This is a genomic window from Thermus sediminis, assembly GCF_003426945.1.
GTDB lineage: Bacteria > Deinococcota > Deinococci > Deinococcales > Thermaceae > Thermus > Thermus sediminis.
On sequence record NZ_QURO01000004.1, the window covers coordinates 1,969,665 to 2,022,868 of the forward strand.

Annotated in this window: 57 protein-coding genes, 1 tRNA gene and 1 pseudogene (2 of these 59 cut by a window edge); 21 read left to right on the forward strand and 38 right to left on the reverse strand. The window is 68.1% G+C overall.

Translation table 11 applies throughout. The features are described 5' to 3' along the window. The 3 genes in view from ATI37_RS11185 to ATI37_RS11195 are tightly spaced (at most 43 nt apart) and all read left to right on the forward strand, a layout consistent with a single transcriptional unit that may run on beyond the window. Positions 1 to 19, forward strand: the final stretch of a protein-coding gene (locus ATI37_RS11185; protein ID WP_117238414.1) for a hypothetical protein. It extends 443 nt beyond the left edge of the window; only the last 19 of its 462 coding nucleotides appear in the window; its start codon lies off the left edge, out of view; its stop codon occupies positions 17 to 19. Between the two features lie 9 nt (positions 20 to 28). Next, a complete protein-coding gene (locus ATI37_RS11190) occupies positions 29 to 1,366 on the forward strand; it encodes an FAD-binding oxidoreductase (RefSeq protein ID WP_117238415.1) in 1,338 nt (445 codons plus the stop codon). Between the two features lie 43 nt (positions 1,367 to 1,409). Next, complete coding sequence (locus ATI37_RS11195) at positions 1,410 to 2,366, forward strand: GGDEF domain-containing protein (RefSeq protein ID WP_117238416.1); 957 nt, start codon at positions 1,410 to 1,412, stop codon at positions 2,364 to 2,366. Here ATI37_RS11195 and ATI37_RS11200 read toward each other — a convergent pair. From ATI37_RS11200 to ATI37_RS11240, 8 genes are all read right to left on the reverse strand, one after another. Beyond that, the gene (locus tag ATI37_RS11200; protein WP_117238417.1) at positions 2,338 to 3,417 is read right to left on the reverse strand and encodes a prephenate dehydrogenase/arogenate dehydrogenase family protein; all 1,080 of its coding nucleotides are present in this window, start codon (positions 3,415 to 3,417) and stop codon (positions 2,338 to 2,340) included. The two genes, ATI37_RS11195 and ATI37_RS11200, sit on opposite strands and share 29 nt — an antisense overlap. Next, positions 3,414 to 4,448 carry a 3-deoxy-7-phosphoheptulonate synthase gene (gene aroF, locus ATI37_RS11205; protein WP_117238418.1) on the reverse strand — a complete coding sequence of 345 codons (1,035 nt, stop codon included), beginning with the start codon at positions 4,446 to 4,448 and terminating at the stop codon, positions 3,414 to 3,416. Before aroF ends, ATI37_RS11200 begins: the two co-directional genes overlap by 4 nt. 707 nt (positions 4,449 to 5,155) lie before the next feature. Next, positions 5,156 to 5,566, reverse strand: a complete 411-nt coding sequence (locus tag ATI37_RS11215; protein WP_117238419.1) for a DUF6069 family protein — start codon at positions 5,564 to 5,566, stop codon at positions 5,156 to 5,158. Next, a complete protein-coding gene (locus tag ATI37_RS11220) occupies positions 5,567 to 6,103 on the reverse strand; it encodes a YceI family protein (protein ID WP_117238420.1) in 537 nt (178 codons plus the stop codon). 63 nt (positions 6,104 to 6,166) lie between these two features. Then, a complete protein-coding gene (locus tag ATI37_RS11225; protein WP_117238421.1) occupies positions 6,167 to 6,979 on the reverse strand; it encodes a menaquinone biosynthetic enzyme MqnA/MqnD family protein in 813 nt (270 codons plus the stop codon). Next, complete coding sequence (gene mqnE, locus ATI37_RS11230; RefSeq protein ID WP_117238422.1) at positions 6,976 to 8,082, reverse strand: aminofutalosine synthase MqnE; 1,107 nt, start codon at positions 8,080 to 8,082, stop codon at positions 6,976 to 6,978. Before mqnE ends, ATI37_RS11225 begins: the two co-directional genes overlap by 4 nt. A gap of 10 nt (positions 8,083 to 8,092) precedes the next feature. Continuing rightward, positions 8,093 to 8,761 carry a hypothetical protein gene (locus tag ATI37_RS11235; protein WP_117238423.1) on the reverse strand — a complete coding sequence of 223 codons (669 nt, stop codon included), beginning with the start codon at positions 8,759 to 8,761 and terminating at the stop codon, positions 8,093 to 8,095. A gap of 201 nt (positions 8,762 to 8,962) precedes the next feature. Beyond that, positions 8,963 to 9,994 carry a substrate-binding domain-containing protein gene (locus ATI37_RS11240; RefSeq protein ID WP_117238424.1) on the reverse strand — a complete coding sequence of 344 codons (1,032 nt, stop codon included), beginning with the start codon at positions 9,992 to 9,994 and terminating at the stop codon, positions 8,963 to 8,965. An 80-nt stretch (positions 9,995 to 10,074) separates the two neighbouring features. Here ATI37_RS11240 and ATI37_RS11245 point away from each other — a divergent pair, with 80 nt between their 5' ends. Genes ATI37_RS11245 through purD form a run of 5 tightly spaced genes read left to right on the forward strand, consistent with a single transcriptional unit; the run spans position 10,075 to position 14,442 of the window. Further along, entirely contained in the window at positions 10,075 to 10,605 is a 531-nt protein-coding gene (locus ATI37_RS11245; protein ID WP_117238616.1) for a glycerol-3-phosphate acyltransferase, read from the forward strand. Positions 10,606 to 10,614: 9 nt separating this feature from the next. Further along, on the forward strand, positions 10,615 to 11,409 hold the full coding sequence (locus tag ATI37_RS11250; RefSeq protein WP_117238425.1) for a fumarylacetoacetate hydrolase family protein: 795 nt from the start codon (positions 10,615 to 10,617) through the stop codon (positions 11,407 to 11,409). Continuing rightward, positions 11,403 to 12,302, forward strand: coding sequence for an MBL fold metallo-hydrolase (locus ATI37_RS11255; RefSeq protein ID WP_117238426.1), 900 nt, complete (start codon positions 11,403 to 11,405; stop codon positions 12,300 to 12,302). The genes ATI37_RS11250 and ATI37_RS11255 overlap by 7 nt, the downstream gene beginning before the upstream one ends. After that, entirely contained in the window at positions 12,299 to 13,192 is an 894-nt protein-coding gene (gene purN / locus ATI37_RS11260; RefSeq protein WP_198665562.1) for a phosphoribosylglycinamide formyltransferase, read from the forward strand. The genes ATI37_RS11255 and purN overlap by 4 nt, the downstream gene beginning before the upstream one ends. After that, complete coding sequence (purD, locus tag ATI37_RS11265; RefSeq protein ID WP_117238427.1) at positions 13,189 to 14,442, forward strand: phosphoribosylamine--glycine ligase; 1,254 nt, start codon at positions 13,189 to 13,191, stop codon at positions 14,440 to 14,442. The genes purN and purD overlap by 4 nt, the downstream gene beginning before the upstream one ends. Here the strand turns inward: purD and ATI37_RS11270 are convergent. The 10 genes and pseudogenes from ATI37_RS11270 to ATI37_RS11310 all read right to left on the reverse strand — a co-directional run bounded on the left by ATI37_RS11270 (position 14,432) and on the right by ATI37_RS11310 (position 27,921). Then, on the reverse strand, positions 14,432 to 16,321 hold the full coding sequence (locus ATI37_RS11270) for a 3'-5' exonuclease (protein ID WP_117238428.1): 1,890 nt from the start codon (positions 16,319 to 16,321) through the stop codon (positions 14,432 to 14,434). The two genes, purD and ATI37_RS11270, sit on opposite strands and share 11 nt — an antisense overlap. After that, complete coding sequence (locus tag ATI37_RS11275) at positions 16,318 to 16,677, reverse strand: response regulator transcription factor (RefSeq protein ID WP_117238429.1); 360 nt, start codon at positions 16,675 to 16,677, stop codon at positions 16,318 to 16,320. The genes ATI37_RS11270 and ATI37_RS11275 overlap by 4 nt, the downstream gene beginning before the upstream one ends. Further along, positions 16,655 to 19,144 (reverse strand): sensor histidine kinase, encoded by a 2,490-nt coding sequence (locus tag ATI37_RS11280; protein ID WP_117238430.1) that lies wholly within the window; start codon positions 19,142 to 19,144, stop codon positions 16,655 to 16,657. The genes ATI37_RS11275 and ATI37_RS11280 overlap by 23 nt, the downstream gene beginning before the upstream one ends. Next, positions 19,141 to 19,317 (reverse strand): hypothetical protein, encoded by a 177-nt coding sequence (locus tag ATI37_RS11725; RefSeq protein ID WP_198665563.1) that lies wholly within the window; start codon positions 19,315 to 19,317, stop codon positions 19,141 to 19,143. Before ATI37_RS11725 ends, ATI37_RS11280 begins: the two co-directional genes overlap by 4 nt. After that, positions 19,314 to 21,062 carry a DUF294 nucleotidyltransferase-like domain-containing protein gene (locus ATI37_RS11285; protein ID WP_117238431.1) on the reverse strand — a complete coding sequence of 583 codons (1,749 nt, stop codon included), beginning with the start codon at positions 21,060 to 21,062 and terminating at the stop codon, positions 19,314 to 19,316. Before ATI37_RS11285 ends, ATI37_RS11725 begins: the two co-directional genes overlap by 4 nt. Continuing rightward, the gene (locus ATI37_RS11290; RefSeq protein WP_117238432.1) at positions 21,022 to 21,381 is read right to left on the reverse strand and encodes a hypothetical protein; all 360 of its coding nucleotides are present in this window, start codon (positions 21,379 to 21,381) and stop codon (positions 21,022 to 21,024) included. Before ATI37_RS11290 ends, ATI37_RS11285 begins: the two co-directional genes overlap by 41 nt. 61 nt (positions 21,382 to 21,442) lie before the next feature. Continuing rightward, positions 21,443 to 23,112: pseudogene (locus ATI37_RS11295) on the reverse strand (sodium:solute symporter family protein). A gap of 11 nt (positions 23,113 to 23,123) precedes the next feature. Next, positions 23,124 to 23,381: a DUF4212 domain-containing protein gene (locus tag ATI37_RS11300; RefSeq protein ID WP_117238433.1), complete on the reverse strand. Its 258-nt coding sequence runs from the start codon at positions 23,379 to 23,381 to the stop codon at positions 23,124 to 23,126. A gap of 147 nt (positions 23,382 to 23,528) precedes the next feature. Next, complete coding sequence (locus tag ATI37_RS11305; protein ID WP_117238434.1) at positions 23,529 to 25,409, reverse strand: acetate--CoA ligase; 1,881 nt, start codon at positions 25,407 to 25,409, stop codon at positions 23,529 to 23,531. Continuing rightward, on the reverse strand, positions 25,387 to 27,921 hold the full coding sequence (locus tag ATI37_RS11310) for an AMP-binding protein (protein ID WP_117238435.1): 2,535 nt from the start codon (positions 27,919 to 27,921) through the stop codon (positions 25,387 to 25,389). The genes ATI37_RS11305 and ATI37_RS11310 overlap by 23 nt, the downstream gene beginning before the upstream one ends. A 127-nt stretch (positions 27,922 to 28,048) precedes the next feature. Here ATI37_RS11310 and acs point away from each other — a divergent pair, with 127 nt between their 5' ends. Beyond that, on the forward strand, positions 28,049 to 29,995 hold the full coding sequence (acs, locus tag ATI37_RS11315) for an acetate--CoA ligase (RefSeq protein ID WP_117238436.1): 1,947 nt from the start codon (positions 28,049 to 28,051) through the stop codon (positions 29,993 to 29,995). A gap of 49 nt (positions 29,996 to 30,044) precedes the next feature. Here the strand turns inward: acs and ATI37_RS11320 are convergent, their stop codons facing one another. The 3 genes from ATI37_RS11320 to ATI37_RS12535 are packed head-to-tail and all read right to left on the reverse strand — an operon-like array spanning position 30,045 to position 32,113. Further along, positions 30,045 to 30,425: a nuclear transport factor 2 family protein gene (locus ATI37_RS11320; protein ID WP_408646672.1), complete on the reverse strand. Its 381-nt coding sequence runs from the start codon at positions 30,423 to 30,425 to the stop codon at positions 30,045 to 30,047. 2 nt (positions 30,426 to 30,427) lie between these two features. Further along, positions 30,428 to 31,972, reverse strand: a complete 1,545-nt coding sequence (locus ATI37_RS11325; protein ID WP_117238438.1) for an acyl-CoA mutase large subunit family protein — start codon at positions 31,970 to 31,972, stop codon at positions 30,428 to 30,430. Positions 31,973 to 31,981: 9 nt separating this feature from the next. Further along, entirely contained in the window at positions 31,982 to 32,113 is a 132-nt protein-coding gene (locus ATI37_RS12535; RefSeq protein WP_269801887.1) for a hypothetical protein, read from the reverse strand. Positions 32,114 to 32,160: 47 nt separating this feature from the next. On the opposite strand from ATI37_RS12535, the gene ATI37_RS11330 reads away from it, so the two are divergent. Genes ATI37_RS11330 through ATI37_RS11370 form a run of 9 tightly spaced genes read left to right on the forward strand, consistent with a single transcriptional unit; the run spans position 32,161 to position 38,766 of the window. Continuing rightward, entirely contained in the window at positions 32,161 to 32,466 is a 306-nt protein-coding gene (locus ATI37_RS11330; RefSeq protein ID WP_117238439.1) for a winged helix-turn-helix transcriptional regulator, read from the forward strand. Next, positions 32,463 to 33,266 (forward strand): septum site-determining protein MinD, encoded by an 804-nt coding sequence (gene minD / locus ATI37_RS11335; protein ID WP_117238440.1) that lies wholly within the window; start codon positions 32,463 to 32,465, stop codon positions 33,264 to 33,266. Before ATI37_RS11330 ends, minD begins: the two co-directional genes overlap by 4 nt. Further along, positions 33,266 to 33,487, forward strand: coding sequence for a cell division topological specificity factor MinE (gene minE / locus ATI37_RS11340; RefSeq protein ID WP_117238441.1), 222 nt, complete (start codon positions 33,266 to 33,268; stop codon positions 33,485 to 33,487). The genes minD and minE overlap by 1 nt, the downstream gene beginning before the upstream one ends. A gap of 4 nt (positions 33,488 to 33,491) precedes the next feature. Then, entirely contained in the window at positions 33,492 to 34,571 is a 1,080-nt protein-coding gene (rodA, locus tag ATI37_RS11345; RefSeq protein WP_117238442.1) for a rod shape-determining protein RodA, read from the forward strand. 38 nt (positions 34,572 to 34,609) lie between these two features. Further along, entirely contained in the window at positions 34,610 to 35,677 is a 1,068-nt protein-coding gene (locus ATI37_RS11350; protein WP_117238443.1) for an ABC transporter ATP-binding protein, read from the forward strand. After that, complete coding sequence (locus tag ATI37_RS11355; RefSeq protein WP_117238444.1) at positions 35,670 to 36,530, forward strand: ABC transporter permease; 861 nt, start codon at positions 35,670 to 35,672, stop codon at positions 36,528 to 36,530. Before ATI37_RS11350 ends, ATI37_RS11355 begins: the two co-directional genes overlap by 8 nt. Continuing rightward, positions 36,527 to 37,306 carry an ABC transporter permease gene (locus tag ATI37_RS11360; protein WP_117238445.1) on the forward strand — a complete coding sequence of 260 codons (780 nt, stop codon included), beginning with the start codon at positions 36,527 to 36,529 and terminating at the stop codon, positions 37,304 to 37,306. Before ATI37_RS11355 ends, ATI37_RS11360 begins: the two co-directional genes overlap by 4 nt. Next, positions 37,303 to 38,349, forward strand: a complete 1,047-nt coding sequence (locus ATI37_RS11365) for a polyamine ABC transporter substrate-binding protein (protein ID WP_117238446.1) — start codon at positions 37,303 to 37,305, stop codon at positions 38,347 to 38,349. Before ATI37_RS11360 ends, ATI37_RS11365 begins: the two co-directional genes overlap by 4 nt. Positions 38,350 to 38,385: 36 nt before the next feature. Further along, positions 38,386 to 38,766, forward strand: coding sequence for a c-type cytochrome (locus ATI37_RS11370; protein ID WP_117238447.1), 381 nt, complete (start codon positions 38,386 to 38,388; stop codon positions 38,764 to 38,766). Here the strand turns inward: ATI37_RS11370 and ilvD are convergent. Genes ilvD through leuC form a run of 7 tightly spaced genes read right to left on the reverse strand, consistent with a single transcriptional unit; the run spans position 38,763 to position 45,295 of the window. Then, a complete protein-coding gene (gene ilvD / locus ATI37_RS11375) occupies positions 38,763 to 40,433 on the reverse strand; it encodes a dihydroxy-acid dehydratase (RefSeq protein ID WP_117238448.1) in 1,671 nt (556 codons plus the stop codon). The genes ATI37_RS11370 and ilvD overlap by 4 nt on opposite strands. Next, positions 40,430 to 41,164 carry an SDR family NAD(P)-dependent oxidoreductase gene (locus tag ATI37_RS11380; RefSeq protein ID WP_117238449.1) on the reverse strand — a complete coding sequence of 245 codons (735 nt, stop codon included), beginning with the start codon at positions 41,162 to 41,164 and terminating at the stop codon, positions 40,430 to 40,432. Before ATI37_RS11380 ends, ilvD begins: the two co-directional genes overlap by 4 nt. Further along, positions 41,161 to 41,697: a Uma2 family endonuclease gene (locus ATI37_RS11385; RefSeq protein WP_117238450.1), complete on the reverse strand. Its 537-nt coding sequence runs from the start codon at positions 41,695 to 41,697 to the stop codon at positions 41,161 to 41,163. Before ATI37_RS11385 ends, ATI37_RS11380 begins: the two co-directional genes overlap by 4 nt. Continuing rightward, complete coding sequence (locus ATI37_RS11390) at positions 41,694 to 42,233, reverse strand: Uma2 family endonuclease (RefSeq protein WP_117238451.1); 540 nt, start codon at positions 42,231 to 42,233, stop codon at positions 41,694 to 41,696. Before ATI37_RS11390 ends, ATI37_RS11385 begins: the two co-directional genes overlap by 4 nt. Before the next feature lie 9 nt (positions 42,234 to 42,242). Beyond that, positions 42,243 to 43,277, reverse strand: a complete 1,035-nt coding sequence (leuB, locus tag ATI37_RS11395; RefSeq protein ID WP_117238452.1) for a 3-isopropylmalate dehydrogenase — start codon at positions 43,275 to 43,277, stop codon at positions 42,243 to 42,245. After that, on the reverse strand, positions 43,274 to 43,879 hold the full coding sequence (gene leuD / locus ATI37_RS11400; protein WP_117238453.1) for a 3-isopropylmalate dehydratase small subunit: 606 nt from the start codon (positions 43,877 to 43,879) through the stop codon (positions 43,274 to 43,276). Before leuD ends, leuB begins: the two co-directional genes overlap by 4 nt. Before the next feature lie 3 nt (positions 43,880 to 43,882). Next, on the reverse strand, positions 43,883 to 45,295 hold the full coding sequence (leuC, locus tag ATI37_RS11405) for a 3-isopropylmalate dehydratase large subunit (protein WP_117238454.1): 1,413 nt from the start codon (positions 45,293 to 45,295) through the stop codon (positions 43,883 to 43,885). A 191-nt stretch (positions 45,296 to 45,486) separates the two neighbouring features. Here leuC and ATI37_RS11410 point away from each other — a divergent pair. After that, positions 45,487 to 45,573 (forward strand) — tRNA-Leu (locus tag ATI37_RS11410). A 200-nt stretch (positions 45,574 to 45,773) separates the two neighbouring features. After that, on the forward strand, positions 45,774 to 46,787 hold the full coding sequence (gene trpS / locus ATI37_RS11415; RefSeq protein WP_117236673.1) for a tryptophan--tRNA ligase: 1,014 nt from the start codon (positions 45,774 to 45,776) through the stop codon (positions 46,785 to 46,787). Between the two features lie 301 nt (positions 46,788 to 47,088). On the opposite strand, the gene ATI37_RS11425 is transcribed toward trpS, so the two are convergent. From ATI37_RS11425 to ATI37_RS11435, 3 genes are all read right to left on the reverse strand, one after another. Next, the gene (locus ATI37_RS11425) at positions 47,089 to 47,289 is read right to left on the reverse strand and encodes a hypothetical protein (RefSeq protein ID WP_408646632.1); all 201 of its coding nucleotides are present in this window, start codon (positions 47,287 to 47,289) and stop codon (positions 47,089 to 47,091) included. Between the two features lie 558 nt (positions 47,290 to 47,847). Continuing rightward, complete coding sequence (locus ATI37_RS11430; RefSeq protein ID WP_117236674.1) at positions 47,848 to 48,624, reverse strand: SDR family NAD(P)-dependent oxidoreductase; 777 nt, start codon at positions 48,622 to 48,624, stop codon at positions 47,848 to 47,850. Positions 48,625 to 48,798: 174 nt separating this feature from the next. After that, the gene (locus ATI37_RS11435) at positions 48,799 to 48,948 is read right to left on the reverse strand and encodes a hypothetical protein (RefSeq protein WP_408646633.1); all 150 of its coding nucleotides are present in this window, start codon (positions 48,946 to 48,948) and stop codon (positions 48,799 to 48,801) included. Positions 48,949 to 49,020: 72 nt separating this feature from the next. Here ATI37_RS11435 and ATI37_RS11440 point away from each other — a divergent pair, with 72 nt between their 5' ends. After that, positions 49,021 to 49,599, forward strand: a complete 579-nt coding sequence (locus ATI37_RS11440) for a Uma2 family endonuclease (protein WP_117238455.1) — start codon at positions 49,021 to 49,023, stop codon at positions 49,597 to 49,599. Positions 49,600 to 49,627: 28 nt separating this feature from the next. Here ATI37_RS11440 and ATI37_RS11445 read toward each other — a convergent pair whose 3' ends face one another. The 7 genes from ATI37_RS11445 to ATI37_RS11480 form a co-directional block, all read right to left on the reverse strand. Continuing rightward, positions 49,628 to 50,170, reverse strand: coding sequence for a Uma2 family endonuclease (locus ATI37_RS11445; protein WP_117236675.1), 543 nt, complete (start codon positions 50,168 to 50,170; stop codon positions 49,628 to 49,630). Between the two features lie 126 nt (positions 50,171 to 50,296). Further along, positions 50,297 to 50,596, reverse strand: a complete 300-nt coding sequence (locus ATI37_RS11455; protein WP_117236676.1) for a nucleotidyltransferase family protein — start codon at positions 50,594 to 50,596, stop codon at positions 50,297 to 50,299. 201 nt (positions 50,597 to 50,797) lie between these two features. Beyond that, positions 50,798 to 51,142 (reverse strand): type II secretion system protein, encoded by a 345-nt coding sequence (locus ATI37_RS11460; protein WP_117236677.1) that lies wholly within the window; start codon positions 51,140 to 51,142, stop codon positions 50,798 to 50,800. A gap of 62 nt (positions 51,143 to 51,204) precedes the next feature. After that, positions 51,205 to 51,558, reverse strand: coding sequence for a type II secretion system protein (locus ATI37_RS12540; RefSeq protein WP_117236678.1), 354 nt, complete (start codon positions 51,556 to 51,558; stop codon positions 51,205 to 51,207). A gap of 221 nt (positions 51,559 to 51,779) precedes the next feature. Beyond that, positions 51,780 to 52,397, reverse strand: coding sequence for a PulJ/GspJ family protein (locus ATI37_RS11470; RefSeq protein ID WP_117236679.1), 618 nt, complete (start codon positions 52,395 to 52,397; stop codon positions 51,780 to 51,782). Beyond that, positions 52,394 to 52,816, reverse strand: coding sequence for a prepilin-type N-terminal cleavage/methylation domain-containing protein (locus tag ATI37_RS11475; protein ID WP_117236680.1), 423 nt, complete (start codon positions 52,814 to 52,816; stop codon positions 52,394 to 52,396). Before ATI37_RS11475 ends, ATI37_RS11470 begins: the two co-directional genes overlap by 4 nt. Beyond that, positions 52,813 to 53,204, reverse strand: partial view of a GspH/FimT family protein gene (locus ATI37_RS11480; RefSeq protein ID WP_117236681.1) — the 3' portion only. The gene runs 52 nt beyond the window's last position; the window shows 392 of its 444 coding nt (coding positions 53-444); its start codon lies beyond the right edge, outside the window; it ends in the stop codon at positions 52,813 to 52,815. Before ATI37_RS11480 ends, ATI37_RS11475 begins: the two co-directional genes overlap by 4 nt.

Sequence of the window (53,204 nt, forward strand, 5' to 3'; positions counted from 1 at the left end):
CTGCGACCCCAGCTGGTAGCCTAGGGGCATGGGGCTTCGGGAGGAGCTGAGGGCAGCCTTCGGCCCTAGGGCCCTCCTCTCCCCTGCGGAGAAGGGGGTCTACCGCTACGACGCCATCCTGGTGGGGGAGGCCCCCCTAGCCGTGGTCCTGCCGGAGTCCACGGCGGAGGTGCAGGCCCTGGTGCGCCTGAGCCAAAGGCACGGGGTTCCCTTGGTGCCTCGAGGGGCGGGAAGCGGGCTTTCCGGGGGGGCGGTGCCCCTGGGGGAGGCCCTCGTGGTGGCCTTTACCCGCATGACCCGCCTCGAGGTGGACCCCCTGGGCCGCACCGCCTGGGCTGAGCCCGGGGTCACCACCGCCCAGCTCTCCCAGGCGGCGAGGCCCTATGGCCTCTTCTACCCCCCAGACCCTGCCTCCTCCCACACCAGCACCCTGGGGGGAAACCTGGGGGAGAACGCCGGAGGGCCCCTCTGCTTCAAGTACGGGGTCACGGGGGACTACGTCTTGGAGCTGGAGTGGGTGGACGGGGAGGGGGAGGTGTGGCGCCTCAGCCGGGAGGCCTACGACCTCCCCGGCCTCCTCATCGGCTCGGAGGGGACCTTGGGCCTCATCACCGGGGCCCGGCTCCGGCTTCTCCCCCTCCCCCGCTACCGGGCCACCCTCATGGCCCTCTTTCCCGGGGTGGAGGCCCTGGCGGAGGCGGTCTCCCAGGGCATCGCCCTGGGGGCAGTTCCCGCCAAGCTGGAGTTCATGGACAAAAGCGCGGTGAACGCCGTGGAGGCCTACCTGGGCATGGGCCTGCCCCGGGACAGGGCCCTCCTCCTGGTGGAAACGGACGGGGACGACCGGGAGCTGGTGGAGGAGGAGCTTTCCCTCTTGGAGAGGACGGCCTTGGAGCTTGGGGCCGAGGTGAAGAGGGCCCGGGACGAGGGGGAGGCCGAGGCCCTCTGGCGGGCCCGGAGGAGCGTGAGCCCGGCCCTGGGCCGCCTCCGCCCCAAGCGGGTCAACGAGGACATCGCCGTGCCCCGGAGCGCCTTGCCCCGGGTGGTGGGGGAGCTCGAGGCCCTGGGGCGGGCCTTTGGCCTCCTCCTGGTCCAGTTCGGCCACATCGGGGACGGCAACCTCCACCCCAACATCCTCTACGACCCCCGCTTGGAGCCCGAGGAGCGGGTCTGGGCCTTGGCCCACGAGATCGCCCGGGTGGCCCTGCGCCATGGCGGCGTGCTCTCTGGGGAGCACGGCATCGGGTTCATGAAGCGCCCCTTCATGGCCGAGGCCCTGGACCCCGCCACCCTAGGCTTCCTTAGGCGGGTCAAGGCGGCCCTGGACCCCAGGGGGGTCCTTAACCCCGGAAAGGTCCTTCCCTAGGCCTTTTATAGGGTTTTCACGGCCTGGGGCTAGGCTTAGGGCCGTGGACCTGGTCCGCTCCCTCTATGGCCTCACCTGGCTGGGGCTACTCCTGGGGATCGGGGTCCAGCTCCACTACTGGCCTATCCGGGACCTCCGCCTCCTCCCCCTCTACCTCGCCTTCGCCCTCCTCTTCCTCTTGGCCCTCCGCCAGGGCCCCAAGCGGGCCCCCAGGGTCCTGGTCCACGCCCTCGGGGCCTACCTCCTCTTCGAGGCCTGGCGCTCGGGGGAGGCCTACTGGGGGGCGGGGTTTTGGAGCCCGGCCCTCTACCTCCTCGCCGCCTTCGCCTACCCCTTGCCCTGGGCCTTGGGGGCGGGAGCCTTTTGGGGCGGGCTTCTCGTCCTCCTTCCCCTCCTCGCCGGCCGGGACACGGGCTTCCCCTACGGCCACTACGCCCTTTCCCAACCCATCCTTCTGGCCCTCACCCTCCTCCTGGCCCGGTTCCGGGAGCTCTACGGCCAGGTGCGCTTCTGGCGGGAGCAGGCCCTCACCTGCCCCCTCACGGGCCTCCCCAACCGCCGGGCCCTGGAGATGGCCCTGGAAAGGGAGGCGGCCCGGGTGGAGCGGGGGGAGAGGCCCTTCGCCCTCGTCCTCCTGGACCTGGACGACTTCAAGCGGGTGAACGACGAGAGGGGGCACCAGGAGGGGGACCGGGTCCTGAGGCGGGTGGCGGGGTACCTAAAGGCCCACGTGCGCCAGGGGGATCTGGTGGGGCGGTGGGGCGGGGAGGAGTTCGCCATCCTCCTGCCCGCCACCGACCCCCTGGGGGCGGAACGCTTGGCGGAAAGGCTTCGGGAAGGCCTTGCGGCCTTGGGCGTCACCGCCAGCTTTGGGGTGGCCCTTTACCGGGGGGACCTGGGGGAGCTCTTCCTCCGGGCGGACCAGGCCCTTTACCGGGCCAAGGCCTTGGGCAAAAACCGGGTGGCCCGGGCTAGCGAACCCGATACCCCGCCTCCTTGAGGACCTCCCTGGCCCTTTCCTTCTCCTCCCGGGTGGCGAAGCCAAGCCTCAGGGCTCCCGCCTCCTCCCGGATGGTGAGGACCTCGATGTCCTTGATGTTGATCCCGGCCTCCCCCAAGGCGGTGGCGATCCTGGCGATCTCCCCGGGGCGGTCCGGTACCTGGACGGAGAGGTCGTGCATCTCGGGAAGGAGGCTTCGGCGCACGATGGGGAGGCTGTCCCGGGTCCTTTTGGCCTCCTCCGTCGCCTCCAGGAGGGCTTGCGGTTCCTCCAAGAGACCCTCAAGCTCCAGGAGGATCTCCCGGAGCTCCTCTATGGCCTCCCTGAGGGCCTCCTTGTTCTCCACCACCATGTCCCGGCTCATCCGGGGGGAGCCCGAGGCCACCCGGGTCAGGTCGCGGAAGCCCCCCGCCGCTAGGAACATGAGGAGGTCCCGTTCCGGGCTTCGGGCCACCAAGCGGTTCAGGGCCACGGCCAGGAGGTAGGGGAGGTGGGAGATGCGGGCCACGAGCTCGTCGTGGAGCCTGGGGGGGACCTCGAGGGGGTAGGCTCCCAGGGCCTCCACCAGCCCTCTGATCCCTTCCTGGGCCTTGGGGGTGGTCCTTTCCGTGGGGGTGAGGACCCAGACGGCGTTCTGGAGAAGCCCCGCGTGGGCGTTCTCCACCCCGGCCCGCTCGCTTCCCGCCATAGGGTGCCCCCCCAGGAAGTGGGGGAGGAGGCCCTCGAGGGCCTCCACCACCTTGGCCTTCACGCTTCCCACATCGGTCCAGAGGCTTTGGGGATGGGCGTGGGGGGCGAGGGCCCTTCCCAGATGGGCCAGGGCCCCCACGGGGGCCGCCAGGATGCCCAAGGAAAGCTCCCCTACCCAGGGGCCGATGTCCGTGTGGGCCCGGTCCGCCACCCCCAGGAAGAGGGCCTTCTCCAGGGCCAGGGGGTCTGGGTCGTAGGCGTGGACCTCCTCGGCCAGGAAGCGCTCCTTGAGCCCCAGGGCTATGCTTCCCCCCAAGAGGCCCACCCCGAAGATGCCCACCTTGGCGAAGAGGGGCCTCATCCCTTGACCGGAGTGGAGAGGGTCTTGTCCAGGGCCTCCGCTAGGCGGCGCACCTGGCGCATCAGCTTTGCGAACTCCTCCTCGTGGAGCTGCTGGGCCGCGTCGGAGAGGGCCTTTTCCGGCTCGGGGTGGGTCTCTACGATGATCCCGTCCGCCCCCGCGGCCAGGCCCGCCAGGGCCAGGGGGATGACCCAGTCCCGCTTGCCCGCGGGGTGGGAGGGGTCTATCCAGATGGGGAGGTGGGTCCAGCTCTTGAGCACTGGGACGGCGGAGACGTCCAGGGTGAAGCGGGTGGCCTTCTCAAAGGTGCGGATCCCCCGTTCCACCAGGATCACCTGCATGTTGCCCCGGGAGAGGATGTACTCGGCGCTCATGAGGAACTCCTCGAGGGTCATGCTCATCCCCCGCTTGAGGAGGACGGGCTTCCCCACCTCCCCCACCGCCTGGAGGAGGGGGAAGTTCTGGGCGTTCCGGGCCCCGATCTGCAGGACGTCGGCGTGCTCGGCCACGAGCTCCACCTGCTCCGGGGAGAGGACCTCGGTGACCACGGGGAGGCCCGTCTCCCGCCTGGCCTCGGCCAGGATCTTCAGGCCCTCCACCCCTAGGCCCTGAAAGGCGTAGGGGCTCGTGCGGGGCTTGAAGGCCCCGCCCCGGAGCATCTGGGCCCCATGGGCCTTCACGTAGCGAGCCGCCCTCAGGGTCTGCTCCCAGCTTTCCACCCCGCAAGGCCCCGCCGCCACCATCACGTGCCCGCCCCCGGTCTTCCCCGTGGGGAAGTCCAGGACCGTGGGGAAGGGTTGCACGTCCAGGCTCGCCAGCTTCCAAGGCTTGGAGATGGGGATGACCTCGGCCACGCCGGGCAGGGCCCGGAAGTGCTCCATGAGCTCCGGGGTGGGCCCCCGGCCGATGGCCCCCACCAGGGTGGTCTCCACCCCCCGGGAGACGTGGGGCCGGTACCCCACCTTCTCTATCTCCCGGACCACTTCCTGAAGCTCCGCCTCCGTGTACCCACGCTTCATCACGACCAACATAGCTTCCCTCCCAAAAACTTTGGGCGCCCCCTTTTTGGGGGCGCCCTTTGAGGTGAAGGCCTACGCAGGCCGCAGGGCGCCCCCGGCGGGAGGATAAAAGCCGAAGTGGCGCCCAAGGGTCCGCATAGTTGCTCCAAGCTTAGACCGGAGGGGTCGTCTTCGTCAAGCACCTCCGCAGAACCCCGGAAGATGCCCTTGGGCACCCCCTTTGGAGGGAAGAGGGTGTGGCCCCATAGCCCTCTGGTCCCTTGCGGGGCCAGCGGCCTTCCAGCCCAGGTGTTCGCCCCCATGGGGTGGTGGCCCCCATCCCAAAGGAGGAGGACCCCGGGGTAGGTGCGGCGCCTCGCCTCCATGCCAAGCCTCCCCCCAAAGCAGGCCTGGGCAGGGTCCGTGGCATGCGGGCGGAGGTGCGGAGGGGTTTTTGGGGGAGGGGGGCAGGCCTGGGGTTCTCGGCGAAGTAGAGGGCCTCGGAGGCCCCGTGGTCCGCGGCTCCCGCAAACCGGGCCCCGGCCTCCAGAAGGCCCACCGAGGGGTAGGGGCAGGGAGAGGCCCTAGGATCGTGGAAGAGATCCAGGAAGAAGTCTTTCCCCTGGGGCGAGAGGCGGTAATGGGACGGGTCCGCTTCCACCTCTAGCCCCGGGAGGTCCCGTCAGAAGGTGGGGAGGGCTCTTGGGTCCCGCAGCCGGAGGGCTAGGCCAAGGAGCCGCCTAGGGGCCATGGGCCATTTCCCTTTCCACCCGGAAGAGGGTCCAGAGGAAGGCCGCCACCGGGGGCACGTGGAGGGCGAGGAGGGCGAGGCGGGTGTCGGGGCGCGGGGCGGCGGCGAAAGGGGGGAAGAGCATGAGGAGGAAGACCGCAAGGGCCAGGCCCACGAAGATAGGGAGAGCCCGAGGGGTTCTCCGCCGCAAGGGGAAGTAAAGGGCAAACCCTAGGAGCATGGGAAGGACGGTGAAAAGGGCCACGGAGGCCAGGGCCACCTCTTGTGGGGGTTGGCCCGGAGGCGTCACCTGGAAGGGTACCCCCACCGCCCCGGCCAGGAGGAAGAGGAGGAGGTTGGTGCCCAGCGCCACCCCCAGGGCCGCAAGCGCCAGGTTCCAAGGGGCGGTGTTGGCTCCCATCTAGGTCCCCACTTGCGCCTTTTCCGCCACCAGCTCCGTATCCACGCTGAAGCGGACCTCCTCGCCCACCAGAAGCCCCCCGGTTTCCAGGACCATGTTCCAGGTGAGGCCGAAGTCCTTGCGGTTGAGCTTCCCCTCAAAGTGGGCGGCCAGGCGCTCGTTGCCCCAGGGGTCCTTGATGGGCCCCGAGGTTTCCACCTCGAGGGCCAGGGGCCGGGTCACGTCCCGGAGGGTGAGCTCCCCCTCTACCCGGTAGCGGCCCTCCCCCAAGGGGGTGATCCTCTCGCTCCGGAAGACGATCTCCGGGTAGCGCCCCACATCCAGGAAGTCCGGGGAGCGGAGGTGGTTGTCCCGGTCGGCCACGCCCGTGTGGATGCTCTTGGCATCTAGACGGGCCTCCACGCGGATAGGGGTTCCCTTTGGGTCGGCCTCCACAAAGCCCTCCTTCAGGTTCAGGCTACCCCGCACCGTGGCCACCACCATATGCCGCACGGAGAAGGCGATGCTGGTGTGAGCAGGATCCAGGTTCCAACGCATGCAGACCTCCTTGGGCCTCGAGCCCAAGGCCACGATACGCCAAGTGCTATGTATTGTCAAGCGCTATTCAGGATAATACATGGGGCGGAAGGGGAGGCCCAGGGCCTCGGCGAAGGCCTTTAGGCCCAGGCGGTCCGGCTCCTCCAGGTGGTAGCGGAAGTTCCAGAGGTAGTGGAGGAGGAGGGCGGGGTGGACCGAAAGCCGTCTCCCCTCCTTTTGGGCCACCTCCTCCAGGCGGCCCAGGCCCAAAAGGCGGGCCCGCCTCAGGGCCTGGACCACCGCTTTGGGCGGGGGGCTTTCCCGGCGGTAGGCCCAGACGGCGAAGACGAAGGGGAGGCGGGTCCTGCGGAACCAGGCCATGGCCAGGTCCGTGACCGCCACCTCCCCGAAGCGGGTGGGGAGGTCCATGGGGGTTTCGGGGAGGCCCCTGAGGAGGCGGGCGTAGACCTTTACGGCCCGGTCCCCGATGAGGAGGACCCCTTCGTAGTCTTGCAAAAGCTCAAGCTCTCCCTCGGCTCGCTCGTAGCAGGGCTTTACCCCCCGCTCCTCCAGGAGGAGGCGGAGGAGGGCCACGCTGGTGGCGCTCTCCCCGGTGAGGGCTACCCTTTTTAGGTCCTCCAGGGGCACGCGGTGGAAGAGGTTTACCGAGTACACCGGCCCCAGGACGGCCACGGAGAAGTCGGGGAGGAGGCCCCATTGGTCCTGGTGCTCCAGGTAGGCCAGGCTCGAGGCCAAGGAGAGGTCCAACTCCCCCTCCAGGAGCATGCGGTTCAGGGCGGTGGGGGGGGCCTGGAACAGGGTAAACCCTTCGGGCCTCAGGAAGTGGGCCAGGGGGGCCACGTTGGCGTAGGGAGGGAGCCCTAGCCGGTAGCTCACGCCCAGACCCTGACCTCCCGGTAGAGGGCGTCCCGCTCCACGGGGAGGCGGCCCGCCTTCCGGATGATCCCCGCCAGGGCCTCCTTGGTAAGGCCCTTGGGGGTGGGGCTTCCCGCCATGTGGACGATCTTCTCCTCAATGAGGGTGCCGTCGATGTCCGTGACCCCCCAGTCCAGGGAGACCTGGGCTAGCTCCGGGGTCAGGGTGGCCCAGTAGCCCTTGATGTGGGGGAAGTTGTCCAGGTAGAGGCGCGCCACGGCCAGGTTCCTCAGGTCGTCCAGGCCGGTGGTGAACTCCCTCTTGCCCAGCTCCCGGGCCAGCTGGTTGCCGTCCGGCTGGAAGGCCAGGGGGATGAAGCTCATGAAGCCCCCCGTCTCGTCCTGGAGCCTCCTTAGGCGCTCCATGTGGTCCAGGCGCTCCTCGAGGGTCTCTATATGCCCGTAGAGCATGGTGGCGTTGGTGGGGAGGCCCAGCTCGTGGGCGGTGCGGTGGATCGCAAGCCACCCCTCGGCGGAAACCTTGGCCCGGGCGATCCGCTTCCTTACCCTTTCGGCGAAGATCTCCGCCCCGCCCCCCGGCATGGCGTCCAGGCCCGCCTCCTTGAGGGCCTGGAGCACCTCCCGGTAGGGGAGGCGGGCGACCTTGGAGAAGTGGTGGATCTCCGCCGCGGTCCAGGCCTTCACCTGCACCCCGGGGAGGCTCGCCTTGAGGGCTCGGACTAGGTCCAGGTAGTACCTGAAGGGCCTTTTGGGGTGGTGGCCTGCGGTCAGGTGGATCTCCGTGAGCCCCTCCTGGTAGCGCTCCCGCACCCAGGCCACCACCTCGTCTACATCCCAGTCCCAGGCCCCCTCTTCGCCGAAGCGCCTTTGGAAGGCGCAGAAGGTGCAGCCCACATAGCAGATGTTGGTCTGGGATACGCGGATGGAGTGGACAAAGTAGGTCTTGTGGCCGTGCTTCCTCTCCCGCACCAGGTTGGCGAGGCGCATGAGCGTGGGGAGGTCCTTGGTCTCGTAGAGGAGGAGGCCTTCGGCGAAGCTCAGGCGCTCGCCCGCAAGGACCTTCTCCGCGATGGGGACGAGCCCGGGGTCCCGGATGCCTCTCATCCTCCCGAGTCTACTGCCCCGAAAAGGCCAAAACCAGACGCTCCACCTCTTTCCGCCGCCCTCCCACCGCCTTGACCCCCAGGAGATTTCTCAGGTAGCGGTCCGTGAGGAGGAGGTCCACGTAGGGGTAAATGGTAGCGGCCATGACGAAGTCCAAAAGGTCGGAGCGGCGGGGTTTGCGGGCCTTGTCCATTTGGCTTTCCGAAAGGAGTTGGGCCAAGAGGCGCACGAAGGGCACCTCCTTTAGCCCAGTCCGCCTCTGGACCTCCTCCTGGATCCATGCTCTTAGTTGCGCGAGGGGGAGGTCCCCAGGGAGGCTGTCCAGTAGCCCCTGGAAAGGGGAAAGGTCCGCAGGGGCCTCCCAGCTTCCCCCTCGCCACAGGAAGTCCTCCAGGTAGAGGCCCCGCTCCTGCCTTCTGGCGACCTCCTGCCAGGGGCGGACCCAGTACCCCTGGGAGAGGGCTCCGAAGACCTCCTTTAGGGCGGGGAGGAGGTAGCCCGCCTTCTCCCTCGGGCCCCGCGCAGGGTAGAGGGTCTCCAGGACATGAAAGGGGGAAGGGGGAGCCAAGACCCTTCCCTTGAGGGTGAGGAAAAGCCGGCCAAAGGCCTCGTGCCCCCTTTGGCCCAGAAGGTGCTTGGCCATGCGGCTGGCGTAGTTCTGGTCCAGATAGACGATCACACCTCGGCCTTGCTGGGCCAAGGAGCCTCGGCCAAAAAGACCGCCCCTTGGGCGAAGGGGAGGATGCGGGAGGCCCAAAGGGCCTGGGCTTGGAATGGGGAGAAGGGCGGGGAGGTGCCGAGGGTCCAGGGCCGGACTCGTTGCGGGCCCGAGGGCTGCGAGGCGCCAGGGGAGGGGGGCTTTTGGCCGCATGGGACGACCCTAGGGAAGGTAGGAAACCTCTAGGGGCGCCTTTGTAGAGGCCCTTTCCACCAAGACTGGCTCAAAGCGCACCTGCTGGGGTGGGCCCCCATAACCCCGCATCCTCTCCAAAAGGAGCTGAGCAGCCCTGGCCCCCATGGCCTCCACCGGTTGGGCGATGGTGGAAAGCCCCACCTCCTCTGCAAAGGGGTGGCCGTCAAAGCCCAAGACCCGCACTTCCTTGCCTGGGGTAAGGCCCAGGCGCTGGGCCTCTTCCAGGACGCCCAGGGCCACCTGGTCCGCCCCGGCGAAGACGTTCAGAGGAGGGTTAGCCTCTTCCAGGAAGTGCCTCAGGGCCAGGCGCCCCCCTTCTGCGGAGAGGCGGGTCACGTAGAGGTGGCTCTCGGGGAAGGGCCGCCCCGCCTCCTGCAGGGCCTCTCCGAAGCCCGCCATGCGCTCGCTAAAGACCGTGTGGCGGAAGACCCGGTCCGGCTCCTCCTCCACCTTGATGGCGAAGATACTGCCGGGGAAACGGGCCAGGTACTCCCCGGCCATCCTGCCCCCTAGGAAGTTGTCCAGGAAGACGGAGTCGTACCGGGGGTTTTTGGCGTCCAACAAAACCACCGGTCGGTCCGTGGGCAGGCGGCCTTCTCCGAAGTGCTCCGTGAGGTCGTAGGAGGCGAGGATCAGGCCATCCGTGAGGTAGGCCAGGGTGGTGCTCTCCAGGTAGCGCTTGAGCCGGGCCTGGGAGAGGATGGGGAAGAGGGCCAGGTCGTAGCGCTTTTCCAGGAGGACGCTCTCAATCCCCCCAATGAGCCTGCGGTAGAACTCCGTGGCCACGAAGGGGAGGAGGACGGAGACGGTGTAGCTCCTTCCCCCGGCGATCCGGCGGGCGTGGGGGTTGGGGGTGTAGCCTAGCTCCTCCATAGCCCTTAGGACCCGGGCCCGGGTCTCGGGCCGCACGGCGGGGTGGTGGTTGAGGACCCGGCTCACAGTGCCCAGGCCTACTCCAGCGCGGGCGGCCACCTCGTGGATGGTGGGTTTCTTCCTCATAGCCTCAGGGGTGGAAGCGCTTCATGGAAACTTCCAACCTCAGGATAGGGCAGGGGGCCTCCCTTTGCAAGAATGGGAGCATGGGTTACGTCCTCCTGGCCTACCTCATGGGCTCCTTGGTGGGGGGGCTTCTCCTCTTTCCCGAGGTAAGGTGGCGGGACCTCCCCGGGGGCTCGGGGGTCTTCCGACGCAAAGGGCCTCTGGCCGCCCTCCTCGTGGTGCTCTGGGACGTGGGCAAGGGGGTCTTGGCCGCCCTCCTTACCCCCCCGGAGTGGCGCCCCCTGGCCGCAGGGGCGGTGGTGGCCGGGCACAACTGGCCCCTCTTCTTTCGCTTTCGGGGCGGGGGGGGGATCGCCCCCTCCTTGGGCTTCTTCCTGGCCTGGTTTCCCCAAGAAGCTTTCCTGGCCACGGGCCTGGGCCTCCTGGTGGCCGGGGCCTACCACCTCCATTGGCGCAGGCGGCGAAGGGGGATTTATCCCATCCCCTTCGGGGCCATCTTCGGCTACCTGGCCCTCGTTTTCCTTGTTCCGCCGGCAGGCAGGCTGGGGGCGGTCCTGGTGGCGGGGGTGGTGGCCCTTCGGGGCCTGCAAATCCTCCGGGGGAGATGGTAGCTTTAGGGCATGAAGATCCTGCGCTTCGGCAGCGGAAGGTGGGGGATTCTGGAAGGGGAGCTGGTGTTGGAAACGGACGCCCCTGGGGGAAACCCCACGGGCAGACGCTACGACCTGGCCTCGGTGCGCCTCCTGGCGCCCGCTACCCCCAGCAAGATCGTCTGCGTAGGGCGGAACTACAAGGAGCACATCCGGGAGATGGGGCACGATTTTGGGGAGGCCCTGCCCCAGGAGCCCGGTCTCTTCCTCAAGGCCCCCAACGCCTTGGCCCATCCGGGAAACCCCAGGGATCCCTGGAACACAGGGGACGCGGTGCCTTACCCCCACTTCACCGAGGAGCTCCACTACGAGGGGGAGCTGGCCGTGGTCATTGGGGATCGGATGCGGAATGTGCCCCCAGAGAAGGCCTTGGACCACGTCCTGGGGTACACCATCGCCGTGGACATCACCGCCCGGGATGCCCAGAGGAAGGATCTGCAGTGGGTCAGGGCCAAGAGCGCCGACAAGTTTCTGCCCCTGGGGCCTTGGGTTGAGACGGACCTGGATCCCCAGGACACCTGGGTGCGCACCTACGTGAACGAGGAGCTCCGCCAAGAGGGGCACACCTCAGGGATGATCTTCACCGTGGCGGAGATCCTGGCCTACATCTCGGGTTTCATGACTCTGGAGCCTTTGGACGTGGTCCTCACGGGCACGCCCTCCGGGGTAGGGGCGCTGCACCCTGGGGACCGGATTGAGGTGGCCGTGGAGGGCATCGGCACCCTACACACCCGCATCGGGCCCAAGGAGGGGCGGCCGTGGTGAGGATCCTGGACCTCCGCTTCCAGGGAGCCGAGCAGGTCATCGCCAGCTTCCTCCTGGAGTCCAAGGAAGGCCCCATCCTGATAGAGACCGGTCCGGAGAGCACCTACCCCCACCTGGCGGCGGCCCTAAAGGCGGAGGGCCTGGCCCCCGAGGAGGTGCGCCACGTCTTCGTGACCCACATCCACTTGGACCACGCGGGGGCGGCCTGGCGCCTCGCCGAGCTGGGGGCTAGGGTCTACGTCCACCCCAAGGGGGCCCCTCACCTGGTGGACCCCTCCAGGCTCCTGGCCTCCGCAGAGAGGATCTACGGGGAGATGCTTGGGCCCCTCTGGGGGGAGCTTCGGGGGATCCCTGAGCAGAGGGTGCGGGTTCTGGCCGACGGGGAGGTGGTAAAGGTGGGCGGGGTGGAGGTCCAGGCCCTAGAGACCCCTGGCCACGCGGGCCACCACCACGCCTACCTGGTGGAGGGCCTGGTCTTTGCCGGGGACATCGCCGGGGTGCGCATCGCCCCGGGCCCCGTCCTGCCCCCCACCCCGCCCCCGGACATCCACCTGGAAAGCTGGTACGTATCCATAGACCGTATCCTGGCCCTGCGTCCAGAGGCCCTCTACCTCACCCACTTCGGGGCCTACCGGGACGTGGAGCCCCACCTCCTGACCCTGCGGGAGGCCCTCGAGGCCTGGGCCGGGTTCGTGCTCTCCCGGATGCGGGAGGGGCTCGGCCCGGAGGAGATGACCCGGCGCTTTGAGACCTACTGGCGGGAAGGCCTGGCGAAGGCCGGGGTGGGCGGGGCGGGGATGCGGCTCTACGAGCTGGCCGATCCCCCCTTCATGAACCTCCAGGGCCTGGTGCGCTACTGGCAGAAGCACCACCCGGAGGCCCTGGAGGGATGATAACGCCCTTTCCCCTGGACCGCCCAGCCCGCTTGGCGGTCTTCGCCTCGGGGCGGGGGACGAACCTCGAGGCCCTCCTCAAGGCCTTTCCCCGGGGTAACCCCCTGGGGGAAGTGGTTCTGGTCCTTTCCGACAACCCCGAGGCCCCCGCCCTGGAGCGGGCCAGGGGGCGGAGCGTGGAGGCTTTGGCCCTCCCCTGGGAGGGGCGGCGGGCCTTTGAGGCAAGGGCCCTGGCCCTCCTTTGGGAAAGGCGGGTGGACGTGGTGCTCCTCGCGGGCTTCATGCGCCTCCTCTCCCCCCGCTTTGTGGTCCCCTGGTACGGCCGCCTCCTCAACATCCACCCCTCCCTGCTTCCCGACTACCCGGGGCTCCGTGTGCACCAGAGGGTCCTGGAGGCGGGGGAAAGGGAGACGGGGTCCACCGTCCACTTCGTGGACCAGGGGATGGACACCGGACCCATTCTGCTTCAGGGGCGGGTGCCGGTCCTCCCCGGGGATACCCCGGAGGTCCTGGAGGCCCGCCTCCTCCACCTGGAGCACCGGCTTTACCCCAAGGCGGTCCGCCTCCTCCTCCTGGGCCTCGCCTTTCCCCCGCCCGAGGGCCTCTTGGGCCTTCTGGGGCAGGAGGCCGCCCGCCTTTTTCAAGGCCTCCCTCCCCGGGAAAAGCCCCTCTACCTCCGGGCCTGGGCCCTTCTCCGGGTCTGGGAAAAGGAAGATCTGGTGGGCTCCGCCTTCTTGGGCCGGGCGGGGGCGTGGGGCAGGGGGGCCTTCCTCGCCGCCCACCTCCTGGCGGGGGACCACCCAGCCCTGAGGGCCGAGCTTATGGGCCTTCCCGAGGAGGTGCGAAGGAGGGCCGAGGCGGTTTTGGCCTTGGTAGAATCCCCCTCATGAAGGTCCTGGTGGTGGGTTCTGGGGGGCGGGAGCACGCCCTCCTCTGGAAGGCGGCAGAAAGCCCCCTGGTGGAAAGGCTTTACGCCGCTCCCGGCAACGCGGGCATGGAGGCCCTGGCCGAGCTCTTGCCCTGGAGGGGGGAGGTGGAGATCCTGGCGGACTGGGCCCTGGAGGAGGGCGTAGACCTCACCCTGGTGGGGCCGGAGGCCCCCTTGGTGGAGGGTATCGCCGATGCCTTCCTGGCCCGGGGCCTGAAGGTCTTCGGCCCCACGCAGAGGGCGGCCATGATCGAGGGCTCCAAGGCCTTCGCCAAGGGCCTCATGGAGCGCTACGGCATCCCCACGGCCCGCCACCGCACCTTCCAGGACCCCATCCTGGCCCTGGAGTACCTGGAGGAGGTGGGGGTGCCCATCGTGGTCAAGGACTCGGGGCTGGCCGCCGGCAAGGGGGTCACCGTGGCCTTTGACCTCCACACCGCCAAGCAGGCCGTGGCCAACATCCTGAATCGGGCCGAGGGGGGGGAGGTGGTCATTGAGGAGTACCTCGAGGGGGAGGAGGCCACGGTCCTGGCCCTCACCGACGGGGAGGCGATCCTGCCCCTCCTCCCCTCCCAGGACCACAAGCGCCTCCTGGACGGGGACAGGGGGCCCATGACCGGGGGCATGGGGGCGGTGGCCCCCTACCCCATGGACCCGGGAACCCTAAGGCGGGTGGAGGAGGAGATCCTTAGGCCCCTGGTGGCGGGCCTTAGGGCTGAGGGCGTGATCTACCAGGGGGTGGTCTACGCGGGCCTGATGCTCACGAAGGAGGGCCCCAAGGTCCTGGAGTTCAACGCCCGCTTCGGCGACCCCGAGGCCCAGGCGGTGCTGCCCCTTTTAGAGAGCGACCTGGTGGACCTGGCCCTTAGGGCGGCCGAAGGGAGGCTTGCGGGCGCCCGGCTTTCCTGGAAGGAGGGGGCCGCCGCCTGCGTGGTCCTGGCCGCCCCTGGCTACCCGGAAAGCCCCAGGAAGGGGATCCCCCTTCACCTCCCCGAGTCCCCGGAGGGGGTCTTGGTCTTCCACGCGGGCACCCGGAGGGAGGAGGGGCACCTGTATAGCGCTGGGGGGCGGGTCCTCAACGTGGTGGGCTTGGGGAAGGACCTACGGGAGGCCCTGGAGCGGGCCTACGCCTTCATCCCCCGGATCGGTTTCCCCGGGGCGGTGTACCGCAAGGACATCGGCCGGAGGGCCTTGGCCCGGCTCAGTACTTGAGCCGGGCCAGGGGAAGCCTCTCGCAGGCCCTGAGCACCTCCCCCAGGGTGCGGAACCCCCGGCCCTTCAGGAGGGGGATCATGCGGGCGAAGACCTCCGCGGTCATGAGGGCATCCCCGAGGGCGGTGTGCCGCCCCAGGACCGGGACCCCGAAGCGCTCCGCCAGGCGCTCTAGGCGGTGGTCCTTCAGGTCGGGAAAGAGGAGGTGGGCCAGGAGGAGGGTGTCCACCAGGGGGGGCTGGTCTATCCCCACCTTTCTCAGGAAGGCCATATCAAAGGCCCCGTTGTGGCCCAGGAGCACCGTGTCCTCCAGGAACGCCCGGAAGGCGGGGAGGACCTCCTCGAGGCGGGGCTTCCCCTGGAGCATCTCCCAGGTGAGGCCGTGGACCTCCGTGGCGGCCTTGGGGATGGGGCGGCCCGGGTCCACCAGGGCCTCGTAAACCTCGTGCCGCAGGACCCGGTTTCCCAGGAGGTGGACCCCCCCCAGGGCGATGATGGCGTCCTTTTCCGGGTCCAGCCCGGTGGTCTCTAGGTCAAAGGCGGTGTAGAGGAGGCCGTCTAGGGGGGCCTCCTCCAGCTCCTCGGGGACCTGGAGCAGGGAGAGGTCAAAGACCTCAGCCCGGGGTGGGGGGCCTGGGGGGGTGGGGATGCTTTGGGCCTCCTGGGCGGGGAGGAGGAGGTGGAGGCGGTTGCCCTCTCGCCAGAGGCTCCCCCCAGCCCTTTCCACTGCTTCCTTGAGGAGGCGACAGGGTTCAGGGGCGGGATGGGGGAAGAGGAGGCTTAGGCGGAGGAGGCCGCCCTGGATCCCCGCTTGGAGGAGAATCTCCTCCGCGTCCTTCAGGGTGGTGGCGAGGCCCTGGCTCAGGGCGTAGGTGTCCGCCCGCACGAGAAACCCCCGGGCCCCCCCCTCCAGGGCGAAGCCGGGGTGGACCCCTAGTTCCCGTTCCAGGGCCTCCACCAGGAGGGGTAGGAGGTCCTCCACCATGACCTCCGCTGCCTCGGGGGGAGCCTCGAGGGCCCGCACCAGCTCCGCCAAGCTCTCCGCGGTCTCCCTGGCCGCCTGGGCCAGGGGCAGGGCCCCCTTTGGAGCCTCCGTTTCCAGAAGCTCCACCAGGGCCTTGAGGCCGGCGAGCTTGTCCTTGAGGCGGTGGAGGGTGGCCTCGTCCACCCCCCTTTCCTCTCGGGCCGCCTCGAGGATGAGGAGAAACCCCCCCTCTCCCTGGAGGGGCACCGCCTGGAGGGCGATGGGCCCTCCCTTGCCCTGGGTGAGGAAGCGCTCGGCGGAAAGCCTCAGGGCGTGGGCCAGAAGCCCCCGGTCCAAGGGACCAAAGAGGCTCCTGCCCACCCCGAGCCCCTCGCCCAGGAGGCGTTGGGCCTTAGGGTTGTAGAGGACCACCTGGCCCTTGGGGTTGGCCAAGACCACCCCCTGGGGCAGGTGGGCGATGAGGGCGGAAAGCACCCCCCGTTCCCGCTCCAGGAGGGCCTTGGCCTCCTCCACCTTGGCCTCCACCTCCTTTTCCAGGGCTGCCTTTTCCTCGGCCAGGCGGTGGATAAGGCGGGCCAGGGCCTGAAGCTCCAGGGGTCCTCTGAGGGGCAGGCGGTGGCCGGGGTTGGCCAGGAGGACCTCCGCCTCCTGGCCCAGGGCCCGGGTGGCCGCCAGGTAGCCCAGGAAGAGGGGATGGAGAAGGGCCCCCAGCACCAGGGCGAAGAGGAGGCCCACGAAAACGAGGACGGGGGACTTCTCCCGGGCGACCCGGAGAAACTCCTGGGCCAAGGCCTCCTCCCCCTGGAGGAGGAGGAAGAGGGCCAGGGCCACTACCCCTCCTACCAGGAGGAGGCCCAGGAGAAGGGCCCCGAGGAAGCGCAGGACCTCCCTCATTCCCCCTCCAGAAGCCTTTCCACCTGGGCCAGAAGGTCCTGGGTGCCAAAGGGCTTGGCCATGAAGGCCTCGGCCCCCAGGGCCAGGGCCTTGGCCCGGTCCGCCTCCCGACCCCGGGCGGTGAGGACCAAGACCTTGGGCCTCCCAGGCCCTTGGGGAAGGCGCTCTAAGATGGCGAAGCCGTCCATCCCCGGGAGCATGAGGTCCAGGATCAGCAGGTCAAAGGGGCCCTCCTCTAGCCGGGCTAGGGCTTCCTCCCCCGTTCTGGCCAGGGCTACCTCGTGCCCCGCTTTCCTCAGCAGGAACTCCAGGGGCACCAGGATGCTCTCCTCGTCATCCACCACCAAGATCCGCATGGTCCACCTCCAGGGGCAGGGTGAAGGCGAAGCTGGCCCCCTCTCCCTTCTCCAAGAAGATCCGCCCTCCCAGGGCCTCCACCAGCCTGCGGGCCAGGTAAAGGCCCAGGCCCGTGCCCCCGGCGAAGCTCTGGAAGGGTTCAAAGACCCAGGGCCTCAGGTCCTCGGGTACCCCCGGGCCGTCATCCTGGACCCGGAAGAGAGCCTCCTTCCCCTCGTGCCTAAGCTCCAGGCACACCCGGCTTTGCGCGTGGCGCAGGGCGTTTTGCAGGAGGTTCAGGAGCACCTGGAGCACCCGGTCGCGGTCGGTGAGCGCTCGGGCCTCCTCCAGGTGGACTTCCATGATAACCCTTTTCTCCTGGGCCAGGGGCTGGACCAGGGCCAAGGCTTCCTCGGCCAGGGCCCTTAGGTCGGTGGCCTGGAGGCGCAGGGGGAGACCCGCCTGCAGGCGGGCGTAGGCCAGGACCTCCTCCACCAAGCGGGAAAGCCGGGCCGCCTCCTTGGAGAGGAGGGCGGTGAAGCGCCGCCTTTCCTCTTCGGGTAGGTCGTGGTGGGCCTCGAGGATCTCCGCCAGGGCCCGCACCGAAGTGAGGGGGGTCTTGAGTTCGTGGGAGACCGCGGCCAAAACCTCGTCCTTGGCGTGATCCAAGGCCTTCAGGCGCTCGTAGGCCTCGGCGAGCTCGCGCCTGGCCTCCTCCAGGGCCCTGGCGTAGGCCCGTACCTCCTTGGACTCCCGGGCTGCCTCCTCTAGAAGGGCTTCCGGAGGGGCCCTCTCCGTGACGGAGAGGAGGAGGAGCCTGGCCGTGGCGGGCCCCACCGATCCCGCCAGGAAGGCCTCGGCCAGGGCGGCGGCCTGGGGACCAGGAAGATCCTGGACTCGATTTAGAAAAGCTACCTCTGCCTCCGGGCCCAGAACCCGGCCCAGCAGAGCAGCCAGCTCCGCCACCTCCCCCGTGCGGCCCTCTTCCTGGACCTCCTTTCGGGTGAAGAGGGAGACTCCTAGGGTGAGGGCCAGGTTGGCCATGAGGCTGACCAGAAAGCCGTGGGTCACGGGGTCCAGGTCCCTCAGGCCCAGGAGCCCCTCGGGGCGGAGGAGGGGGTGGGGGCCTGTGAGGAAGACCTCGGGGAGCCAGCCCGAGCGGGCCAGGGCCGGGAGGAAGAGGGTGTAGGTCCAAAGGAGCACCCCCCCGATAAGCCCTGCCAAGGCCCCTTCTCGCGTGGCCCCCTTCCAGAAAAGGCCGAGGAGGGCCGGCGGAGCCAGCTGGGCCACGGCCACGAAGGAGATGAGCCCCATGCCCACCAGGGCGTAGGCCTCCCCCGCCAGGCGGAAGTAGAGGTAGGCGAGGAGCATAACGACAAGGATGGAAAGTCTCCGCCAAAGGAGGAGGCTCCCCAGGGCCCTGGCCCTGAGGAGGAGGGGGGAGAGGAGGTGGTTGGAGACCAGGATGGAAAGGGCCAGGCTCTCCACCACCACCATGGCCGTGGCCGCGGAAACCCCCCCCAGAAAGGCCAGGAGGGCCAGGGCAGGGTAGCCCGCCTCGAGGCTCAGGGCCAGGACGTAGAGGTCGGGGTTTTCCTCCGGAAAGTGGAGGCGCCCGAGGAGGGCCAAGGGGACCATGGGCAGATTGATGAGGAGGAGATAGAGGGGAAAGGCCCAGGCCGCCAGGGGAAGGTGCCTGGGGTTCACGTTCTCCACCACGATCACATGGAACTGCCGGGGCAGGAAGAGGAAGGCCAGGCCCGATAAGACCGTGAGGCCCACCCAGCCCAGGTAGCCGGGAAGGCCCTCTGGGGGCGTTAGGGGGGGCAGGAGGTCGGGCCTTTCCAGGGCTTGGGGAAAGGGGTTTCCCAAGGCCAGGAGGACCACCAGGCCCACCAGGAGGAGAGCGAAAAGCTTCACGAAGGACTCAAAGGCCACAGCCAGAACCAGGCCCTGGTGCCTCTCCGAGGGGTCCAGGCGCCGCGTGCCGAAGAGGATGGCGAAAAGGGCGAGGAGCAGGGTGGTGGGCAGGGCCACGTCCGCCAGGGGCGCTTCCTCGCCGCTTAGGAAGAGGAAGGCCTGGGCGATGGCCTTGAGCTGCAGGGCCAGGTAGGGGAGGAGGCCCACCACCAGGAAGGCGGCCGTCAAGGAGGCCAAGGGGGCGTGGCCGTAGCGCAGGAAGAGGTAGTCCGCCCAGGAGGTGAGGCGGTGGGCCTGGGCTAGCTTCAAAAGCCGCCCGTAGAGAAAGGGCCAGAGGAGGAGGACCAAGGTGGGCCCCAGGTAGACGGGGAGGAAGGTGGCCCCCTCTTTGGCTGCCCGGCCCACGCTGCCGAAAAAGGTCCAGGCGGTGGCGTAGACCGCCAGGGAGAGGGCGTAGGTCCAGGGGCTTTGGGCCCAGGCCCTGCCCCGACCCTCCCCCCAGAGGGCTACCAAGAAGAGGATGCCCAGGTAGAGGAAAAGGCTAAAGAGGAGGAGGACAGGGCTCATAGCCTCCGGAAGAGGAGGTAGGCCAGGAGGATCGCCAGGCCCCAGGCCCCGAAGAGGTAGAGGTACAAAGAGGGCAATCCCCACGGCCCGAGGGGGGGGAGGGAGAACAGGCCCAAGGGCGCGAGGAAGAGGACCAGGGCCAGGAGGAAGAGGGCAAAGGCCTTCTCCTTCATCGCAGCTGGAAGCGGCCCGCCGTGCTCTCCTGGATTTCCAGGATGGCCCGGAACCCCTCGAGGGCCTGTTGCCTTTCCCAAGGGGAAAGGGCAGTCCAGAGAACCCTGTTGCCGATGGCCTTCCCCTCGCGGAAGGTGGCCAGCTGGTGGGCTAGGCGTAGGTGGAAAAAGAAGCGGTAGGCCTCACCAAGCCGCTCGGCTCCTTCCCGGCTTAGGGTGCCCGCCCTCGCCGCCGCCTTGAGGCGCTCCACCGTTCCCCGGGCCTGATCTCCCGCCATAAGGGCGTAGAGCCGGGCCAAGGCCACGATGGGGGCCAGGGCGTAACGCTTCAGGTCCACGAACCCTTTTTCCGTGCGCACCCGGCCAAAAAGGCCCAAGGGGGGGCGAAAGGCCAGGGCGCTTTGGGCCAGATGGTAGAGGAACACCCCTTTGCGGCTCCTTTCCAGAATGGCCTCCTCCAGGACCCTAAGGGAGAGCGCCCCGGCCACGCCCCGAAAGTCAAAGAGGATCTGCGTTTCCAGAAGGGCTTGGGGCTCAGGGGTTTCCATCCATTTGCTGAAGGTGGCCACCCAGTCCCGGAGGGGCATGCGCCAGCGGGTGGCCATATACCCTCCCTTGCACTCGGGGATGCCCGCCCGGATCAGCCCCTGGACCACCCGTTCCGCCAGGGCCTGGAAATAGGCCTCGTGGCCTCCCTCACCCAGGACTAAGGCGTTGTCCTGGTCGGTGAGCAGGGCCTGCTCCCGCCGGCCCTCGGAGCCGAAGACCATAAAGCTGTAGGGCATGGGGGGTTCCCCCAGGGCCGCCTCGGCCTCCTTCACCAGGCGGCGGATGAGGGCGTCGTTCAAGGAGGCCACCACCCGGCCGATCTCCAGGCCCCCAAGGCCCCGGGCGAAGAGGGCCTCCACCAGGTGGGCCACCTGGAGGCCGTACCGCTCTAGGTCCAGCCTCTCAATGCGCCGAAGGAGGAGGAGGGGGTTTTGCGCCTGGTGCAGCATCAGGTCCGTGTGGGTCACCACCCCCACCACCTCTTTCCCCTGGGTGACGGGCAGGTGGTGAATGCCCCGCTCCACCATGGCCGCCATCGCCTCGTAGATGGGGGTTTCCGCGGGAAGGGCGAAGACGGGGGCGGTCATGACCTCGGCCACGGGGGTGGCAGGGGAACGCCCCTCCGCCAGGACCCGGTTCCTCAGGTCCCGGTCGGTGAGGATACCCAAGGGCTCCGCCTCCACCAGGAGGCTGGAAACCCCCTCTTCCCGCATCCTTTGGGCGGCCTCCTCCACCTTGGCGGTGGGAGGGATGAAGGCTGGAGGGCGCCGGACGAGCCTCCCCACCGGGCTGAAGAGGGAGGGGTCCGGAACTTCCCGAAGCCGCACCCGGCTCACGAGGCCTTGGCCAAAAAAGCGGGCAGCCTCGGGAAACGTCAAGAGTTTTTGGAAAGTTTCTTTTGGGAAGGCCAAGAGGCGGACCGGGGTCCTGGCTATCACGGAGAAGGCGGGGGATTCCCCGGAGAGAAGGGAGGGGAAGCCAAAAAACTCCCCGGGTCCCAAGCTCCCCACCTCCTCCTCCCCGTCCCGTAAGGCTACCTCCCCTTCCAGCACCAGGTAGAGCTTCTCCGCAGGCTGGCCCCCTTGTTCCAGGATTTGCGCCCCTTTGGCGTGGGTCTCCTCCTGGGCTTGGCGGAGGAGGGCTTCTCGCTCCGCTTTAGGAAGGGCGCTCAGGAGTGGATTGGTTCTGGGGTCCATGGCTGGGGGTAAGCCAGGCCACCAGGGGGATGATGTAGTGCAGGGCCACCTGGGCCTGAACCAGGACCACGAGGCCAACGCCCAGGATGAAAGCTGGGGGCAGGAGCACGAAAAGCCGCACCACCCGGCCTAAGCCAGGCGGGGGCAAGGGCCAGATGCGGTGGTAGAGGAGGCCAAGCAAAAGGCCCAGGGTCGCCCCTAAGGCGATCTGGAAGAGGATCCTGGGGGTGGGAAAGGGGAGGCCCAGGAGGTAGTGGCCAAGGAGGTAAAAGGCAAAGAGGGCGCTCAGGCTTCCCAGGTAGAACCGCAAAAGCTTCATGCTGCCTCCAGGTTGAGTATAACCCCCTGGGCCCCTGGGCCCAGGGGGCAGGCAGAAGGGCTTAGTGCTCGCTGGCGGCTCCGCTTCCCTTGGGCACCCGGATCTCGTCCACCAGCCTCTGGATCTCCTGGGGCGGGGGTTGCGTGGCCCGGGAGACCACGTAGGCCACCAGGATGTTGAGGAGCATGCCGATGGTGCCGATCCCTTCCGCCGTGATGCCAAAGACGAAGTTGGGCCAGCCCAGGTACTTGGTGCCCACGATGTAGCTGGCGGTGAAGACCAGGCCCACGATCATCCCCGCCACCGCCCCTTGCATGTTCATCCTCCGGTCAAAGATGCCTAGGAGGATGGCGGGGAAGAAGGTGCTCGCAGCAAGCCCAAAGGCGAAGGCCACGAGTTGGGCGATGAAGGCCGGCGGGTTGATGCCGAAGGGGGCGGCCAGGATCACCACCAGGGCGATGACCACCCGGGCGATGGTCAGCTTGGTGGCCTCGGAGGCGTTGGGGTTGAAGATTCGGGTGTAGAGGTCATGGGAGATGGCGCTACTCATCACGATCAGGAGGCCTGCGGCCGTGGAGAGGGCGGCGGCCATACCGCCCGCCGCCACCAGGCCCACGATGAAGGGGGCCAGCTTGGCCACCTCGGGGGTGGAGAGGACGATGATGTCCCGGTCAATGGTGACTTCGTTCACCTCCCTGTCGCCGCTCATCTGCAGGATGCCGTCCCCGTTCTTGTCCTCCAGCTTGAGGAGGCCCGTCTTCTCCCACTTGGCCACCCAGTCAATCTGGCGCACCTCCTCCAGGGGCTGGTTGGCCAGGGTGGTGAGGAGGTTGTACTTGGAGAAGACGGCCACGGCGGGGGCGGTGGTGTAGAGGAGGCCGATGAAGAGGAGGGCCCAGCCGGCGCTCCAGCGGGCGTCCGAGGCCTTGGGTACGGTGTAGAAGCGGATGATCACGTGGGGGAGGCCGGCGGTGCCCACCATGAGGGTCAGGGTGATGAGGAAGACGTTGAGGGCGGAGAGGTTCTGGAAGGGGGCCACGTACTCCCTAAAGCCCAGCTCCACCTGGAGCTCGCTCAGGCGCACGGCGAAGTCGCTGAAGGTGAAGGCGAGGGGGGGAAGGGGGTTGCCCGTGAGGAGGTTGGAAAGGGCGATGCCCATGATCAGGTAGGCGGAGATGAGCACGGTGTACTGGGCCACCTGGGTCCAGGTGATCCCCTTCATGCCGCCGATCACGGCGATGAAGGCGGTGACCAGGACGGCGACCCAGACCCCCGTGGCCACGTCCACCCCCAGGTAGCGGGAAAGCACGATGCCCACGCCCCTGAGCTGGGGAACCATGTACACGAAGGAGACGAAGAGGGCGCTGATGACGGCCACCACCCGGGCCAGGTTGGAGTAGTAGCGGTCCCCCACGAACTCGGGCACCGTGTACTTGCCGTACTTGCGCAGGTAGGGGGCGAGGAGGAGGGCCAGGAGGACGTACCCCCCGGTCCAGCCCATCAGGTAGACGGCCCCGTCGTAGCCTAGGAAGGCGATGAGGCCCGCCATGGAGATGAAGCTGGCCCCCGACATCCAGTCGGCGGCGGTGGCCGCCCCGTTGGCCACGGGGGCACGCCCCGGCCCGCCACGTAGAAGCCCGCCGTCTCCCGCACCCGGGCCCAGTAGCCGATGCCCAGGTAAAGGGCGAAGCTCAGGATCACGATGGTCCAAGTCCAGGCTTCAACGCTCATGCGCTACCCCCTTAGTCCTCAACCCCGTATTCCCGGTCCAGGGCCTGCATGCGGGTGGCGTAGATGAAAATCAGGACCACGAAGACCCAGATGGCCCCCTGTTGGGCGATCCAGAAGCCCAAGGGCGGCCCCCCGAAGGGCCGGATGCTGTTGAGGGCAGGGGCCAGCAGGATGCCAAGCCCGTAGGCCACCACCGCCCAGATCACCAGCAGGTTGCGGATCAGGGCCAGGTTCTTCTGCCAGTACTCCGCCAACTTGGCTCCGTCCATACGCTCCCTCCCTCGCCAAACCGGAAAGGCCCGTGGGATGCGTGGGTCTGGCCTTGCCCCGGTTTGGTGGCGGTCATCTTAGGGGCCCATGAGGGGGTTGTCAAGAAAGGGGGGTTTTTTCGCTATGCGCTAAAGGGGAGGTTTCCTCTACTCCTCGAGGGTGGAGAGGTCCCCGGGGTCCCTGCCCAGCTCCTGGGCTTTGAGCAGCCTTCGGAGGATCTTCCCCGAGCGGGTCTTGGGGAGCTTGTCCAGGAAGACCACCTCGCTGGGCGTGGCGATGGGGCCAAGCTCCCTCCGCACGTGCTGGAGGATGCTCTCCTTGAGCTCTTCCGAAGGAGCCTGGCCCAGGCGCAGGACCACGAAGGCCTTGATGGCCTCCCCCTTCACGGGGTCGGGCACGCCGATGGCCGCCGCCTCGGCCACGGCGGGATGGGAGACCAGAGCGCTTTCCACATCGGCGGTGCCGATGCGGTGCCCGGCCACGTTGAGGACGTCATCCGCCCGCCCTAGGACGCTGAAGTACCCCTCCTCGTCCTGGCTCGCCACGTCCCCGGCCACGTAGACCCCAGGGACCTCCCGCCAGTACTGGAGGTAGCGGTCGTGGTTGCCCCAGACGGTGCGCATCATGTGGGGGAAGGGGCGCCTGAGGACGAGAAGCCCCCCTTGCCCTGGGGGCACGGGCCTCCCCCCCTCGTCCACCACCCCCGCCTCCACCCCGGGGAGGGGCACCCCCGCATACCCGGGCTTGGCGGGGAGGGTGAGGGGGGTGCCCAGGGTGGGGCCTCCTAGCTCCGTCTGCCACCAGTTGTCGGCCACGAAGCCCCGCCGGCCCCCTTCGGCCAGGTGCTCGTAGGCCCAGCGCAGGGCCTCGGGGTTTAAGGGCTCCCCGGCCACGGCGAGGAGGCGCAAGGAGGAGAGGTCATATTTCTTCGGCCACTCAGGACCAAACTTCATGAACAGGCGCACCGCCGTGGGGGCGGTGAACATCACGTTCACCCGGTAGCGCTCCACCGCCTGCCAGAAGGCCCCGGGGTCGGGGTAGTCGGGGGCCCCTTCCCGGAGAACGCTGGTGACCCCTTCCAGGAGGGGGGCGTAGACCATGTAGGAGTGGCCCACGATCCAGCCGATGTCGCTGGTGGCGAAGAAGAGGTCGTCGTCCTTCACGTCAAAAAAGGTGCGCAGGTGGTAGGTGGTGCCCACCATATACCCCCCGTGCACGTGGACCACCCCCTTGGGCTTCCCCGTGGAGCCCGAGGTGTAGAGGATGAAGAGGGGGTGCTCCGCCTCCACCATCTCCGCCCGGGCCTCCGGCGGGTGGCCCCAGAGGAGCTCCTCAAAGTCGTGGTGCCCCGGGGGAAGCTCCGCCTTGCCCAGGCGCTGGAACCAGACCACCCTGAGGGGGAGGTCCCGGATGGCCTCCTCGGCGATGGAGCGGAGGTCCACCACCTTGCCCCGCCTAAAGCCCACGTCCCCGGCGATGAGGACCTTGGCCCCGGCGTCCAGGATGCGCTCCCTTAAGGCCCCCACTCCGAGGCCGGCGTAGACCACGCCGTGGATGGCCCCCAGGTAGGCCGTGGCCAGCATGGCCAGGACGCCCTCGAGGGTGAGGGGCATGTAGAGGACCACCCGGTCGCCCTTCCCCACCCCCAGGGCCCTTAGCCCCGTGGCCAGGCGGCGCACCCGGTCCAGGAGCTCCCCGTAGGTGAGCTTGGCCTCCTGGCCCTCCTCGGAGAGGTAGAGGAGGGCCACCTTGTTCCTGAGGCCCCTTTCCACGTTCCTCTCCAGGGCGTTGTAGGCGGCGTTGGTGGTCCCTCCCAGGAACCACCGGTGCTCGGGGAGGTTCCACTCCAAAACCCTCTCAAAGGGCCTTTCCCAGTAAAAGCGCTTCGCCCACCCCCCCCAGAAGCCCTCGGGGTCCTCCAGGCTCCTCTGGTACTCCCCCTGGAAGTCCTGGAGGTTCGCCGCCTTCCTAGCGTGCTCCGGGGCCCAGAGCCTCTCCTCGGTTCTAAGAATCTTTTCCACCGCCATACGCTTCCTCCAGCCCCGAGGTGTCCCCCGGGTCCATGCCCAAAAGCTCCGCCTTGAGGAGCCGCCTCAGGATCTTGCCGCTTCGGGTGCGGGGGAGGCTTTCCGCGAAGAGGACCTGCACCGGGCCCAAGGGCCCCAGGTGGCGGAAGAGGTGGGCCTTGAGCTTCTCCGCCAGGAGGGGCTTGAGCTCCTCCGGGAGGTCCTTGTTCCTCAGGACCACGAAGAGGGCCAGGCTTTCCCCCTCTTCGCCGGGGATGCCGATGGCGGCGGCCTCAGCCACCTGGGGGTGGGTGAGGAGGGCCGCCTCCACCTCGGCGGTGCCGAGCCTCGCCTCCCCCAGCTTGATGACCTCCTCGGTGCGGCCCAGGATGCGGAAGTACCCCTCCTCGTCCATGAGGGCGAGGTCCCCCGTCCAGTAAAGCCCGCCCCGCCAGGGGCTTTCCCCCCCAAGGAGGCCCACCATCTGGGCGGGGCCTGACCGGAGGAGGACCAGGTGGCCCTTCTCCCCTGGGGGGAGGACCCGGCCCTCCCCGTCCACCACCCGGGCCTCCACTCCGGGGAGGGGCACCCCCACGAAGCCCGGCTTGGCGGGCAGGGGGAGGGGGGTGGCCAGGGCCGGGGCCCCCAGTTCCGTCTGCCACCAGTTGTCCAGGGGCCAGGCCAGGTGCTCCTTGGCCCAGCGCCAGACCTCGGGGGCCAGGGCCTCCCCCACGCTCCCCACGAGCCTAAGCCCCGTGGGCCTGGCTTCCCCGTGGCGGCGGAGGGTCCTTAGGACGGTGGGGGAGGTGAGGAGGACCCCTACCCCCAGGCGGCCCAGGCGCTCGTAGAAGGCGCTCGGGCTCGGGTGGTCGGGCCGATCCTCGAGGAGGAGGCTCGTCCCCCCCAGGAGGAGGGGGGCGTAGAGGCCGAAGGAGTGGCCCACCACCCAGAAGAGGTCGGCGGTGGTGTGGAAGACCTCCCCCGGCTTCAGGTCTAAGAGGTAGCGGAGGGCCCAGGCCACGCCCACCATGTACCCCCCGTGGCCGTGGAGCACCCCCTTGGGGGTGCCGGTGGAGCCCGAGGTGTGGAGGAGGAAGAGGGGGTGGTCGGAGGGGACGGGGAGGGCCTCGAGGGGCCTGCCCTCCGTGGCCCTCTCCAGAAACTCCGTGGTGCCTCGGGTGTGCCAGAGGACGGGGAGGTCCAGGCCAGAGAGGGCCGCCTCCACCGTGGCCCTGGTGGGCATGAACCGGCCCCTCAGGTAGTACCCGTCGGCGGCGAGGAGGAGCCGGGCCTGGCCCTTCAGGAGGCGCTGGCGCAAGGCCTCGGGGCCTAGGCCCATGGGGAGGGCCGTGTGGACCGCTCCCAGGCGGGCGCAGGCTAACATGGCCGTGGCGGCCTCAAGGCCCGTGGGCAGGTAGAGGGCCACCCGGTCCCCTGGACCCACGCCTAGGCCCCTTAGGACCCCCGCCAGGCGGGCAGAGAGGTCCCAAAGCTCCCGGTAGGTCCACTTTCCCACCTCCCCCTCCCCGTCCAGGGTGAGGAGGGCCACCTGCTGGGCCTTTTCCGGGAGGTGGCGGTCCAGGGCATTTAGGGCGGCGTTGGTGAGGCCGCCTTGGAACCAGCGCCTCCTTTCCGGGTCGTAGGCCACTTCCCAGGGCTTTTCCCAGTAAAAGCCCCTGGCCCATGCCCCCCAGAAGCCCTCGGGGTCCTCGAGGCTCTGCCGGTAGAGGGTGGGGAAGTCCTGGAGGTTGGCCTTCTCCACGAGCCCCTTTGGGGGCTCCACCGCCTCGAGGGCGGGCCTCACCTCGGGGGGCGGGGGGAGGGAGGGAGGTTCAGGGGCGGGCAGGTGGGCGGAGACCCGGGCTACCTCGGCCAGCGCCCGGGCCAGGCGGCTGAAGGCGAAGGGGAAGCGCCGGGCGGGGACCACCACCCCTAAGGCCCCTAGGACCTCCCCCTTGGGGCCGAAGAGGGGGGCGGCCAGGGCGGAAAGCCCGGGGGCGTACTCCTCCATCTCCACCGCCAGGCCCGACTCCCGCACCCGCTGCAGTTCCTCCTCAAGGGCCTGGGGGTCGGTGAGGGTGTAGGGGGTCTTGGGGCGCAGGGGGGGAAGGGGCAGGACCCCGTGGGCCAGGAGGACCTTCCCCAGGGCCAAGGCGTGGGCCTCCTCGGGCAAGGCCTCCCCTAGGGGATGGGGCTGGCCCTGCCGTCCCCGGGTCTTGAGCCTTACCCCTTCCGGGGTGGGGAGGACCAGGTAGCAGCGCTCCCGGGTACACAGGTAGAGCTCCTCCAAGGCCTCCTCCAGGAAGCCCTGGGTCTGGGGTGGGGGCTTGGACCGGGCCAGGCGGTACCCCCCTTCCCCCCTGACGGCGAACCCTTCCTCCACTAGACTGTTGAGGAGGGCGTAGGCGGTGGAGAGGCTCTTGCCCAGGATCTGGGCCACCTCCTTGGCCTCCACCCCCTCGGGGTGCTCCGCCAGGTGGGCCAGGATGCGCAAGGCCGCCTGGACCGTAGAAAGCCCCCGCCTCTGCGCCATTTAGGTCCATCTTCCTCAGGTTCCGTTCCCCCTGTCAAGAAAGGGGGGGTTTGCGAAATGCCCAAAAACCCCCCTTTTCTTGACCTAGCCTTGGCTCCTGCCTATCCTCAAAGACAAAGGAGGGCCTATGGACCGGATCGAGGGTGTGCTCAAGGAGGAGCGGGTCTTCTATCCCAGCGAGGCTTTCCGAAGCCAGGCCCACGTGGGGAGCGAGGAGGAGTACCAAAGGCTCTACGAGGAAAGCCTGAGGGACCCCGAGGGCTTCTGGGGCCGGGTGGCCTCGGAGCTCCACTGGTTTACCCCCTGGCAGAAGGTCCTCGAGGGCGACCTGCCCCACCCCAAGTGGTTCGTGGGGGGGAAGACCAACCTCTCCTACAACGCCCTGGACCGCCATGTGGGCACCTGGCGCAAGAACAAGGCGGCCCTCATCTGGGAGGGGGAGCCGGGGGAGGAGAGGGTCCTCACCTACCACGACCTCTGGCGGGAGGTGCAGAGGTTCGCCAACGTCCTGAAGCGCCTTGGGGTGAAGAAGGGGGATAGGGTCACCATCTACCTGCCGATGATCCCCGAGGCGGCCATCGCCATGCTGGCCTCTGCCCGGATTGGGGCTGTCCACTCCGTGGTCTTCGGGGGCTTCTCCTCGGGGGCCTTGGCGGATCGCATCAAGGATGCGGAGGCCAAGGTCCTCATCACCGCCGACGGGGGTTACCGCCGTGGGAGCGTTGTCCCCCTTAAGGCGAACGCCGACGAGGCCTTGAGGGAAACCTCTAGCGTGGAGCACGTGGTGGTGGTGCGCCGCACCGGGGAGGAGGTGCCCATGACCCCGGGCCGGGACCACTGGTGGCACGAGCTCATGGAGACGGTCTCCGACCGCTCGGACCCCGAGCCCATGGAGGCGGAAGAACCCCTCTTCATCCTCTACACCTCGGGCTCCACGGGGAAGCCCAAGGGCGTCCTCCACACCCTGGGCGGCTACATGACCTACGTCTACCTCACCACCAAGCTGGTCTTTGACCTCAAGGACGAGGACGTCTACTGGTGCACCGCCGACGTGGGCTGGATCACCGGCCACTCCTACGTGGTCTACGGCCCCCTCCTCAACGGAGCCACCACCCTGATGTACGAGGGGGCCCCCAACTGGCCCGAGCCCGACCGCTTCTGGCAGATCGTTGACAAGTACGGGGTGACCATCCTCTACACCGCCCCCACCGCCATCCGGGCCTTCATGAGGTGGGGGGAGAGCTGGCCCCTGAAGCACCGCCTGGACACCCTCCGCCTCCTTGGCACCGTGGGCGAGCCCATCAACCCCGAGGCCTGGCTGTGGTTCTACCGGGTGATCGGCAAGGGCCGCTGCCCCATCGTGGACACCTGGTGGCAGACGGAGACCGGGGGCATCATGATCACCACCCTCCCCGGGGCCCACCCCATGAAGCCCGGGCATGCGGGCAAGCCCTTTTTCGGGGTGAGGCCGGAGATCCTGGACTCGGAGCACCGCCCCGTGGAGAACCCGGACGAGGGCGGCCACCTCTGCATCACCCGTCCCTGGCCCAGCGTGCTCCGCACCGTGTGGGGGGATCCAGAGCGCTTCCTCCAGCAGTACTTCAGCCAGCACCCCGGGGCCTACTTCACCGGGGACGGGGCCCGGCGGGACCAGGACGGCTACCACCTGATCCTGGGCCGGGTGGACGACGTCCTGAACGTGGCGGGCCACCGGCTTGGCACCATGGAGATCGAGTCCGCCCTGGTCTCCCACCCCGCCGTGGCCGAGGCGGCGGTGGTGGGGCGGCCTGACCCCCTGAAGGGGGAGGCCGTCGTGGCCTTCGTGACCCTGAAGGAGGGGTACGCGTCTTCGGAAGCCCTGCGGAACGAACTCAAGGCCCACGTGGCCAAGGTCATCGGCCCCATTGCCCGCCCCGACGAGGTGCGCTTCACCGACGCCCTCCCCAAGACCCGCTCGGGCAAGATCATGCGCCGGCTCCTCCGGCAGATCGCCGCCGGGGAGCAGGAGATCAAGGGGGATGTCTCCACCCTCGAGGACCGCTCCGTGGTGGAGCGGCTGAGGCAGGGCTCTTAGGCCCCAGGTATACCGGGACCCCCATCCTGGCCCAGGCCAGGATGGGGGGCTACTGGGCTGGGCTCTTGTGGACGTGGACCACCTTCCACCCCTCGGGAAAGCGCGCGGCCACCCGGCTTTCGTTCACCGCCTGGTGCCTCAGGCCTCCCTCCTCCTCCACGGTGAGGAGGAGGGTGTAGCTGAAGATGGCCACGTCCCCGTAGCGCTGCAGGCGCTTCTCCAGGAGGTCTATCCGGTAGGGGCGGCCCCGGGTGGCCCAGCGCCTTTCCGTCATGTAAAGGTGGAAGGGGAGGCCGTCCAGGCGGTGGGGGGTCACGAACCACTCGTAGAGGGAAAGCTCCTCGTGGGTGGTGGCCTTGTAGCCCTCAGGGTCCCCCTCGTAGATGCTCCGGAGGTGCCTCTCCAGGAATCCCCAAAGTTCCTCTTCCATGCTCACCTCCCGGGCTGGTACTCTCCCCATTCCTCCCTTAGGACCCCGCAGACCTCGCCTAGGGTGGCCCGGCGGCGGAAGGCCTCGAGGACATAGGGGAAGAGGTTCTCGCCCCCCCTCGCCGCCTGCCTGAGGTTCTCCAGGCCGATCCGCACGCTCTCCCCGTCCCGGTTCCCTTTGAACCTGGCGACCTCCCGCTTGCGCCTCTCGTGGAGCTCGGGGTCAATGCGCTGCACGGGCACGGGCTCATTGAGGGGGCTATTGGGGTCCTGGAAGCGGTTCACGCCCACGATGATCCTTTTCCCCTCCTCCACCTCCTTCTGGAACTGCCAGGCCGACTCCTCAATGGCCCGTTGGAAGTAGCCCGCCTCCACCGCCGCCACCGCCCCACCCAGGGCCTCTATCTCCTGGATCAGCCTTTCCGCCTCCTTCTCCAGGGCCTCGGTGAGGTGCTCCACGTAGAAGCTCCCCCCCAAGGGGTCAATGGCCCGGGTGACCCCGCTCTCGTGGGCCAGGATCTGCTGGGTCCTTAGGGCGAGAAGGGCGCTTTTTTCCGTGGGCAGGCCCAGGGCCTCGTCGTAGGCGTTGGTGTGGAGGCTTTGCGTCCCCCCGAGGACGGCGGCCAGGGCCTGGTAGGCGGTGCGCACCACGTTGTTCAAGGGTTCTTGGGCGGTGAGGGTGGACCCCCCGGTCTGGGTGTGAAAGCGCAGCATCCAGCTCCTCGGGTCCTTGGCCCCGAACTCCTCCCGCATGATGCGGGCCCAGAGCCTCCGGGCCGCCCGGAACTTGGCGGCCTCCTCGAGGATGTCGCCATGGGCGGCGAAGAAGAAGGAGAGCCTGGGGGCGAAGCGGTCCACGTCCAGGCCCCGTTCCAAGGCGGCCCGCACGTAGGCCTTGGCGTCCGCCAAGGTGAAGGCGATCTCCTGGGCGGCGGTGGAGCCCGCCTCGCGGATGTGGTAGCCGGAGATGCTAATCGTGTTCCACCTGGGGACCCGCTGGCTGCAGAACTCAAAGATGTCCGTGACCAGGCGCATGGAGGGGCCCGGGGGATAGATGTAGGTCCCCCGGGCGATGTACTCCTTGAGGATGTCGTTCTGGACCGTGCCCGAGACCTGGTCCCAGGAAACCCCCTGCTCCTCCGCCACCAGGAGGTAGAAGGCGAGGAGCATCATGGCGGGGGCGTTGATGGTCATGCTGGTGGAGACCCGGTCCAGGGGGATGCCCTGGAAGAGCCTCGCCATGTCCTCGAGGGTGGCGATGGAAACCCCCACCCGCCCCACCTCCCCCACGCTCATGGGGTGGTCGGGGTCCAGGCCCAGCTGGGTGGGGAGGTCAAAGGCCACGGAAAGCCCCGTCTGCCCTTGGGCCAGGAGGTACCGGTAGCGGGCGTTGGACTCCTCGGCGGTGGAGAAGCCCGCGTACTGCCGCATGGTCCAGGGCCTTTCCAGGTACATCCGGGGGTAGATGCCCCGGGTAAAGGGGTACTCCCCAGGGCGGCCCAACTTCTCCCCGTAGCCTTCGGGCAGGGACTCAAAGAGGCCTTCCATGCCTCTGTTTTACACGAGGCGGAGGAGGAAAAGGAAGGCGAAGAGGACCAAGAGGATGAGGAGGAGGGGAGGGAGGAGGAGGCTGTAGGCCGCCAGCACTAGGGCCAGGAAGTCCTTCCAGTCGGGCTTGGGCTCCTTCACCACCCCCAGTATAGCCCTTTGGCTTTCCCCTTTGATAGCATTAGGCCATGGCCCTCTCCAAGAACGCCCGCAAGGTGCTCAAGGTCCTGGCCCGCCGGGGGGCCTTAGAGGTCCTCTTCGCCTTGGGCCGGGGGCCCGCCCGCTTTTCCGACCTGCGGACCTTCCTCGTCCTCTCTCCCCGCACCCTGGCGGAGCGGCTCAGGGAGTACCACCTCCTGGGCTTCGTAGAGCGGCGGGCCTTCCCCGAGGTGCCCCCCCGGGTAGAATACACCTTGACCCCGCGGGGCAAGCGGGTCCTGGATTTTTTGCGCGTGTTGGAGGATGCCTTGGATTCCGAGGAGGTCAAGCGGTGAGGGCGAGAGCCATCGTGGTGACATCGGGCAAGGGGGGGGTGGGGAAGACCACCACCACCGCCAACCTGGGCGCAGCCCTGGCCAAGCTGGGGGAGAAGGTGGCGGTTGTTGACGTGGACGTGGGCCTCCGGAACCTGGACGTGGTCATGGGCCTCGAGGGCCGGGTGGTCTTTGACCTCATCGACGTCCTGGAGGGCCGGGCCAAGCCCCGCCAGGCCCTCATCCGGGACAAGCGGGTGGAGAACCTCTACCTCCTCCCCGCCTCCCAGACCAAGGACAAGGAGGCCTTGGACCCAGCGCGCTTTAAGGAGCTAGTCCAGTATCTCCTTTCGGAAGAGGGGTTTGACCGGGTTCTTATAGACTCCCCTGCTGGCATAGAGAAGGGTTTCCAGACGGCGGCCACCCCGGCGGAGGGGGCCTTGGTGGTGGTGAACCCCGAGGTCAGCAGCGTCCGGGATGCCGACCGCATCATCGGCCTCCTGGAGGCCCGGGAGATCCGGGAGAACTCCCTCGTCATCAACCGCATAAGGCCCAAGATGGTCTCCCGGGGCGACATGCTTTCCGTGGAGGACGTGGTGGAGATCCTGGGCCTCAGGCCCATCGGCATCATCCCCGAGGACGAGCAGGTCCTCATCTCCACCAACCAGGGGGAGCCCTTGGTGCTCAAGGGCAATAGCCCCGCCGCCTTGGCCTACCTGGACACCGCCCGCCGCCTCCGGGGGGAGGAGGTGCCCTTCAGGAACCTGGAAGAGGCCTCGGGGCTTCTTGGGGCGTTGCGCAAGCTCTTCGGGGGGCGCTGATGTGGTGGCGCAAGAGGAGCAAGGAGAAGGCGAAGGAGCGCCTGAAGCTGGTCCTGGCCTACGACCGGGCCAGGCTCTCCCCCGGGATGGTGGAGAGCCTCAAGCGGGACCTCCTGGAGGTCCTGCGCCGCTACTTCCCCGCCCAGGAGGAGGGCCTCTCCGTGGCCCTGGAGGAGCGGGGGGAGAGGATGGTGCTCGTCGCCGACATCCCCTTGAGGTGAGCCCTTGGTCCCGAGGCGGCCCAACCTCCTGGCCTACGACTGGGGCCTGGTCCTCCTGGCCTTGGCCATCCTGGTCCTGGGGCTTTTCAACCTTAGAAGTGCCCTCCCTGATCCCGCCCTCTTCCCCCGGCAGCTTACGGCCCTGGCCCTGGGGCTGGGCCTGGCGGTGGGGGTGCAGTTCCTCTCCCGCAGGCAGGTCTTCGCCCTGGCCTACCCCCTCTATGCCCTTGCCCTGGCCCTTTTGCTGGCGGTTTTGTTCTTCGGGCGGGAGATCAACGGGTCTAAGGCCTGGTTCGTCCTGGGGCCCCTGCAGTTCCAGCCCCTCGAGGTGGCCAAGCTGGCCCTGGTCCTGGCCCTGGCCCGCCTGCTGGAGGGCCGCCCCATCCGGCGGGTGTGGGACTACCCCCTTCCCGCCCTCCTCACCCTCCCCACGGTGGCCCTCCTCCTCCTCCAGCCCGACCTGGGGGGCGCTCTGGTGGTCCTCTTCGGGGCCTTCGCCGTGCTCTTCCTCCGCGGGCTTCCCTGGAGGCACCTCCTCGTGGGGGCCTTGGCCCTGGCCCTCCTGGTGCCCACCGTGGTCTGGCCCAACCTCAAGGCCTACCAGCGGGAAAGGGTCCTCATTGTCCTGGACCCCTACCGGGACCCCCTGGGCCAGGGGTTCCAGGTGATCCAGTCCAGCATCGCCATCGGCTCTGGGGGGCTTTTCGGCAAGGGGTACGGCCAGGGCACCCAGACCCAGCTGGGCTTCGTGCCCTTCCGGCACACGGACTTCGTCTTCGCCGTGTGGGCCGAGGAGTGGGGGTTTGTGGGCGTGGTGTTCCTCTTTGGCCTCTACGCCCTTTTCCTGGTGCGCCTCCTCTCCTTGGCCCTGGAGTGCCCCAGGCTTTCCGACCGGCTCTTCATCGGGGGCGTAGGGGGGATGCTGGCCTTCCAGACCCTGGTGAACCTGGGGGTGGCCCTCGGGGTGATGCCCGTGACCGGCCTCACCCTGCCCCTCTTCTCCTACGGGGGCTCCAGCCTCATGGCCACCCTCCTCTCCTTGGGGTTCGTGCTCCTGTTTCATCGGGACCGGGCCGAGCCCTAGGGGCTTGCAGGGAGGGGCAGGGTTGCTAAACTTACCCCGTGGCCGGGGACGTCTTGGTGCGCCTAGAGGGGGTGCGGAAGCGCTACGGGAGGGTGTTGGCCCTGGACGGGGTGGACCTGGAGATCCGGAGGGGGGAGTTCTTCAGCCTCCTGGGGCCTTCGGGCTGCGGGAAGACCACCCTCCTCAGGCTCCTTGCGGGGTTTGAAACCCCCGATGCGGGCCGCATCGCCATCGGCGGCAAGGACATGGCCGGGGTGCCGCCCTACCAGCGCCCCGTGAACACGGTGTTCCAGAACTACGCCCTCTTTCCCCACATGACCGTGGCGGGGAACATCGCCTTCGGCCTCAGGATGAAGGGCCTTCCCCGGGAGGAGATCCGGAGGAAGGTGGCCTGGGCCCTGGAGCTCGTGGACCTCCTGGGCCTCGAGGGCCGCTACCCAAGGGAGCTCTCCGGAGGGCAGAAGCAGCGGGTGGCCCTGGCCCGGGCTCTGGTCCTGGAGCCCGAGGTCCTCCTCCTGGACGAGCCCCTCTCCGCCTTGGACCTCAAGCTCCGCCAGGAGCTCAGGGTGGAGCTCATGCAGCTCCAGAGGCGGCTTGGCACCACCTTCGTCTTCGTCACCCACGACCAGGAGGAGGCCCTGGTCATGTCCGACCGCATCGCGGTGATGCGCGCGGGGCGGCTGGAGCAGGTGGGCCTTCCCGACGAGGTCTACGAAAGGCCCAGAAACCGCTTCGTGGCCGACTTCCTGGGCCGCTCCAACTTCCTCCCCGCCCGGCCCCACCCCCTGGGGGCGGAGACCCCGGTGGGCTCCTTGCGCCTAAAGGCCCCCCTGGAGCGGGAGGGGCTTTTGGTCATCCGCCCGGAAAAGATCCGCCTCTACCCCCGGAAGGGGGACTTGGCGCGGGAGAACCTGGTCTTGGCCCGGGTGGAGGAGATCGTCTACACGGGGGCGGAGAACCAGTACTACCTCAGGGCAGGGGAGGTGCGCCTTCTGGCCTACACCCTGAACCAGGACCTGCAGGAGCCCGGCTCCGAGGAGTTCGCCTACGGGGAGGAGGTCTTTTGCTACCTTCCCCCGGAAAACCTGGTGGTGATCCATGAATGAGGCGGCCACCCCCGGGCAGCGCCTCCTCCGGGTCCTGGTGACCGTGGGGCCCGCGGGGCTTTGGCTCCTCCTCTTCGTCCTCCTGCCCACCCTTTTGGTCCTCCTGGCCTCCCTCGCCACCCGGGGGCCCTTCGGGGGGCTGGAGGGGCCTTTGGGCTTCCACAACTACCTTCGCCTCCTCGAGGCCCCCTACCTGCGGGCCTTCGCCCAAAGCCTCCTCGTGGGGGCGCTGGCCACCCTCTTCTCCGCCCTTCTCGGCTACCCTTTGGCCTTCTACATCGCCCGCCACCCGAGGCGGGACCTCCTCCTTCTCCTCCTCCTCCTGCCCTTTTTCACCAACTTCCTCATCCGGGTCTACGCCTGGCTGGTGCTGCTGCAGCGGGAGGGGGTGGTGAACGCCTTCCTCCAGACCTTCGGCCTCGGCCCCTTCACCCTCTACCCCTCCTTCCTCGCCGTGGTCCTGGCCACGGTCTACACCTTCTTGCCCTTCTTCGTCCTGCCCGTCTACGCCAGCGTGGAGCGGATAGACTGGCAGCTCCTAGAGGCTGCCTACGACCTGGGGGCGAGACCCTTTAGGGCCTTCTTCCACGCCGTGCTTCCCCAGACCTACCCCGGTCTCTTTGCGGGAAGCGTCCTCGTCTTCATCCCCGCCATGGGCACCTTTGTGGTGGCCGACCTCCTCGGGGCGGGGCGGGTGGTCCTCATCGGCAACCTCATCCAGCAGCAGTTCGGTATCACCCGGGACTGGGCCTTTGGGGCCGCCCTCAGCGTGTTCCTGATGGGCTTTGTCCTCCTCGCCCTCTACCTCTACGCCCGCCTCCAAAGGGAAAGGGGCCTTGAGGACCTGGTATGAGGCGGCTTCTCGCCCTCCACGCCCTCTTGGTCTACGCCTTCCTCTACCTCCCCATCCTGGTCATCGTGGCCCTCTCCTTCAACGAGAGCCGCCGGGGGGTGCGCTTCACCGGCTTCACCTTGGACTGGTACCGGGCCCTCTTCCAGGACCCCAGGGTCTTGGAGTACTTCCTCAACACCCTGGTGGTGGCCTTCACCTCCACCCTGGTGGCCACCGTTTTGGGCACCCTCCTGGCGTTGGGCCTGGTGCGCTACCGCTTCCCTGGCAAGGGCTTTCTCCGCTACCTCCTCTACATCCCGGTGGTGGTGCCCGACGTGGTCCTGGGGATCTCCCTCCTCCTCCTCTTCGCCTTCGCCCGGGAGCTTTTGGGGTTTCCAAGGCTTTCCCTGCTCACGGTGATCCTGGGGCACATCACCTTCCAGGTGGCCTTCGTAACCCTGGTGGTGCGCTCCCGGCTCCTCCTCCTGGACCCGGGCCTCGAGGAGGCCGCCCGGGACCTGGGCGCGAGGGGCCTCCAGACCTTCCTCTACGTGACCTTGCCCCTGGCCTGGCCGGGGGTGGCCGCCGGGGCCCTTCTCGCCCTCACCCTCTCCCTGGACGACTTCGTGGTCACCTTCTTCACCGCCGGGCCCGGGGCCACCACCCTGCCCCTTTACATCTACTCCAGCGTCAAGCTGGGGGTGAGCCCCAAGGTCCACGCCCTCTCCACCCTCGTCGTGGGCCTCACCGCCTTCTTCCTGGCCATGGGGTATGCTCTTAGCCGGAGGCGCCTATGATGGGAAAAGCCCCTCCTCTCCTACTGCTAGGCCTGGCCCTCCTCCTCAGCGCCTGCCCTAGGCAGCAAGGGGTGGAGACCCTCTACTTCCTGAACTGGGCCGACTACATCCCCGAGGAGCTGGTGAGGAAGTTCGAGCGGGAGACCGGGGCCAGGGTGGTCCTGGACACCTTTGAGTCCCCCGAGGCCATGCTGGCCAAGCTCAAGGCGGGGGCGGACCGGGAGTTCTCCTTGGTGGTGGCCCCCGATTACTACGTCCTGCAGATGGCCCGGGAGGGCCTCATCGCCCCCTTGGACCGGGACCGGCTGAGGAACCTGGCCAACCTGGACCCCTTCTTCCAGGACCCCCCCTACGACCCCGGCCTCCAGTACTCCGTCCCCTACCTCTGGGGCACCACGGGCCTGGCCTACCGGGAGGACCTGGTCCAGGGCCCCGTGGACTCCTACGCCGTCCTCTTTGACCCCGAGGCCCAGGTGGGCCCCTTTCTCCTCCTGGACGAGATGCGGGAGACCATCGGGGCCGCCCTCAGGTACCTGGGCTACTCGGTGAACACCACCGACCCCGAGGCCCTGGAAAGGGCCAAGGAGCTCCTCATCGCCGCCAAGGCCCGCTCCGTGGGCTTCGCCGGGGGCGTGGAGGCCCTGAACCGCCTCATGGGCGGGGACGCGGCGGTGACCCTGGCCTACTCCGGCGATGTCTTCCAGGCCCAGGGGGAAGACCCCCGGCTGCGCTACGTCCTCCCCAAGGAGGGGGGCACCCTCTGGACGGACGCTTTGGTGATCCTGGCCCGGGGCCCGGCCCAGGACCTGGCCTACCGCTTCATCGACTTCCTCCTGGAGCCGGAAAACGCCGCCGAGCTCGCCGCCTACACCCGCTACGCCACCCCGGTGGCCCTGGCCCTTCCCCTGCTTCCCGAGGAGATGCGCCAGGACCCCACGATCTTCCCCCCGGAGGAGGTACGGGCCGGGATGGAGTACCTCGAGGACCTGGGGCCAGACATCGCCCTCTACGACCGGGTCTGGACCGAGGTCAAGGCCCGCTAAAGGCGGGGGAGGGGGCGCAGGGCTTATACTTTTCCTATGAACCGCCTCCTCCCCCTCCTCCTCCTCCTGGGCCTCCCCGTCTCTGCCCAGGGTGCGGAGGCCCTCTGGGCCAGGGCCTGCGCCCAGTGCCACGGGGAGAGGGCCCAGGGGCTAAGGCCCTACCCCGGGCTAGGGGAGGCGGCCCCCCTCTTCGCCACCCCGGAGGGGCGGAGGTACCTGGTCCTGGTGGTCCTCTACGGCAAGAAGGGGGCCTCGGGGCTTATGCCCGGCTTCGCCCAGCTCAAGGACGAGGAGCTCGCCGCCCTCCTCAACCACCTCCTGGCCCTCCTCAGGGCCAAGGGGGAGCCCTTTGGGCCCGAAGACATCAGGAAGGAACGGGGCCAGAACCTGGCCCCAGGCCAGATCCGGCGCCCCTAGCCCTCCGGGTCGGCCAGCGCCGCCCCCTCGTCCGCCTGGCCCACCAGATGGGCGTAGCGGGCGAAGAGGCCCCTGGCGAAGGCGGGGGGGCGGGGCCGCCAGCGGGTCTGGCGCCTCTTCAGCTCCTCCTCGGGAAGGAGCACCTCCAGAAGGCGGTTTTCCACGTCTACCCTGACCCGATCCCCCTCCTCTAGGAGGGCGATGGGCCCGCCCACGAAGGCCTCGGGGGCGATGTGGCCGATCATCAGGCCCCGGGTTCCCCCGGAGAAGCGCCCGTCGGTGAGGAGGGCCACCTCGGGGCCCAGGCCCTCGCCCACGAGGGCGCTGGTCACGGAGAGCATCTCCGGCATGCCGGGGGCCCCCCTAGGCCCCACGTAGCGGATGACCACCACGTCCCCGGGGCGGATCTCCTTGGCCAGGACCTTGGCCATGGCCTCCTCCTCAGAGTCGAAGACCCGAGCCGGGCCCTCAAAGGAGGTGCGTTCCGTGCCCGCAAGCTTCAGGACCGCCCCCCTCGGGGCCAGGTTCCCCCAGAGGACCACGAGCCCCCCCTGGGGCTTGAGGGCCTTTTCCACGGGGAAGACCACCCTCTGCTCCTGGGCCTCCCGGTAGACCCGTTCCACCTCCTCCGCCAGGGCGCGCCCGGTGAGGGTCTTCTCCTCGCCATAGAGGAGGTCCGCCTCCAGGAGCCTTTTGAAGACCAGAGCCGTGCCTCCCGCCTCGTAGAGCTCCCAGGCGGTGTGGGTGCCCCAGGGCCTGAGGTCGGCGATGACCGGGGTCTTGCGGGAGACCTGGTCAAAGTCGCTAAGGCTCAGCTCCACCCCCGCCTCCTTGGCCATGGCCAGGAGGTGGAGGACGGCGTTGGTGCTCCCGCCCGTGGCGGCCACGGTGGCGATGGCGTTGAGGAAGCTCCTCCGGGTGAGGAAGTCCTGGGGCTTCCAGCCCTTCTCTATGGCCCAGGCCAGGATGCGGCCCGCCTCCCGGGTGGCCTTGGCCTTTTCCGGGTGGACAGCGGGGATGGCGTTGTAGCCCACGGGGGAGAGGCCCAGGACCTCGAGGACCATGGCCATGGTGTTGGCCGTGTACTGCCCCCCGCAGGCCCCGGGGCCAGGGATGGCCCGCCTCTCAATCTCCAAAAGCTCATCCTCCGTGATCTTCCCCGCCGCCCGCTGGCCCACGGCCTCAAAGACCTCCACGATGGTGAGCTTGCGCTCTCCATAGAGGCCAGGGGCGATGGTCCCCCCGTAGAGGACCATCCCGGGAACCCCGCTCCTTATGACCCCCATGGCCCCCCCGGGGATGGTCTTGTCGCAGGCGGAAAGCACCGCCATCCCGTCGTAGAGGTAGCCCTGGGCGATGAGCTCGATGCTATCGGCGATGACCTCGCGGCTTACGAGGCTCGCCCGCATCCCCGGGGTGCCCATGCTGATCCCGTCGGAGATGGCGGGGGCCCCGAACTCAAAGGGGAAGACCCCGGCCTCCCTAAGCCCCGCCTTCAGGTCTAAGGCGAGTTCCCTCAGGTGGGCGTTGCAGGGCATCCCGTCGGTGAAGGTGTTCACCACGCCCACGAAGGGCCTAGAGAAGTCCTCGTCCCCCACGCCCACCGCCCGGAGCATGGCCCGGGCCGGGGCCTGCTGCAAGCCCTTCTTGATGCGGTCTGATCTCATGCGTCCCTCCACGTGGCGATCCTGCCGTGGAAGGCCCTGGCCCTGGGCAGGAGCCGGACCAGGGCCCTCGCTGCCTCCTCGGGGGTGAGGAGGCGGCCTTCCTCCCGGTAGCCCCGGAAGACCCGGTGGAGGACGGGGGCCCCGCCCCCCTGGGCCTCCCGGGCCGCCCGCTGCATGTCCGTCTCCACCACCCCTGGGCGGTAGACGAAGCAGGTGACCTCGGGGGCCTCCGCCGCCAGTTGCCTTGCCAGGTGCTCCTCCGCCGCCTTGGCCACCCCATAGGCCCCGATGCCGGGGAGGTTGCTCTCCGCCGCCCCCGAGCCCAGGTAGACGGCCAGGCCCTCCCCCTTTTGCAGCAGGTGGGGGTAGGCGAAGCGAGCGAGCTGGTAGCCGGCAAGGAGGTTGGCCTCGAGGACCTCCAGGAAGAGGCTTTCTGCAAGCTCGTAGAGTAGGGGCCCCGGGTGGAGGACCCCGGCGTTGTGGATGTAGCCCAGGAAGTTCCCGAGGGAAAGGGCCCTTTCCACCAGGGCCTCGGCCACCTCCCCTTTCCCGGCGCTTCCCGCCACCGCCTCGGCCCTGACCCCCAAGGAGCGCACCTCCTCCAGCACCGAGAGAAGGGGGGCCTCCCGCCGGGCGTTCAGGACCAGGTCATATCCTGCCCGGGCCAGCTCCAGGGCCAGGGCCCTCCCGATGCCTCGGCTCGCCCCGGTGAGGATCAGGGCCTTGCTCATAGGAGGGCCTCCACCGGGACCTCCACGCCCATGAAGGTGAGGACCTCCCCTGGCCCAAGGGTTTGGACCTTCCCGTAGCCCTCCCCCTCGGGCCTCCGGTGGGCCAGGACCCTCTTCCCTCCCAGGTCCACCACCCAGACCTCGGGAACGCCCGCCTTGGCGTAGAGGGGCACCTTGACCTTGAGGTCGTAGTCCAGGGTGGTCTCGGCCACCTCCACCACCAGGAGGGTGTCTTGGGCTTCCGGCAGGCGCTCCTCGTAGAAGTCGGAGCGGGGCTTTAGCAGGGCCAGGTCAGGGTAGAGCTCGGAGTTGCCCACCACCAGGGGATTTTGGGGGCTAAGGAGGGCTTCTCGCCGATGCAAAAGGGGCGCGAAAAGGGCGAGGAGCCTGTTTACCTTGGCGGCGTGCCGCTTGCCTATTGGGCTCATCTCTACCAGGTCTCCTTCCACCAGCTCCAGCCTCAGGTCCTCGGGGAAGATCCCGGCCTCCACCATGCGGTGGAACTCCTCCAGGGAGATCCTGTGGCGGGTCACGGCAGAACCTCCTTGACCGGCACCCTCAGGCCCAGGACCTCAAGCTCCCCGTCCTCGAGGGCCCTGGCCTCCTGGTAGGCTTCCCCCTTGGGGTTCCGAAAGACGTGCACCCGGTCCCGCACCAGGTCCACCACCCAGGCCTCGGGGACGCCCGCCCGGGCGTAGAGGGGGAGCTTCACCTTTAGGTCGTGGTCCAGGCTGGTCTCGGCCACCTCCACCACCAAGAGGGCGTCTTGGGCTTCCGGCATCCGGTCCCGATAGAAGTCCTCCCGGTAGGCCAGCAGGACCAGGTCGGGCTGGGGCTCGGTGTCAGGGGAGAGGCGCAGGGGGTCTTGGACTTGGAGAAGGGCCCGCCTCTCCAGCTGAAGAGGGAAAAGGGCGTCCATAAGGCGCTTTAGGGCCGCCATCTGCCGCCTGCCTACAGGGCTCAGCTCCACCACCTCCCCCCGGATGAGCTCCACCCGGTCGTCCTCGGAGAGGATCCCCGCCTCGGCCATGCGGTGGAAGTCCTCCACGCTGAAGCGGTGCCGGATCATACCCCCATCCTACAGGTGGCGGAGGACCTCTTCCGTGAAGGCCCCTGTCCCCGCCCTTCCCCCCAGGTCGGGGGGCGGGGCCTCCAGAAGGGCCTTGGCCACGGCGTCTTCCACCTTGCGGGCGAGCTCCGCCAGGCCGAAGGCGTGCTCCAGCATCATGGCGGCGGAGAGGATGGCGGCGGTGGGGTTGGCGACGCCCTGGCCGGCGATGTCCGGGGCCGAGCCGTGCACGGGCTCAAAGACCGGGGTGCCCCGCCCCAAGGAGGCGGAGGGCAGCAGGCCCAAAGAGCCCGGGAGGACGCTCGCCAGGTCCGAGAGGATGTCCCCGAAGAGGTTAGCCGTGACCACCACGTCAAAGCGGGCGGGGTTCTTCACCAGGTGCATGGCCATGGCGTCCACGTACTGGTGCTCCAGGGCCACGTCCGGGTAGGCCCCGTGGACCTCCTCCACGGTCTTCCGCCAGAACTCCCCCACCTCCAGCACGTTGGCCTTGTCCACGCTGGTCACGTGCCGCCTCCGCTTCCTCGCCGCCTCAAAGGCCACCTTGGCCACCCGCTCCACCTCGGGCCTACTGTAGCGCTCCGTGTTCCAGGCCTCGGCCTCCGACATCCCCCTGGGCTCCCCGAAGTAGATCCCCCCGGTGAGCTCCCGCACGATGAGCACGTCCACCCCCCGGGCGGTCTCCTCCTTGAGGGGGGAAAGCCTCTCCAGCCCGGGGAAGACCTTGGCCGGGCGCAGGTTGGCGAAGAGGTCCTGGCTCTTCCTGAGGGCGAGGAGGCCGGTTTCCGGCCGGATTTTCCGAGGGAGGGTATCCCACTTGGGCCCCCCCACGCTTCCCAAAAGCACCGCCTCCGCCCCTTCCACCCCCCTTCGGGTCACCTGGGGGAAGGGCTCTCCATAGGCGTCAATGGCCGCCCCCCCGAAGGGGAAGAGCTCGTAGGCGAGGCCGAGGCTCTCCCCCTTGTCCAGGGCCTTCAGGACCTTAAGGGCGGCCTCCGTCACCTCAGGGCCGATGCCATCCCCGGGGAGGACCGCCACCCTCATCCCGCCCTCCTGGGGTGGGGGAGCCTCTGGTCAAACTGGTCCAAAAGCTCCCCGGCTTCTAGAAGCTCCCCAATGGGGTCCCAAAGCCCCTCGGTGAGGGCCTCCCGGGCCTCCTCCCGGATGGAAAGGGGGGCCACCCGGTCCCCGAAGCGGACCTCCTTGTTCACCAGGTCAATCTCCACCTCCAGGCTTGGGTTTTCCTCCACCGCCTGAAAGAGGGCCGCCAGGTCCCCCGGGGCCAGGCTCGCGCAGGGGAGGCCGATGGCGGTGGCGTTGCCGAAGAAGATCTCGGCGAAGCTCTCCCCGAGGATGGCCCTGAAACCCGCCCGCTTGATGGCCTGGGGGGCGTGCTCGCGGCTACTACCGGAGCCAAAACCCGCCTCCACCAAGAGGATGGTGGCCCCCTGGTACTTGGGGTCGTTCAGGGGGTGGGGCTTGGGGTTACCCCCTTCGTCAAAGCGCTCGTCGTAGAAGAGGTACTGGCCCAGCCCCTCAAAGGTGAGGCGCTTCATGAAGCGGGCGGGGAGGATGCGGTCGGTGTCGATGTCCTCGCCCCTAAGGGGCACGGCGCGGCCCCGGATCACGGTGAAGCTCTCCAGCATGGCTTACCTCCCGATGCCAAAGACTTCCCGGGCGTCGGCGATCTCCCCGGCGATGGCGGCGGCGGCCACCATGAGGGGGCTCATGAGGACGGTGCGCCCCCTGGGGCTTCCCATCCTCCCCTTGTAGTTGCGGTTGGAGCTGCTGGCGCAAAGCTCGTCCCCTTCCAGGCGGTCCGGGTTCATGGCCAGGCACATGGAGCACCCCGGCATCCGCCACTCGAACCCCGCTTCCCGGAAGACCTCGGCGATGCCCTCCTCCTCCGCCTTCATGGCCACCCACTCCGAGCCCGGCACCACCAGGGCCCTTACCCCCTTCTTCACCCTGTGCCCCTTGAGGTGGCGGGCCACCTCCCGGAGGTCGGAGAGCCTAGCGTTGGTGCAGCTCCCGATGAAGGCCACCTGGACGGTCACCCCCTGGATGGGCTGGCCCGGCTTAAAGCCCATGTAGGCCAAGGCCTCCTCGGCCACGGCCCTCTCCTCCTCGGGAAGCTCCTCTAAAAGGGGAATCCGCCCATCTATGGGGATGGCCTGGCCCGGGGTGATCCCCCAGGTGACCGTGGGGGCGATCCCCTCGGCCCGGAAGGTGACCACGTCGTCGTAGGGGGCGTCGGGGTCGGAGCGGAAGGAAAGCCACCTCCTCTTGGCCTCCTCCCACTCGGGCCCTTTGGGGCTATAGGGGCGGCCCTCGAGGTAGGCGAAGGTGGTCTCGTCGGGGTTCACGTAGCCGATCCTGGCCCCGCCCTCAATGGACATGTTGCAAAGGGTCATGCGGCTTTCCATGTCCATGGCCTCTACCGTGCTCCCCCCGTACTCGTAGGCGTAGCCCAGGCCCCCCTTCACCCCCAGGTGGCGGATGATGTGGAGGATCACGTCCTTGGCGTAGACCCCGGGGCCAAGCCTCCCCTCCACGTTGATGCGCCGCACCTTGAGCTTCTTCGCCGCCAGGGTCTGGGTGGCGAGGACGTCCCGCACCTGGCTGGTGCCGATGCCGAAGGCCACCGCCCCGAAGGCCCCGTGGGTGGAGGTGTGGGAGTCCCCGCAGGCGATGGTCATCCCGGGCTGGGTGAGGCCCAGCTGGGGGCCGATGACGTGGACGATGCCCTGGTCCCCGCTCCCCAGGTCAAAGAAGGGGATGCCGTGCTCCCTCGTGTTCTCCCTGAGGGCCTCCAGCATGGCCTGGGCCAGGGGGTCCTGGAAGGGTTCGGTGCGGTCGTGGGTGGGGACGATGTGGTCCACGGTGGCGAAGGTGCGGTGGGGAAAGCGCACCTTGAGGCCCAGGTCCTTGAGCATCCCGAAGGCCTGGGGGCTCGTCACCTCGTGGAGGAGGTGGAGGTCTATGAAGAGCTGGCTCTGCCCATTCCTGAGCTTCCTCACCTCGTGGGCTTCCCAAACCTTGTCGTAAAGCGTCCTTCCCATGCTTCCTCCCTAGGCAAAACCCCCCGGGTTCCTAGGCCCGGGGGGAGTGGGAAAAGGCTTCCCTAAGCCGGGCCCACCCGGCCTAGGGGTAGCAGGATGCCCCGCCGCATCGCCTTATAGGCTAAACCCTTGGGCCCCCCTGGTCAAGCTTGACGAGGGGAGCCCTCCTGCCTAAAATAGCCCTTGCGTCTGCCGGGGTGGCGGAATTGGTAGACGCGCACGATTCAGGGTCGTGTGTCCTTTGGGACGTGCGGGTTCAAGTCCCGCCCCCGGCACCAAAGGCGGAAGCACTCTTCAGGACGGCCCCGGTGCAAACCGGGGTCTTCCCCTTTTCCCCCGGGGAAGGGGTCGGGAAAGGGCAGGGTCGCGTGTGCACCCCCATCCCGATCTTGTTCTTTTAGAGGGTAGAATGAAAGGGTTTCGGAGTGGGCGGGGGCTTGGTTGACGGCGAGGCCTCTTCCCCGTAGCCTGGAAGGTAATGAAGCGCGTCCTCTCCGGCATCCAGCCCTCGGGGGAGATCCACATCGGCAACTACCTGGGGGCCATCCAGCAGTGGGTGGAGATCGGGGAGAAGCTGGGCCGGGACGCCCTTTTCTGCATCGTGGACTACCACGCCCTCACCAACCCCCTGGCCTACGACCCCGCCACGCTGGCCCAGCGCACCTTTGAGGCAGCCCTGGTCAACATGGCGGCGGGGCTGGACCCGGAAAAGGTCACCCTCTTCGCCCAGTCCCACGTGCCCGAACACACCGAGCTCGCCTGGGTCTTCACCACCCTCACCCCCTTGGGGGACCTGACCCGCATGACCCAGTTCAAGGACAAGGCCGCCAAGCAGGAGACGGTCTGGAGCGGACTCCTCATGTACCCCGTCCTTCAGGCGGCGGACATCCTCATCTACAAGGCGGACACTGTCCCCGTGGGGGAGGACCAGGTGCAGCACATTGAGCTCACGCGGGAGATCGCCCGCCGCTTCAACCATCTCTTTGGGGAGACCTTCCCCGAGCCCGAGGCCCTCCTGAACCCCAAGGCCCCCCGGGTGCCGGGGATTGACGGCAAGGCCAAGATGAGCAAGTCCCTGGGGAACACCATCGGCCTCCTGGAGGCGGAGGAGAGCATTTGGGAGAAGATCCGCCACCTCCCCGATGACCCCCAGCGGATCCGCCTCCAAGACCCTGGGGACCCAGGGCGGACCGTGGTCTTCACCTACCTCTCCTACTTCGCCCCGGAGGAGGTGGTGGAGGCCCTGAAGGAGGAGTACCGCCGGGCGGGGGTGGGGACCCTCGCCGTGAAGCGCATCCTCTTTGAGCACCTCATGCGCGCCCTAAGGCCCATCCGGGAGCGGGCTGAGGCCCTGAAGCGGGACCCAGACTACGTGATGGACGCCCTCCTCGAGGGGGCCAAACGGGCCCGCGCCATCGCCCAGGTCACCATGGAGGAGGTGCGGGATCGGGTGGGCCTCCTTCTGCCCAAGAGGCGGCCGGTGCTCCGTTGATCCCAACCGCCTTCCCCGGCTTCTTTGGCCCCCTCGAGGCCTTAAGGTGGAGACGGGGCTCTCCCAGGGGGGTCCCCATCCTCGAGGGCAATGAGGGGACCCTGGCCCAGCTTCCCCCGTTCCTAAGGGAAAGGAGCGAGACTTCTCCCCATGGCTCCCCTTCCTCCTCGGCCTCGGGCTATCTCCCAAGGCGCTCTTTCAGGTGGCAAGGCCCACCCTGGGGCCTAGTCCGCCCCCGCCAGGAACCCCCCTTCGCCCCTCTGGAGCCCGAGGGGTCCACAGGGGAGCCGGAGATGGCCGCCTAGCGCAGAAAGGTGGTGAGGGCCAACGCGGCCGCCAGGGCGGTGAAGTAGAGCATGGCCCTGTTGAGGGCGTTTCCGATTTCTGCTTTGACCTCTTGGCGGATGCCGTTGAACTTTTCCTCCGTGTCGCGGCGGAAGAGCGCCATCTCCTGGCGGAGCCCCTGGAGTTCGGCCCTCACCTCCTGGCGCAGGAGGTCCATGCGGTGTTCCAGGGCGGAGACCGTTCCACGATGCCTTCCAGTTTGTAAAGGCGTTCCTCCGTGTTCATCCGCCCCTAGGATAAGGATAGCAGAGGTGAAGCGCTGCCCCCCAGTTTGGACCACCCCAGGCGAGGGGCAGTGGGGTGTAGCCTGGAGGGGTAGCAGCCATGGGCAAGGGGTCGGCGAAGGAGAAGGCGGGGATCGTCCTTAGGGTTCTTGCCGGCGAGAAGACGGTGGCTGGGGCCTGCCGCGGTTACGGCGCCTCCTCGGGAACTAACAGGAACCCACCCCCGCTGCGGCTACCCCCGGCGGGGGACAAACGGGGGCGCTCCTCGCTCAAGCGCTGGGTGGTGGACCTGAGCCCCGTGCGGCTTGGGAAGGGGGTGGCTCACCTGGCGGTGGGGATGGACCTCTGCACCACAGCAGGGCGTTGCGATGCTGGTCTGCCGCTGGGCGGCTTAAGTACCCCACCGCGGCTTTCGCCGCGGCGGGGGCCCCAAAGAGGCTTCCATGGCCCTGGCTTGGGCCTCTCATGTTGCGAAACCAAAGCGCGGGCACTTAGCCGGCGCGCATGCCGCCGTCGATCAAGTGGATCTGGCCGGTGATATAGCTGCTTTCGTCGCTAGCCAGGAACAACGTCAGGTACGCAACTTCTTCGGGCGTGGCGTAGCGCTTCAGAGGGATGCGCTGCTCGAACTGGCTTTTGACCCCAGCGCTTGCCGCTTCATCGCCGCCTGCTGCCATCGTCTCGATCGAGCGCATCATGCGGGTCTCCACCGGGCCGGGGTTGACGCAGTTGACGCGGATCTTTTGGTCTGCGGTTTCCAGCGCTGCCGTTCGCATTAAGCCGATGACGGCATGTTTGCTGGCGACGTAAGCCGAGAAGCCTGGCGAGCCGATCACGCCGGCGACCGACGAAATGATCACGATGCTGCCACCGCCCCGCTGGGCGATGGCGGGGATGGCGTACTTCAACCCCAGCCACACGCCCTTGACATTGACGGCCAGCACCTTTTCAAAGGTATCCATCGGGTAGCTGACGATCGGCTGTACGGCACCCTCGATGCCGGCATTGGCGACGAAAATATCCAACCCGCCAAAGGCGTCGACGCAGGCTTTGACCGACCCCTCGTTGTCTTCCGCCTTTGTGACATCGGCCACCGCATAGGCTGAGCGATCGGGGCCGATCGCCTCAACAGCCTTCTTCAGCGCATCCTCATCAATATCGGTCATGAAGACGCGCGCGCCTTCCTGGGCGAACAGTTTCGAGATCGCCAGACCGATTCCGCCCGAAGCACCGGTGATAAGTGCGACTTTACCCTGTAAACGTGCCATTGTTTTCCTCCTTGCTAGCTGTCGCCCTTAGGGAAAGCGGCGCATATCAGCGTTGACGGCATCAGCCGTGAAGTCATCCCATGGACGACGCTTTCATTGTACGCACCTGCTGCCATCATCGGCAATACCCTTGAACGGCTTGGTCGTGTCAAGAGTTTTGTGTACCCTCCACGGCTATGCCCCCCTCGCCTTCCCATCCGACCGCAAGGATAGCCCTATTTGGCGGGGCCCGTGGAGCTCGGCCTTCACCCCTTGGCGCAGGGGGTCCACGCGGTGCTCCAGGGCAGAAACCCGCTTGGGCAGCACCGCCATGACCCCTTCCACGGTGCCCTCAAGCTTGTGGAGGCGTTCCTACGTGGTCATCTAAGCCCAGGATATGCAGAGTAGACTGGAACCATGGGCGAAACGGCGAGGCCCCTGGAGCTCCTGGACGCCGAGGCTTACCTGGCCAGGGAAGAGCGGTCCCCCGTGCGCCACGAGCTGGTGGAGGGGGTACCCTACGCCATGGCGGGGGCGAGCGAGGCCCACAACTTGGTTGGGGGCAACCTCTTCTTCCACCTCCGTCCCCATGCCCTGGCCAAAGGGTGCAGGCTTTTTGTTTCCGACATGAAGCTCAAGGTGTCTCCCCGTACCTTCTACTACCCCGATCTCATGGCCGTGTGCGCCGAGGACCCCCATCCCTACTACAAGGAAAGGCCCTGTCTGCTGGTGGAGGTGCTTTCCGAGAGCACCGAGGCCATTGACCGCCGGGAGAAGCTTTGGCGCTACCGGGAGATCCCGAGCCTCGAGGCCTACCTCCTGGTGGACGCCAGGGCCCGCCGGGTGGAGGGGTACTTCCGCCAGGGGGAGGGCTGGCTCTACCGCCTTTGGGAGGAGGAGGGGGAGGTGGAGGTGCCCTGCCTGGGAGCCCGCCTTTCCCTTTTCGCCCTTTACGAAGGGGTGGAGCTGGAGGGGGCTGGAAGCTCCCCCTTCTAGCCCGCCCGTGCCCTGGACTCGGATGGCTTTAGAGGTCTGCGTACACCTCTTGGAGGTCCAAAAACCCCTCTAAGCAGGGGAGGGGCAGGCGGCCCTCCTCCACCTCCTGGTAGACCCAGCCCCCTTCCTCCCGGTAGTAGCCGAAGGCCTGGGGAGCGCGGGAGTCCACCAGCAAGTAGGCCTGAAGGGTGGGCAAGCCCAGGTACTTGCGGAGCTTTTCCCTCCGGTCTGTGCCCTCCGTGGACTCCGAGAGGACCTCTATCACCAAGCAGGGCCTTTCCTTGTAGTACTCCCCCGGGTCCTCTTCGCAGACCACCATGAGGTCGGGGTAGTAGACCGTGGCCGCGTCCACCTTGAGCCGCATGTCGCTTGCGTAGAGGCGGCACCCCTTTTTCCGAACCAGGGGGCCTAGGGCCAGGACCAGGTTTACCACCACCCGGTTGTGCCGGTCGCTGGCCCCGGCCATGGCGTAGGGGAAACCTTCCACCAGCTCGTGCTTCTGCGTGGCCTCCCGCTCCAGGGCCAGGTACTCCTCCAGGGTGAGGGGCCGCACCGCCTTGGCCACGCCCATGCCTAGAGTGTAGCCCAGGCCGAAGGGGGATGGGCGCCCGAAGCCCCCGGGTCCTTGCCCTAGGCGGTTTCTAGGGCACCCCTGCAAGCGTCCCGCATGTGCAGGAGCCGGACGCGATGGGAAAGGCTACGCCGCCTCATGGATAGGGCGGGCCTCCTTCAGGACCTCCTCCCGAAGGTAAGGGCTCAGGCTTCCCGGGGTGTGGAGGTCCACCCTGCGCCCGAAGAGGCGGGTCAGCTCCTCCTGAAGCCTCACAAAGCCCAGGCCTGGGGTGCGCCCGGGGAAGAACTCCACCACGAGGTCCACGTCGCTTTCCTTGTCGGCCTCGCCCCGGGCGAAGGAGCCGAAGAGGAGGAGGCGCCGGACCCCGTACCGACGGCAGACCTCCGCCAGGGCTTGGGAAGGGAAGGGTACCTGCGGGGTCATAGCCTGCTTCATTTTAGCGAAAGGGAGCGTCAGGGGTGCGGCCCCTCTTTCTCCCCAGGGGGGGAGGGGGCTGGAGGCACCGGTCGCCCGCCCCGGCCCCCGGCCCATGGGTTGTTGGCGGGGGCTTGGGTCCTGGTTGATGAACTACCGGGTTGCCCGCAAGGGCAATGATGTCCCGGGCGGGCCTGTAGAGTCTTGGCGCTAGGGCAGGGTGAAGCTCCCGCCCGAGCGGCTTTGCACCTCCACCCGGAAGAACTGCCCCGTCCAGGTGACCTGGCAGGAGGCCACCCCAGGCCCGGGGTCCGGGACGCTGTAGCTTCCCGCCGCGAAGCCGTCCGTGCAGTCCCCGCCCACAGGGGAGGCCCCGGGGTCCTCGGCCACATGGGCCCAGGCGGCCTTCAGGACATTGTGGGCGTGGGCCAGGGCCAGTCGGTCCTCGGCGAGCCTGCGAGCGCTTAAGAGGTTGGCTATCAGAAGCGAAGCGAGGACCCCGATGGCAGCTAAAACCACGACGATTTCTGGAAGGGAAAATCCCTTGTTGAGCATATGGGCCTCGGTGAAAGAAGGGGGCAGGATTACCCTGCCCCCTAGGCGGTTAGTAGCTCAGGTTAGGGGAACGTCTTAGAGAAGTTGCCGGGAGCGGTGACGGTAATCGTGAAGCTATCGGGGCCGGTAGCGTTGTAAGTGCAACCCACACCAGCGGGAGCCTGTCCAACGCTAAAGGAACCGGCCGTGAAGCCATCGGCGCAGTTTGTGTCGTTGATGTCCTGGGCTGAATGCTGAGGACTCTCGGCCAGATAGGCGGCGACCACCTTGTAGACGTTCTGCCCATGGGCCACCGCCGCCTGCTGGGTGGCCGTGCGCCGGGCGTTGAGCAGGTTGGGCACCAGCACCGCCGCCAGGATGCCGATGATGGCGATGACGATCAGGAGCTCAATCAGGGTAAAGCCTTTAGTCCGCATACTTTCTTCTCCTTAGGGTTTTCCGCGCCTTCATCCATTCGCGCGGCCATGAGTGCCTGGAGCCGATTTGCCTACCGAACCTTAACCTTGCGCCTTACTGCCCTAACCGCTTCCCACCTCCTTTCTAGCTCTATCTTTTGGCCCCTTGGGGCCCTTGTCAACCCCCCTTTTGGGGGGGTCATCCTCAGGATGGGGGAGGGGTGTTAAAACCATGTGAAAAGCTACGGGACGTTCCGGGGGTAGACCCGGATGGTATAGGCCTCGTTGGGACCGGGGACGCGCAAGGTGCGCCCCGCTTCCTGGGCTTTGAGCCGGATGTTGAGGGTAATGGAGGTGGGGGAGGCGCCCACCCGGAAAGGGGCCAGGTTGGGGTCGTTGTCCACCAGGTCCAGCACCACGTAGGGCTGGGCGTTGCTGAAGGTGGCGGTGTTGCACCCTAGGTTGCTGAGGCGGTACTCCCTGAGCATGAGGGTGTGGGTGTCGGCCCAGGGGTCGGGGGCCTTGTAGTCCTCCCCGACCCCGGACCGCGGTTCTAGGCGGTAGGCCCTTAGGGCGCATTTTCCCGGGTTTACGGGGTCTGGCACTAGGACGGCTAAGCAGGTGGGGGGAGCGCAGGCTTGCCCGTTTAGGGTGGTGGAGTTGAACACCCGTTGCGCTTCCTGGAGGGTGTCCGCCAGGTAGCCCGCGGCGTCCTTGAGCTCCTCTAGGAGTTGCGCCTGTTTGCGGGCGAGGCGGTTGGCCCCTAAGCTCCCCTGGGTGAAGGCGAGGAGGGCGGCGGTGAAGACGGCCAGCACCGCCAAGGCCACCAGGGTCTCCAGCAGGGAGAATCCCTTTCTCATAGCGGCCACTCCCGGTAGAAGGTGTAGGTCCTGCCCCCGCCCTCGAGGGTGAGCCTCACCGCCACCAGGCGGCAGGGACCCGGGGAGCAGGCCACCGTGCAGGTGTACCCCGAGGAGGGGTCCCCGGCGCAAGGGGCGAAGCTAAGGGGCTGGGTCGGGTCCAGGCGCCCCGCCGCCGCCAGGGCCACGCTGAAGCCAGCGGTCTGGCCCAAGGGGGGAAGGCGGAGCGCGTTATTGTAGGTGCTCTCCCTCCTTGCCCGCTCCAGGTAGTCCTTGGCCACCACCACCGCCCGGGCTTCCAGGCTAGCGCCCCGGTTCACCTGGAAGACCCCGAGGAGCCCCCCGAGAATGGCGGCGCTGAGGAGGCCGAAGACGGCGAGGGCCACCAGAAGCTCCAGCAGGGAAAAGCCCTTTTTCACCGCACCACCACCCTTCCCGTCACACCGATCACGTGCACGTTCCTCATGAGCCCTGGGTAGCGGGCGTGCTTAAGGGTGAACTTCTTCAGGGGTGCGTCCGTGGTGCCGTACGGGGGGTGGAAGGCCACGTCCAGGGGTGGGAAGTTCCTGTGGTTGGTCCCGTCCACGATCGCTTGGGATAGCCTCTGGGTGGGGGCGTTGAGGTTGGCGCACTCGCCCCCCACGGCAAAGCCCTCCCGCCAAACCCGGACGCACCTTGGGCTATTGGTTCGCTTGGCCTCGGTCCGGGCGTACTGGAAGGCCTGGGCCAGGGAGCGGGCGGCCTCGTCCAGCTCCGCCTGGGCCCGAAAGCGGAGGAGGTTGGGGGTTCCGAGGCCGGCGAGGAGGC

Coding starts and splice junctions, on each gene's coding strand:
- ATI37_RS11190 (WP_117238415.1), top strand. CDS start 29: ATGGGGCTTCGGGAGGAGCTGAGGGCAGCCTTCGGCCCTAGGGCCCTC.
- ATI37_RS11200 (WP_117238417.1), bottom strand. CDS start 3,417: ATGAGGCCCCTCTTCGCCAAGGTGGGCATCTTCGGGGTGGGCCTCTTG.
- aroF (WP_117238418.1), bottom strand. CDS start 4,448: ATGTTGGTCGTGATGAAGCGTGGGTACACGGAGGCGGAGCTTCAGGAA.
- ATI37_RS11215 (WP_117238419.1), bottom strand. CDS start 5,566: ATGGGAGCCAACACCGCCCCTTGGAACCTGGCGCTTGCGGCCCTGGGG.
- ATI37_RS11220 (WP_117238420.1), bottom strand. CDS start 6,103: ATGCGTTGGAACCTGGATCCTGCTCACACCAGCATCGCCTTCTCCGTG.
- mqnE (WP_117238422.1), bottom strand. CDS start 8,082: ATGAGAGGCATCCGGGACCCCGGGCTCGTCCCCATCGCGGAGAAGGTC.
- ATI37_RS11240 (WP_117238424.1), bottom strand. CDS start 9,994: ATGAGGAAGAAACCCACCATCCACGAGGTGGCCGCCCGCGCTGGAGTA.
- ATI37_RS11245 (WP_117238616.1), top strand. CDS start 10,075: ATGGGTTACGTCCTCCTGGCCTACCTCATGGGCTCCTTGGTGGGGGGG.
- ATI37_RS11250 (WP_117238425.1), top strand. CDS start 10,615: ATGAAGATCCTGCGCTTCGGCAGCGGAAGGTGGGGGATTCTGGAAGGG.
- purN (WP_198665562.1), top strand. CDS start 12,299: ATGATAACGCCCTTTCCCCTGGACCGCCCAGCCCGCTTGGCGGTCTTC.
- purD (WP_117238427.1), top strand. CDS start 13,189: ATGAAGGTCCTGGTGGTGGGTTCTGGGGGGCGGGAGCACGCCCTCCTC.
- ATI37_RS11270 (WP_117238428.1), bottom strand. CDS start 16,321: ATGAGGGAGGTCCTGCGCTTCCTCGGGGCCCTTCTCCTGGGCCTCCTC.
- ATI37_RS11275 (WP_117238429.1), bottom strand. CDS start 16,677: ATGCGGATCTTGGTGGTGGATGACGAGGAGAGCATCCTGGTGCCCCTG.
- ATI37_RS11280 (WP_117238430.1), bottom strand. CDS start 19,144: ATGAGCCCTGTCCTCCTCCTCTTTAGCCTTTTCCTCTACCTGGGCATC.
- ATI37_RS11725 (WP_198665563.1), bottom strand. CDS start 19,317: ATGAAGGAGAAGGCCTTTGCCCTCTTCCTCCTGGCCCTGGTCCTCTTC.
- ATI37_RS11285 (WP_117238431.1), bottom strand. CDS start 21,062: ATGGACCCCAGAACCAATCCACTCCTGAGCGCCCTTCCTAAAGCGGAG.
- ATI37_RS11290 (WP_117238432.1), bottom strand. CDS start 21,381: ATGAAGCTTTTGCGGTTCTACCTGGGAAGCCTGAGCGCCCTCTTTGCC.
- ATI37_RS11300 (WP_117238433.1), bottom strand. CDS start 23,381: ATGGACGGAGCCAAGTTGGCGGAGTACTGGCAGAAGAACCTGGCCCTG.
- ATI37_RS11305 (WP_117238434.1), bottom strand. CDS start 25,409: ATGGCGGTGGAAAAGATTCTTAGAACCGAGGAGAGGCTCTGGGCCCCG.
- ATI37_RS11310 (WP_117238435.1), bottom strand. CDS start 27,921: ATGGCGCAGAGGCGGGGGCTTTCTACGGTCCAGGCGGCCTTGCGCATC.
- acs (WP_117238436.1), top strand. CDS start 28,049: ATGGACCGGATCGAGGGTGTGCTCAAGGAGGAGCGGGTCTTCTATCCC.
- ATI37_RS11320 (WP_408646672.1), bottom strand. CDS start 30,425: ATGGAAGAGGAACTTTGGGGATTCCTGGAGAGGCACCTCCGGAGCATC.
- ATI37_RS11325 (WP_117238438.1), bottom strand. CDS start 31,972: ATGGAAGGCCTCTTTGAGTCCCTGCCCGAAGGCTACGGGGAGAAGTTG.
- ATI37_RS11330 (WP_117238439.1), top strand. CDS start 32,161: ATGGCCCTCTCCAAGAACGCCCGCAAGGTGCTCAAGGTCCTGGCCCGC.
- minE (WP_117238441.1), top strand. CDS start 33,266: ATGTGGTGGCGCAAGAGGAGCAAGGAGAAGGCGAAGGAGCGCCTGAAG.
- ATI37_RS11355 (WP_117238444.1), top strand. CDS start 35,670: ATGAATGAGGCGGCCACCCCCGGGCAGCGCCTCCTCCGGGTCCTGGTG.
- ATI37_RS11360 (WP_117238445.1), top strand. CDS start 36,527: ATGAGGCGGCTTCTCGCCCTCCACGCCCTCTTGGTCTACGCCTTCCTC.
- ATI37_RS11365 (WP_117238446.1), top strand. CDS start 37,303: ATGATGGGAAAAGCCCCTCCTCTCCTACTGCTAGGCCTGGCCCTCCTC.
- ATI37_RS11370 (WP_117238447.1), top strand. CDS start 38,386: ATGAACCGCCTCCTCCCCCTCCTCCTCCTCCTGGGCCTCCCCGTCTCT.
- ilvD (WP_117238448.1), bottom strand. CDS start 40,433: ATGAGATCAGACCGCATCAAGAAGGGCTTGCAGCAGGCCCCGGCCCGG.
- ATI37_RS11380 (WP_117238449.1), bottom strand. CDS start 41,164: ATGAGCAAGGCCCTGATCCTCACCGGGGCGAGCCGAGGCATCGGGAGG.
- ATI37_RS11390 (WP_117238451.1), bottom strand. CDS start 42,233: ATGATCCGGCACCGCTTCAGCGTGGAGGACTTCCACCGCATGGCCGAG.
- leuB (WP_117238452.1), bottom strand. CDS start 43,277: ATGAGGGTGGCGGTCCTCCCCGGGGATGGCATCGGCCCTGAGGTGACG.
- leuD (WP_117238453.1), bottom strand. CDS start 43,879: ATGCTGGAGAGCTTCACCGTGATCCGGGGCCGCGCCGTGCCCCTTAGG.
- leuC (WP_117238454.1), bottom strand. CDS start 45,295: ATGGGAAGGACGCTTTACGACAAGGTTTGGGAAGCCCACGAGGTGAGG.
- trpS (WP_117236673.1), top strand. CDS start 45,774: ATGAAGCGCGTCCTCTCCGGCATCCAGCCCTCGGGGGAGATCCACATC.
- ATI37_RS11425 (WP_408646632.1), bottom strand. CDS start 47,289: ATGGACCTCCTGCGCCAGGAGGTGAGGGCCGAACTCCAGGGGCTCCGC.
- ATI37_RS11430 (WP_117236674.1), bottom strand. CDS start 48,624: ATGGCACGTTTACAGGGTAAAGTCGCACTTATCACCGGTGCTTCGGGC.
- ATI37_RS11440 (WP_117238455.1), top strand. CDS start 49,021: ATGGGCGAAACGGCGAGGCCCCTGGAGCTCCTGGACGCCGAGGCTTAC.
- ATI37_RS11445 (WP_117236675.1), bottom strand. CDS start 50,170: ATGGGCGTGGCCAAGGCGGTGCGGCCCCTCACCCTGGAGGAGTACCTG.
- ATI37_RS11455 (WP_117236676.1), bottom strand. CDS start 50,596: ATGACCCCGCAGGTACCCTTCCCTTCCCAAGCCCTGGCGGAGGTCTGC.
- ATI37_RS11460 (WP_117236677.1), bottom strand. CDS start 51,142: ATGCTCAACAAGGGATTTTCCCTTCCAGAAATCGTCGTGGTTTTAGCT.
- ATI37_RS12540 (WP_117236678.1), bottom strand. CDS start 51,558: ATGCGGACTAAAGGCTTTACCCTGATTGAGCTCCTGATCGTCATCGCC.
- ATI37_RS11470 (WP_117236679.1), bottom strand. CDS start 52,397: ATGAGAAAGGGATTCTCCCTGCTGGAGACCCTGGTGGCCTTGGCGGTG.